Origin of the sequence: Streptomyces sp. 3N207, assembly GCF_052246355.1 — a bacterium.
In the GTDB taxonomy this organism is placed as follows: Bacteria; Actinomycetota; Actinomycetes; order Streptomycetales; family Streptomycetaceae; genus Streptomyces.
In genome coordinates this window covers 57672-115342 of record NZ_JBQQBV010000021.1, presented here as the reverse complement: position 1 = coordinate 115342, position 57671 = coordinate 57672, and the positions used below count along the sequence as shown (strand labels likewise).

The following is a 57671-nucleotide window of genomic DNA, read 5'->3' as shown; positions in this document are numbered from 1 at the left end:
TGAACTTACGTGCCACGGTGACCTCCTAGGCGGTTGCCGCTGTTGCCGCGGTCGGGGTTGCCTCGTGCTGGACCGGCGTATAAACGCAGTCCCTCTCCGCGCTCTCCTCCACGGCGGCCAGCACGCACTGCACCTGCAACCCGTCATCAAAGGAAGGCGCCGGCTGGGTACCGTCCGCAATGGCCTGCACCAGGTCGCGGGCCTGGTGCGTGAAGGTGTGCTCGTAGCCGAGCCCGTGGCCCGGCGGCCACCACGCCTCCAGGTAGGGATGGTCGTGCTCGGTGACCAGGATGCGGCGGAACCCCGCCTCCTCCGCGGACTGCGTGTGATCGTGGAACTGCAACTCGTTGAGGCGCTCCAGGTCGAAGGCGAGCGAGCCGAGGGTGCCGTTCAGCTCCACCCGCAGCGCGTTCTTACGGCCTGCCGCGACACGGGTGACCTCGAAGGAGGCGAGAGCGCCCGAGCCGAGCCGCCCGGTGAAGACCGCCGCGTCGTCCACCGTGACCTGGCCCAGCTCCCCGTCCGGCGCGCCCTGGTGCAGCGGGCGCTCCCGTACGAACGTCTCGGTCTGCGCGGAGACGCCCGCCAGATGAGACCCCGCCAGATGCTGGGCGAGGTCGACGGCGTGCGCACCGAGGTCGCCGAGTGCGCCGGACCCCGCGGTCTCCTTGCGGAGCCGCCAGGCGAGCGGGAAGGCCGGGTCGACCAGCCAGTCCTGGAGGTAGCTGACCCGTATGTGCCGCAGCTCCCCCAGTCTGCCGTCCGCCACCATGCGGCGGGCGAGCGTCAGCGCGGGCGTACGGCGGTAGTTGAAGCCGACCATGGCGACCTGACCGCGGGCCCGCGCCGCACGAGCCGCGGCGGCCATGGTCTCCGCCTCCTCGACGGTGTTGGCGAGCGGCTTCTCGCACAGCACATGCTTACCGGCCTCCAGCGCGGCGACGGCGATCTCGGCGTGGCTGTCGCCGGGGGTGCAGATGTCGACGAGCTGGACGTCCGGCCGGGCGATCAGCGCCCGCCAGTCGGTCTCGGCGGCGGCCCAGCCCAGCCGACCGGCCGCGGCGCGTACGGCCGCGGGGTCGCGCCCGCACACGGCGGCCAGCGCCGGGCTCAGCGGCAGGTCGAAGACCCGCCCCACGGTGCGCCAGCCCTGCGAGTGCGCCTGGCCCATGAAGGCGTAGCCGACCATGCCCACGCCCAGGGGCGGCGCGGCGGTGGGCGCGGTGCTGTCGTACGGCATTGAGTCCTCCCTCTCCCGGATTCCTCCCCCAGCCTTCGGCCGGGAGGTACCCCCAGATCTGCGGCAACGGGGCAGGCGGCCCGTCAGGTGAAGCCGATCGGGAGATATTCGTCGACGTTCTTCTTGGTCACGACGGCGGAGTAGAGGGTGACTTGGGCCGGGATCTCGTACTCGGCCATGCCGGCGATGCCCTTGCCCTGGCCGAGGGCGCGGGCCAGGTCGATGGCGGACGCTGCCATGGTGGGCGGGTAGAGGACGGTGGCCTTGATGACGCTGTCGTCGTCCTTGATGGCCTGCATGACGCGCTTGGATCCGGCACCGCCGACCATCAGGAAGTCGTCCCTGCCGGCCTGTTTGATGGCGCGTTCGGCGCCGACGCCCTGGTCGTCGTCGTGGTTCCACAGCGCGTCGAAGCTCTTCTGCGCCTGGAGGAGTTCGGACATCTTCTTCTGCCCCGACTCGACGGTGAACTCGGCGGACTGCCGGGCGACCTTCTTGATGTTGGGGTAGTTCTTGAGCGCGTCGTCGAAGCCCTTGGTGCGCTCCCGGGTGAGCTCCAGGTTGTCGATCCCGGCCAGCTCGACGACCTTGGCCTTCTTCTTGTCCTTGAGCTGTTCGCCGATGTAGTGCCCGGCGTTGAGGCCCATGCCGTAGTTGTCGCCGCCGATCCAGCAGCGGTACGCCTGCTGCGAGGAGAAGATCCGGTCGAGGTTGACGACGGGTATGCCGGCCCGCATCGCCTTGAGGCCGACCTGGGTGAGCGCCTTGCCGTCGGCCGGCAGCACGACCAGCACGTCGACCTTCTTGTTGATGAGCGTCTCGATCTGGCCGACCTGGGTGGCGTTGTCGTTGGAGCCCTCGGTGGCCTCCAGGGTGACGTCCTGGTACTTCTTGGCGCGGTTCTTGGCCTGGGTGGTGATGGCGTTGAGCCAGCCGTGGTCGGCCTGCGGGCCGGCGAAGCCGATGGTGACCTTCTTGCCGGGCTTGGAGTCGGCGACTTCGGCGCCTGCCGACTCCTTGTTGTCGTCGTTGTTCTCGTTGCTGGTGCAGCCCGTGGCCAGCAGGGCAGCGCCCGCTGCCGCGGTGCCGAAGAGCATGCTTCTGCGGCTGGTTGCCGCGCGGGGTACGCGTGGAGTGTCAGTCATGATGTGGAACGACCCTTCTGGACCAGGACGGCCGCGACGATGATCGCGCCCTTGGCGATCTGCTGGATGTCCGTCTGGAGGTTGTTGAGGGCGAACAGATTGGTGATGGTGGTGAAGACCAGGACGCCGAGCACCGAGCCGAGGATGGTGCCGCGTCCACCGCTGAGCAGCGTGCCGCCGATGATCGCTGCGGCGATGGCGTCGAGTTCGTAGAGGTTGCCGTTGGTGTTCTGACCGGAGCCGGTGAGGACGATCAGCATGAACGCGGCGATACCGCAGCACAGTCCGGAGAGCAGATAGAGCAGCAGCCGCTGCCGTTTGACGGCGATGCCTGCCAGCCGGGAGGCTTCCGGGTTGCCGCCGACGGCCACCGTACGGCGGCCGAAGGTGGTGCGGTTGAGCAGCAGCCAGCCGATGACGCAGACGACGGCGAAGACGAGCACGATCGGCGGGATGCCCAGCACGTAGGCGTCCTTGACGCCCAGATCCAGTACGGCATCGACCTCGACGACCTGCGTCTTGCCGTCGCTGATCTGCAGCGCCAGACCGCGCGCCGAGGCGAGCATGGCGAGGGTGGCGATGAACGGCACCATCGGCCCGTAGGCGATCAGCAGACCGTTGACCAGCCCGCAGCCGACGCCGACGAGGACGCTGCACAGCAGCATGCCGCCGAGGCCGAAGTCCTGGGTGGCCAGCGTCGTCGCCCATACGGAGGCGAGCGCGACGATCGCACCGACGGACAGGTCGATTCCACCGCCGATGATCACGAAGGTGACGCCGACGGTGACGACCCCGATGACCGATGCCTGCGTAAGGATGAGGCGGAGGTTCTCCGCCGCCAGGAATTCGTCGGGCTTGGTGATCGCCCCGACGATCGCCAGCGCGAGCAGTACGCCGATGAGGGAGAGGTGCCGCACGTCGAGGGGTATCCGGCGATTCGCCGAGCCCTCTTTCGCCGGGGGCGGCACCGGTTTGCTGGCCACGCTTGCGGGTGAGTTCATCTCTGGTCACCTTCGAGGGGAGGAGGCCGGTGATTGGGTGCGGACTCGCCGCCGCTGTCTGCGGGCCCGGTTACGGGCACCCGGGGGCGGGCCCTCATGCCGGGCTCCCCTCCATGACGAGGTCGAGCACCCGGTGCTCGTCCAGCTCATGGGAGGGAGCCGTATGGACGACGCGGCCCTCCCGGAGGACCAGCACCCGGTCGGCGAGCCCGAGGACTTCGGGCAGCTCGCTGGAGACGAGCAGCACGCACACCCCGGAATCGGCGAGCCGCCGGATGACGGCGTACAACTCGGCACGCGCACCGACATCGACGCCCCGCGTGGGCTCGTCCAGCAGCAGCACCCGGCAGCCGCGCAGCAACCAGCGGGCGAGGACGGCCTTCTGCTGGTTGCCGCCGGAGAAGGTACGCACCGGCCGGTCGGGGTCGTCGGGGCTGAGCGCCAGCTCACGGGTGTGCCTGCGGGCCTCGGCCCGCTCCTGCGCCCGGTCGAGCCAGCCGCCGCGCGAGAAGCGGGGCAGCGAGGAGACGGAGACGTTGCGGGTGACCGACTCCAGCATCAGCAGCGCCTGCGACTTGCGCTCCTCGGGCGCCAGGCCGACACCGGCACGTACGGCGGCCACGATGCTGCCGGGCCGCAACGGCTTGCCGTCCACCAGCACGCGGCCCGCGGTGGGGCGGCGCGCTCCGTACAGCGTCTCCAGCAGTTCCGAGCGGCCGGAGCCCACCAGCCCGGCCAGCCCGACGATCTCGCCGGGCCGCAGTTCCAGGTCGAGCGGCTCGAACTCGCCCTCGCGGGCCAGTCCTTCCGCGACCAGCACCGGCTCGGCACGGGGCGCGTCGGCAACCGTCTTCTCGGGAAAGGCGTACTGCACGTCCCGGCCGGTCATCCGGGCGACGAGCTCGGCGGTGGGTGTGGTGCGCGCCGGCAGATCGCGCGCTGCGACACGGCCGTCCTTGAGGACCGAGACGCGGTCGCCGATGCGGCGGATCTCCTCCAGCCGGTGCGAGATGTAGACGACGGCGACGCCGTCCGCGGTCAGGTTCTCGACGATCCGGAAGAGATTGTCGACCTCGTCGGGATCGAGCGCCGCTGACGGCTCGTCCATGATGATCAGCCGTACGTCGTGCGAGAGGGCGCGCGCCATGGACACGATCTGCGCCCCGGCGGCGGAGAGGGAGCCGACGAGCGCCGCAGGGTCGATCTCGGGGTGTCCGAGCCGGGCCAGCAGTTCCGCTGTCCGCGCCCGGGCCTCGCGCGGGCGGACGATGCCGCGGGTGGCGATCTCGTGGCCGAGGAAGACGTTCTCGGCCACGGACACGTGCTCCACCAGGTCGAGTTCCTGATAGATGGTGGCGATGCCCAGCCGCATCGCGGAGACGGGGCTGGGCAGCCGCACGGGCCTGCCCTGCCAGGTGATGGCGCCGTCGTCGGGCTGGTGGGCGCCCGCGAGCACCTTGATGAGCGTGGACTTGCCCGCTCCGTTCTGGCCGAGCAGACAGTGCACCTCGCCTTCCTCGACGTCGAGGTCGACACCGTCGAGCGCACGGACACCGGGGAACGACTTGGTTATTCCGGACATCGTCAACAGGGGCATGCAGGACCTCCGTCCCAGGGGCCGTACGGGGTTCGCTGTGCGGTAGCCGTGCAGGGCGCTGCGCTGTGCGTCGTACTGAAGGGGCGGTGCGGTGCTGGAGGTGGAGCGGTGTGGTGCAGAGGGTGGGGCGGTGTGGTGTCGGCTGAGGGTGCGTGCGTTACGCGGGTGAGAACAGGTGGTCGCTGGTGAGCCGGGCGGCGCCGGTCACCCCCGCGACCTGGCCCAACTCACCCAGCACGATGGGGAGGTTGCCGGTCGCCAGCGGCAGCGACTGGCGGTAGACCTGGGTGCGGATGCTGGCCAGCAGGGTGTGGCCGAGCCCGGTGACACCGCCGCCGATGACCACCAGGCCGGGGTTGAAGAAGCTGACGAGGCCCGCGATGACCTGGCCCACCCGGGCGCCGCCGTCGCGGATGAGGTCGAGCGAGGTGCCGTCCCCGGCTGAGGCGGCGGTGGCGATGTCGGCGGCGCCGAGCCGGCCGTTCTCCTCCAGCAGCCGGGCCAGTTCGGGCGAGCGCCCCTCGCGGCCCGCTTCCTCGGCGTCCCGCGCCAGCGCAGCGCCGCCGAAGTACGCCTCCAGACAGCCCCGGTTGCCGCAGGCGCACTGGCGGCCGTCGGGTTCGACCTGGATGTGCCCGATGTCGCCCGCGCTGCCGGTGGTCCCGCGGTGCACCTCGCCGCCGACGACGATGCCGCAGCCGATGCCGGTGCCGATCTTGATGCAGAAGAAGTCCCGCACCGATCGGGCGACTCCGGCCTGCATCTCGCCCATGGCCATCAGGTTCACGTCGTTGTCGACCATCACCGGGCACCCCAGCTCCTGGCTGAGCGCCTCCCGGACCGGGAAGCCGTCCCAGCCGGGCATGATCGGCGGCGCCACCGGCACGCCCTCCGGGAAGCGGACGGGCCCGGGCACCCCGATCCCGGCGCCGTCGAAGCCCTCGGCGACCCCGGTGTCCCGCAGCTTGGCCACCATCGCCAGCACCTGGTCGAAGACCGCGACCGGGCCCTCGCGGACGTCCATCGGCTGGTTGAGGTGGCCCAGGATCTCCAGTTCCGGGTTGGTGACGGCGACGTCGATGGAGGTGGCGCCGATGTCCACACCCAGGAAGCGCAGCCCGGGTGCGAGCCGGATGTTGTGCGAGCGGCGCCCGCCGCGCGAGGCGGCGAGGCCGTCCGCGACGATCAGCCCCGTCTCCAGCAGCCGGTCGACCTCGACGGCCAGCTTGGAGCGGGACAGGTCGACGCGGTCCCCGAGTTCGGCGCGCGACCGGGGGCCGCCGTCACGCAGCAGGCGGAGCAGCCGCGCCTGGTGCGCGTTCGCGGGCCGTGCAGTCATGCGCCTCACCGCTACCCCTCCAGCCGTATGTGTCGGCGTCACGTCCGGGAATGCACGGGGAACGTAGCAGTGGCGGCCGGGGTTGGGAAGAAGTTCTGCACGAACTGGTTCGACTTCTTCCCGAGAATGGACAAAGCTCGGGTTCACCGGGAGGAGACCGGTTCCCTTAGGGTCGAACCCACCAGGAGGTGAGGGCACATGGGCAGGGTCACCGCGCGACGCCCCGTCGTCCGCATCCGGGACGGCGCCGTCAGCACACGTCCGGACACCCTCGTCGCGGAGGAACCCCTGGAGATCCGGCTCGACGGGAAACCGCTCGCGGTCACCATGCGCACCCCGGGCGACGACTTCGCGCTCGCGGCAGGCTTCCTCGTCAGCGAGGGCGTGATCGCCTCGGCGGCCGACGACATCGCCGCCATCGTCTACTGCGACAGCGCCCGCGACGAGGACGGCGCCAGCACCTACAACACCGTCGACGTCCGCCTGGCCCCGCACGTACCGGCGCCGGACCTCGCCACGCTGGAGCGCAACGTCTACACCACGTCCTCGTGCGGACTGTGCGGCAAGGCCAGCCTGGAGGCGGTCCGCACCACGGCACGCTGGGAGCTCGACGGCGACCGGCCGCTGGGCATCAGCACCGAGCTGCTGACCCGGCTGCCCGACCGGCTGCGCGCCGCCCAGCGGGTGTTCGACCGTACGGGCGGGCTGCACGCGGCAGCGCTGTTCTCACCCACGGGCGAGCTCCTCGATGTACGCGAGGACGTGGGCCGCCACAACGCCGTGGACAAGCTGGTGGGCCGCGCGGCGCAGAACGGCACGCTGCCACTGCGCGACGCACTGCTGATGGTCTCGGGCCGCGCCTCGTTCGAACTGGCGCAGAAGGCGGTGATGGCGGGCATCCCGGTGCTGGCCGCCGTCTCCGCGCCGTCGTCGCTCGCCGTCGATCTGGCCGAGGAGGCGGGCCTGACCCTGGTCGGCTTCCTGCGCGGCGCTTCGATGAACATCTACGCGGGTGCGCACCGGCTGGCCCTTCCGGTGAGCACCGGCTGAGTCTTCGTACGGTGTGCACGCCGCGCGGTCCGACCGTAGTCTGCCCTGCGTGGATGCGCAGGGGGAGACCGAGGGTGCAGCGAAGCGGCGGGGCCCGAAGGCCGCACGGGCGGCCAGATTCGGCTGCCTCGCGTTGCTCGCCGCGCCGTTCCTCCTGGTCGCCGGGGGCATCGCTGCGTATCTGATCGCGCGGGCGATCCCGGAGGACTACCCGGAAGCCGAACCGGAGACCGTGGCCCGCAGGATCACAGGCACCTCTGCCGAAGTGGCCCGGATGCTCGACCTCGGCGGCCCTGACGCTGCCGGGTGGGGCAGGCAGTGGCGCCGCTCCGGGCCCGGCGTCGATGTAGGCCCGGGCTACTGCCACGCGGACGGGATGGAGAACTGGCTGGAGAAGCCGGTCCCGGGTGCGTTCTTCCTGGCACACGCCTGGAAGGTGGCGAACGTTTCCGAGGCGGAGGCGGAGCCCGCGCTGCGCCGCACCGCCGCGTATCTGCGCCGCCACGGCTGGCATATCACCGACTCCTCGCACGACAACACACACAGGTATCTGAACGCGGAACGCAACGGTGACGAGGTGGACCTGACCTGGACGGAGGTCAGTGCCGACGGGTCCGGACCGCTGGAGGGCCGAACGTCCTCACCGTGCACGTACGACCCGACCCCGCACGGGGATCTTCCGGCGATCTAGGTTTACTGCGAAGGGGGGTGCCCCTTCTGTCACACCTACCCCCAGTAACACGCTTGTCTCACGAAGAGTCCGCTTCGCCTCGCGAAGGTTCCGTGGAGAAACGCGGCGGACGCGGAAACAACCTCGCAGCCATCTGTGAGCACGGCGGCGAACTGTCCCAATTGACCGACTGACCTGCAGCGACACCCCTCCCGATCAACCTGCCCGATCGGATACGGTCACTCGCGCGGTGGCACATGTCACTGTGCAGTCGAGGAGCAGAGTCTTTGCGCGAGTTCACCGTTCCGGCCCTGGTGACGACGCCCCAGGTTGGCGGGGTGGCCGATGCCGTCTTCGGGCACGCCGACCGGACCCCACAGCTGCCGCTGCTGGCACGTAAGGACCCGGAAGGCAACTGGCAGGACGTACCGGCGGCCCGGTTCCGGGACGAGGTCGTAGCGGTCGCGAAGGGATTGCTGGCCCAGGGCGTCCGGTTCGGGGACCGCGTGGCGCTGATGTCGCGTACCCGCTACGAGTGGACCCTGCTGGACTTCGCGCTGTGGGCGGTCGGCGCCCAGTCCGTACCCGTCTATCCGACCTCCTCGGCCGAGCAGGTGGCCTGGATGCTGTACGACGCCGAGGTGACGGCCGCCGTGGTCGAGCACGAGGACCATGCGATGACCGTCGGCTCGGTGATCGACCAGCTGCCGCGGCTGAGAAAGCTGTGGCAGCTCGACGCCGGGGCCGTGCAGGAGCTGATGGCCGCGGGGGCGCACCTCGAGGACGAGGTCGTCCACCGGCACCGCCTCGCGCTCACCCCGGACACGGTCGCCACCGTCATCTACACCTCGGGCACCACCGGCCGCCCCAAGGGATGCGTGATCACCCACGCCAACTTCATGGCCGAGACGGACAACATCATCGCCCGCTACGACGGGGTCTTCAGCGCCAAGCCCGGCGAACAGGGCTCGCTGCTGCTGTTTCTGCCGCTGGCCCATGTCTTCGGCCGCATGGTGGAGGTCGCGGCGGTGCGGGCCGGGCTCAAGCTGGGACACCAGCCGCAGATGACGGCCCGCGCGCTGCTGCCCGATCTGGCGGCGTTCCGGCCCACCTTCGTCCAGGCGGTGCCGCACCTGTTCGAAAAGATCTTCCAGAGCGCACGCCGCAAGGCCGAGTCCGAGGGCAGGCTCGGCGCATTCGAGAAGGCCGTGGACGTGGCGGTGCGATATGCCGAGGCGGTCGAGCACAAGGCGTTCGGCACCGGTCCCGGCCCCGGCGCCTCGCTGCGTATGCAGCACCAGCTCTACGACAAGCTCGTCTACACCAAGCTGCGCGACGCCATGGGCGGCCGGTGCCGGTACGCCATGTCCGGCGGCTCGGCGATGGAGCGCCGACTGGGGCTGTTCTTCGACGGCGCCGGGATGCGGATCTTCGAGGGGTACGGGCTGACCGAGACCACGGCCGCCGCCGTCGCCAACCCGCCCGAGCGCCCCCGCTTCGGCACCGTCGGCCAGCCGGTGCCGGGCACCACCGTGCGGATCGCCGAGGACGGTGAGGTCCTGTTGTACGGCGGGCAGGTCTTCAGCGGCTATCTGAACAACGCACGTGCCACCGGGAGCACGCTGCGCGACGGCTGGTTCGCCAGCGGCGATCTGGGTGTCCTGGACGACGACGGCTATCTGACGATCACCGGCCGCAAGAAGGAGATCCTGGTCACCTCCAGCGGCAAGAGCGTCTCCCCCGGTCTGCTGGAGGAACGCGTCCGTGATCACCCGCTCGTCGACCAGTGCATCGTGCTGGGCAACGACCGGCCGTACATCTCCGCGCTGCTCACCCTCGACCAGGAGGCGGTGCAGCACTGGCTCGCCATGCGGGACAAACCCGACCTGGACCCGGCCGAACTGCTGCGGGACGAGGATCTGGAGACGGAGATGCGCAGGGCGGTCGTCGCGGCGAACACCCAGGTCTCCCAGGCGGAGTCCATCCGCACCTTCCGTATCCTCGCGGCGCCCTTCACCGAGGAGGACGGACTGCTGACACCCTCGCTGAAGCTGCGCCGGGCGGCGATCGAGGCGGCGTACGCATCCGAGATCGAGGCTCTGTACCGGAACTGAACAAACCCGTGTTCGACACGGAACAGATGTCCGGCACCGAGCGTTGTCCGGAGGGCGAACGAACGCCGAGGAACAATCGCCGACAACGCAGAACAACGAACGTAAGGACCCATCGCGTGAGCAACGTTCCCACCACCACGCTCAACAACGGCGTCACGATGCCGCAGCTCGGCTTCGGCGTCTGGCAGGTGCCGGCCGACGAGGCGGCCACGGCGGTGACCACGGCGCTGGAGTCCGGCTACCGCAGCATCGACACGGCGGCGGTGTACGAGAACGAGGAGGGCGTGGGCCGCGCCATCGCCGCGTCCGGCCTGCCCCGCGACGAGCTGTTCATCACCACCAAGCTGTGGAACTCCGAGCAGGGCTACGACACGACCCTGCGCGCCTTCGACACCTCCCTCGGCCGGCTCGGCCTGGACTTCGTGGATCTGTACCTGATCCACTGGCCGATGCCGGACGTCGACAAGTACGAGGACACCTGGCGCGCCTTCGAGAAGCTCTACGCCGACGGGCGGGCCCGCGCCATCGGCGTCTCCAACTTCCAGCCGACGCACATCAACCGCCTCATCGAGCTGGGCGGCACCGTCCCGGCCGTCAACCAGATCGAGCTGCACCCCCGGCTCCAGCAGTCCGTGCCGCGTGCCTTCCACGCGGACCACGGCATCGCCACCGAGGCGTGGTCGCCGCTCGGCCAGGGCGGCGACCTGCTCGACGACCCCACGCTGAGCGAGATCGCCGGCCGGCACGGCAAGACCGTCGCCCAGGTGGTGCTGCGCTGGCACCTTCAGCTGGGCAATGTGGTGATCCCGAAGTCGGTCACCCCGTCCCGCGTGCGCGAGAACATCGACCTCTTCGACTTCGAGCTGAGCGGCGAGGACATGGCCCGGATCGCGGAGCTGAACACCGACACGCGGATCGGCCCCGACCCGGACACCATGAACTGGCTGGGCGACTGACACCAGCTTCCGGTGAGGGGGTGCCCCTGTCCGTTGCTTGCGGGCTGCGGGTCCTCCCCCAAGCTCTTCGAGCAGGGGGTACCCCCATGGCTTGTCGCTCCCCCAAGTTCTCGGCTTCGCTCGAACAGGGGGCACCCCCATCGCGGCGGAGCCGCACATGAACACAGCCCCGCGCCCCTTCGGGGCGCCGGGCTAGCCCTAACTCGCTCCGTGGCCCGGCGCGATCTCCTCGATCCGCCGGGCCAGCGCGATGTCCAGCTCGGTGATCCGGCCGCCGACGCTGTGCGTGTTGACCGTCACCGAGAGCGAGTTGTAGCCCAGGGTCAGGTCGGAGTGGTGGTTGAGCTCCTCCTGGATCGCTGCGATGTGCATGGCCATCGCGGCGGCCGGGAGGTGACCGGCGAGGGAGTAGGAGCGGGAGACGCTGTCGCCGTCGGTCGTCCAGTGCGGAAGACCGGCCAGCGCCTGCTCGGTCTCCTCGGGGGTCAGCGGCTGGGGCGCCATGGGGTTTCCCTTCCTCGGGTCAGCTGCGCGGCCTGCTTGTCGTCCGGTCCAGGGCCCCAGCGTGCCACGCGGGTTCGGTTACCGTCTGGTCCATGACCGCTGTGACCGAAGGACCCGCCGACGCGCCCACCGTAGGGGTGCTGCTACGCGAGTGGCGCGAGCGCGCGGGGCTGAGCCAGCTCGAACTGGCGCTGCGCGCCGACTCCTCCGCGCGGCACATCAGCTTCATCGAGACCGGACGCACCGCGCCCAGCCGCGAGATGGTGCTCAAGCTGGCCGGCACGCTGGACGTTCCGGTGCGGGAGCGCAACACACTGCTGCTGTCCGCGGGCTTCGCACCCGCCTTCTCCGCGACCCCGCTGGACGACCCGGCCCTCGACCAGGTGCGCGGCGCGCTGGAACGGATGGTCGCCGCGTACGAGCCGTATCCCGCGCTGGTGCTCGACGGCTGCTACACGGTGGTGGCCGCCAACCAGGGCATCGCGGCGCTGCTGGAGGGAGTGGCGCCGCATCTGCTGGAGCCTCCGGTGAACGCCATGCGGGTCAATCTGCACCCCGAGGGCATGGCGCCCCGCATCCGCAACCTCGCCGAGTGGCGGGGCCATCTGCTGGACCAGATGAGCCGGCAGCTGGCCCTGCACCGCTCCCCCGCGCTGCGCGCCCTGCACGACGAGGTCGCCGCGTATCCGGTGCCCGGGAGCGCCGACCCGGCGCCGGCCCTCGCGGAGGAACAGCGCTTCGCCCTTCCCCTGGTCATCGAGCACGGCGGGCAGACCCTCTCGTTCTTGTCGACCATCGCCACGTTCAACACCCCGCTGGATGTGACCGTCTCCGAGCTGGCGGTGGAGACTTTCCTCCCGGCCGACCCGGCGACCGCCAAGGCGCTGCACCACAGCGCCTGATCCGCTAGCGTCCTCGATCGTGTCGCAAAATCCCCCACATCACCACAAGAGCGGCAGCCTCACCCTGCACATCGGCAAGGAGGAGCTGGTCGTCCGGCAGCGCTACGAGGCGGCCAGCATCGCCAACGACGTACTGATCGCCGTCTGGTTCCTCATCGGCAGCATCATGTTCTTCTCGCCGGACTGGACCGGTGCAGGAACGTGGTGCTTCGTGTTCGGCAGCGTGGAGCTGATGGCCCGTCCGGTCCTCCGGCTCACCCGGCAGCTCCACCTTCAGAAGGTGCACGGTGCCGCCCTCGGCGCCGGGGCCTCCGACCAGGACTACTGACCGTCCCCTACGGGGCTTTCCCCCAGGCGGCCGTCAGGGAGGACCCGGAGGGCGGGTGTAGCTAGCTACACCCGTCCAGGAGGCCAGACCCCCGCCCCGACAGACGGGCTGCGCGGCTGTCGGCAGCGGCCCGCAGCCGGAAGGCTCGCGGGTATGACGACAGCGATCGACGCACCGCAGCCGCTTGCCGCTTCCGACGGCACCGGCGCCGGACGGCCGGGCAGCGACTTCTCCCGGCTCTCCGCACGGATCTCGGCGGCCGGGCTGATGACCCGCAGGCCGCTCTACTACGCCGTACGCCTCACCCTGGTCGGGCTGGCGTTCGCCGCCGGCTGGGTGGCCCTCTTCACCGTGGGTGCCTCATGGTGGCAGCTCGCCGTCGCCGCGTACCTGGGCGTGGTCTACGGCCAGCTGGCGCTGGTCGCCCATGATCTGGCGCACCGCCAGGTCTTCCGCGGCCGCGGGGCAAGCGAACTGTTCGGCCGGGCCGTCGGCAACCTGTGCATAGGGATGTCGTACGGCTGGTGGATGAACAAGCACACCCGGCACCACGCCAACCCCAACCACGAGGACCTCGACCCGGACGTCGCGCCCGACATCCTCGTCTGGTCACGGGAACAGGCGGCCGAGGCGCGTGGGCTGCCGCGGTTCATCGGACGGCACCAGGCCGCGCTGTTCTTCCCGCTGCTGACGCTGGAGGGCTTCAATCTGCACGTCTCCAGCTTCCGCGCGCTGCGCCAGCCGCATATGAAGCGCAGGTGGCTGGAGGCCGGGCTGCTGCTGGTGCACACTGCCGCGTATCTGGGGGCGCTGTTCTGGGCACTGCCGGTCGGTACGGCCTTCGCGGTGCTCTTCGTCCACCACGCGGTCTTCGGCGTCTACCTGGGCAGCATCTTCGCGCCCAACCACAAGGGCATGCCCACCCTCAAGGGCGACGAGCGGCCCGACTTCCTGCGCCGTCAGGTGCTCACCTCGCGCAACGTGCGCGGCGGAGTCCTCACCGACCTGGCACTGGGCGGGCTCAACTACCAGATCGAGCACCATCTCTTCCCCAGCATGCCGAGCCCCCATCTGCGCAAGGCACAGCCGCTGGTGCGGGACTACTGCGCGGAGATCGGGGTCCCGTACCACGAGACGGGGCTCGTCGCGTCCTGGCGCGAGGCGCTGGTCCACCTGCGCGACGTGGGCGCCCCTCTCCGAGAGCCCCGCTGAAGGGGCAACCCCTCTCAGACGCGGGGGGCCGTCGGCAGCGGCTCCGTGCCGCGGGGGGCGGCCAAATGGTCGGCCCCTCCCAGGAGGTGGGGCTCTGCGGACTCGGCAAGCCAGCGCCGCAGCACCCGATGCACTGCCTCGGCGCCGACCAGCTCCGCACCAGGCTCCACCGGCGGCGACAGCTCCAGCGGGGACAGCAGGAACGCATGGCCCTGCTCGCCGCCCAGCCCGCCGTGCGAGCCGATCTGCTCCTCGAAGGCATGCACGGCGCCTGTCTCTGGATCGAACACGGAGTTGACCATGATGTCCGCGGCATGCGGGAAACGCGCCGTCCGCAGCACCGCCTCGGCCGCGCCCGGTCCGAACGGGGCCAGCGGGTCGCGGGCGCCCACCACCTCGCCCGTCACCAGCCGGTGCTCGCACCCACCGGCGCCCAGCACCACAGGACCGTGCTCGGCGCTCTGCACCAGCACGAAGCCGATGCCCGGGTGCTCGGCCAGCGTGGGCAGCAGCGCGGGGCGCAGCGCGTCGATGCGCTCGCGGGTCAGCCGCCCGGGTTGATCGGGGAACGAGATCAGCCCGAGGTTGCCGGAGGCCAGTACGACGGGCCCGGTGTCACGCCGGGGCTTGCGCGGCGCCTCCTGGCCGGACTCCTCGGGGCGGTGCAGTGCGGCACGCGCCGCCGTACGCGCCTCCGAGCCGCTGGCGGTCCGCCCGGCACGGCGGGGCACCTGAAGCCCGCTGCCCGCCCGTACCAGGTCCTCCAGCGTCAACCCGTACGCCTCCTCGAACGTCTCCCCCGGGCTCTGACCGTGGTCGGAGAGGAGCACGAGGTGGTACGGGCGAGGGGCGCGTTCGGCGACCTTGGCGATGAGCTGTACCGACCTGTCCAGCCGGCGCAGCACCTGCCGGGTGTCCCGGCCGCGCGGCCCCGAGTGGTGTGCCACCTCGTCGTAGCCGACCAGATCGGCGTAGACGGCGGTACGGCCACTGAGCATGTCGCCGAGCACGGCGGCCACCACCACGTCTCGCTCGACGACGGTGGCGAAGGCCCGGATGAACGGGTACAGCCCGCCCCTGCCCACCCGTGGACGCTCGCGCCGCAGCAGCGCATGCGTGGACTGGAACGTTTCGCGGACCGCTTCGGCGACGAACGAGACCGCGGTCCGGGTGGCGTTGGCGGGGTCGGAGAAGTAAGCGAAGTACCCGGCGCGGGAGCGGGTCTCCTTGCCGCGACGGGCCGAGACCGAGAGCACCAGTGCGACCTGCCGGGCGCCGCCGGTGAACAGGTTGCCGCGACTGGCGCCGTCCTGCGCGAGCAGCCCCAGATCGCCGGTGCGCTCGACGGCGCGGCGCTGGAGCTCGGCAGCGCTGGTGGGCCGGTTGCTGACGACGACCTCGCCGGTCTCCTTCTCGTACCAGCGGAAGGCGGGTACGTCCTCGTTGCTGCCGTGCAGGATGCCGAGCTGGCTGGCGCCGGTCTGGCTGGACCAGTCGGTGCGCCAGCGGGTGAGCCGGTGGGTGCGCCCGTACAGCGCGGCGACGGCTGGCATCAGCGGCTTGCCGCCCGGAGGTGTCTCCAGTGCTTCCTTGAGCACCGCGTACCCGAGCCCGTCGAGCTGGAGGAAGACCGTTCCCGGGGTGCCGGATGGCGCAACCCGGCCCTCCCGGCGCCTTCTGCGGCCCGCGATCCGGGCGAGCCGATGGCGGTAGGCGCGATCGTCCCGTACGGCCAGGAATGCGTTGGTCGCCGAGGACGCCGCCGACATGACGGCAGCCACCACGACGGCCATCGACGGAGGGGCGCTGCCCCCGCCGTACGGGACCAGGGACAGGGCGAGCCACAGCAGGGATCCGTTGAGGAAGAAGACCAGCAGCCCGAGGACCAACGCCGGCACCAGCAGAAACGCGCGCACCAGCAGTGGCCACACCAGGGCGCTCAGCAGACCGAAGACCCCGGCCCCCGCGGCGGCGGTGACGCCGATCACGGTGGCGCTGTCGCCGCCGGGGGACTGGAGCCGGAAGTCCGGCAGCACACCGGCGAGCACGAGCATGGTCAGCGTGCTGACCAGCCAGACGGCACCGACGCGCAGCGAGGCTGCGCTCAGTCGGCGCCATGGTATGCGGGAGACGCGCACGTCCGTCAGGTCACCTCCCTTCCGCCGAATTGGGACAACCTCCACTTTTGCACAGCCTCGTCCCTTCCCTGTGCTGGTGAGGGGTGCCCCTGCCTGACGTCCGCAGGCTGCGGGCACGTCGTGGTTGATCGCGCAGTTCCCCGCGCCCCTTCGGGGCGCAGCCCTCCGTGCCGGGCGACGCGACGTCCTAGGCTCGTAGGTGCCGCAGGGAGGAAGGAGCCGCACGTGCCGGTCGAGGTCACCTGGTGGGGGCATGCCACCGCGACCGTGCGGGACTCGGGGGTCACGGTGTTGACGGACCCGCTGCTGGTGCGGCGCCTCGCCCATCTGCGGCGGCGCCGCGGTGCCCTGCCGCCGCCCCATGCGACCCGGGCCGATCTGGTGCTCGTCTCGCATCTGCACGCCGACCATCTGCACCTCGGATCGCTGGCCCTGCTGGCACCGGGCACCCGTGTCGTCCTGCCGCACGGCGCGGTGCGGGCGGTGCCCGGCCTGCGGCGGCTGGCACGGCAGCTGGAGCTGACCGAAGTGGTCCCGGGCGACAAGGTCACGGCGGGCCCGGTGACCGTACGGGCCGTTCCCGCCGCGCACGACGGGCGGCGGCTGCCGGTGGGACCGCACATCTCGCCCGCGCTCGGGTTCGTGGTGACGGGCGAGGAGCGCACCTACTTCGCCGGTGACACGGGGCTGTTCGACGGGATGGCGGAGGCGGTCGGCGCGGTGGACACGGCGCTGCTCCCCGTCGGCGGCTGGGGGCCCTTCCTGGGCGAGGGACATCTGGACGCGCGCCGGGCCGCCGAGGTGCTGACGCGGCTGCGGCCGCGCAGCGCGGTGCCGGTGCACTTCGGCACATACTGGCCGGTCGGTCTGGATTCGGTAAGGCCGCACGAGTTCCACTCGCCCGGCACCGAGTTCAAGCGGCTGGCGGCGCGGCCGGCGCCGGAGGTCACGGTGCATCTGCTGGAGCACGGGGAGAGCGTGCGGCTGGGGGCGGACAGGTGAGCGGTGCGGGGTGGGATCCCCAGGCGCTGGGCTACCCCTCGTTGTTCCTGCTGGTGGTGCTCGGCTCGCTGGTCCCTGTGGTGCCGACCGGGGCCCTGGTCAGCAGCGCCGCCGTGGTCGCGCTGCACCAGAGCCTGCCGGTGTTCGCGCTGCTCACCGTCTTCGGCGTCGCCTCGCTCGCCGCCTTCCTCGGCGACATCGGGCTGTACTGGCTGGGCAACCGCGGGGTCGGCTCCAAGAACGGCTCACGCTGGCTGTCGGCGCTGCGCGAGCGGGCCGCGCCCGAACGGCTCGCCCAGGCCGACGCCCGGCTGCGCGAACACGGGGTCGCGGTGCTGGTCGTCTCGCGGCTGATCCCCGCGGGGCGTATCCCCGTGATGCTCGCCTGTCTGCTGGCCCGTATGCGGATGCGGGAGTTCGCCCGCGGCGACGTGCTCGCCTGTCTGGCGTGGGCCGCCGTCTACCAGCTCCTCGGCGTCGCGGGCGGCTCCCTCTTCCCCCGCCCCTGGGAGGGCATCGCCGCAGCCGTTGCGCTGACGCTGCTCGTGAGCGCCGTGCCCTCGCTGTGGCGCCGGGTGCGGGGATCGCGGACCTGACCTGTTCCGCGGTAACGGGGGAAGAGGGTGCCCCGGAAGCGGCTAGGCCGGTTCCAGCACGCGGGAGGCGCCAACCGGGAGGTCCCACAGGTCCTCGCGGGGGCGCTCGGCCTTGCGCCATGCGGCCCGTACGCGCGTGAGCGGCTCCAGCGGCGGCTCGCCCGACAGCAGGAAGGTGGACCAGTGCATGGGTGCCATCCGGCGGGCGCCGACGTCCTGGCAGGCCAGCACGGCCTCCTCGGGGTCGGTGTGCACGGGGCGCAGCATCCAGCGTGGGTCGTAGGCGCCGATGGGCATCAGCGCCAGATCGATTCCGGGGTAGCGGCGGCCGATCTCGCCGAACCAGTGCCCGTATCCGGTGTCGCCCGCGAAGTACAGCCGCTGCCCGTGCTGGTCGGTCAGCACCCAGCCGCCCCACAGGGAGCGGCAGGTGTCGGTGAGGGTGCGCTTGGACCAGTGGTGGGCCGGTACGAAGTCGAAGCGCACCCGCCCGCCCTCGGACGCGGGCAGCTCGGCACCTTCCCACCAGTCCAGCTCGGTGACGGTGGTGAAGCCACGCTTACGGCACCAGCCGCCGAGCCCCGCCGGTACGAACAGCGGGGTGGAGCGCGGCAGTCTGCGCAGGGTGGGCGCGTCGAGATGGTCGTAGTGGTTGTGCGAGATGACGACTGCGTCGACCTTCGGCAGGTCCTGCCAGGCCACGCCGACAGGGGTGACGCGGGCGGGGGTGCCGAGGATCTTGCGGGACCACACGGGGTCGGTCAGCACGGTCAGACCGCCGATCCGCAGCACCCAGCTGGCGTGTCCGGCCCAGGTGACGGCGATGGTGTCGGCACCGGGGTCGGGGATCGGGCCCGGCGCGAAAGGGAGCTTGGGGATCTCCTCGGCGAGCGCGGTGCCGATCGGCCGCATCGCGCCCTCACGGGCGAGCCGGGCCATGGCGCGCACCCCGGGCAGCGGCGAGGTGAGCCGGTCGGTGAACGAGCGGGGCCAGATCCGGCGGGCCCCGACGGGACGCGGCGGGGAGAGCGCCGGGGGCGCCTTTCGGCCGGCGGCCGGGGGAGGCGGCTGGATGAGTACATCGGTGGGACCGGTACGGCCACCGCCCCCGGTGCCGGCCGGCGCCGACGGCTCCTCGCCCGGAGACACCTCCCGGCCGGGGGCGGGCGGGGATGCGGCTCCGTCGGAGGAAGCGCCCGGGGCGCCGCCCGACCTGCCCTGAACGGCTCGGGGCGGTGTGGGAGTCCCGGCCGTCTCGGCGGTTTCCGCGGTGGTGGGCCCTTCGGGCAGGGGTGAGCGCTCGGAAGGCTGTCCGGTCCGTTCGGTCATCTACTGAGGACTCCCATCCGTGAGGTCGACCAGCACCGACTGCACCTGTGCCAACGCCTCGGCCACGCCGGGCCATTCCCCCGGGTCCGGTTCGACGGCCGGCTGAGACCGTTCCGTATCCACCGGGTGACCTGCGGCCCGGCCCCCACCGGGCCCTGGGAGGGCGGCGGTCAGCAGGTCTGTGGTCAGCCGCACCCGCAGCTCGTGGGGATCGTCACCGAAGCGGTGCCCGCCCACCGCGTAAGGCCCCAGCCGCCGTACCAGCTCGGCCTCCAGCCCGGCTGCGTCGGTGATGCCGCGCGCGGCGAGACGGGGCCGGAACGGGTCGAGGTCGGCGTACAGATGGCGGTCCAGATGCGGGGGCCGGCACACGGCGCCCGCGTCGGTGACCGCACGGTGCAGCGCGCTGGCCAGGCCGCTGTGCAGCCGCGCCGCGGCGGACCGGCGGGAGCGCAGCTCCGCGGACTCGCCGAGCAGCTCGGCGGCAGCCGTCGCAACCGGGCCGGGCAGATCGGCGCGGAGCGCGGCCAGTGCCTGATGCGCCTGCTCGCCGAGGAGCTGTCCCCGGCCCGTGGCGGGGAACCGGGCGATCCCGGGGGGCGGTCCGGGCCGCCGGAACGCGGCACCCCGTCCGGCCTCGAAGGCCACCTCGAACGCCGCGTCGAGACCGGCGAGCACCACCACATGGTCGGCCCGGCCCGCCTCGGTGAGCATCTCGGCCGGGCTGACGATCACGGTGTCGTGCGGGTCGTGCGAGGTGTCGCGCCAGGTCTCGTCGCTGACGATGAGCAGCCCTTCGGCTACGGCGGCCTCGCACACCTCGTGCAGCAGCTCCGGCGGCGGGGCCGTCCCGGTGACCTCGTCGGCCACGGAGAGCACCAGCGCCTGCGGGACCTCGCCCGCCTCCCGGGACCTGCGTACGGCCTCCAGCAGCGCGAACGGGTCCGGAATCCCGCCGCACTCCACCGGCACCGGCACCGTGTGCACCGCGCGGCCCAGCAGCCGCGCCTGCTCCGCGTACCAGGAAGCGCACGGGTGCGGGAGCAGCACGCTGCCTGGCACCCGCGTGCCCGCGCCGCCGTCCCCGCCCCCGTCCCCGCCCGCTGAGCCTGCCTCTGCGGCGCCGCTGCCCGCTGCGGCCAGCACCGCGAGCAGCAGCAAGGGGGTGCAGGGCGCGACGGCGACCTGCGCGGGATCGGTGGGCAGACCGCGCCGGTGCCAGTAGCCGCCCGCGGCCTCGCGTACGGCGGTCGCGGAGGGGGCAGCGAGCGGGCCCGCGTCCGCTTCCCCTCGCACGCCCTGGTCCGTGCGCCGCATCCGTCTCCGCCTCCACCGCTTATCGGACAACCTTTCTTGCGTACACCTTGGCAGACGGCGGTGACACCGGCAGCGCCGACACGTGTGGTTCGCCACCGAGGGCTTGCTCTGGCCAGGGGACGCGCCCCGAAGGGGCGCGGGGAACTGCGCGACCAGCCACAACCCACCCCCAGCCTGCGGACGTCGGACAGGGGCACCCCCTTCCCAGCACGCACCAGGCGAGGGGCAAGATCCGTGCAGCGGCTCAGACGGCGGCGTGGGCGGGCGTGTGCGTTCGCCGTCCGTCCCGGCCCCGGGTGGCCTCGCGGCGGTGTGCCCCGTGCCGCACCGCAGCCCGCCGTGCGCCCTCCCGCTCGCGGCGGGACGGCTCGCGGCGAGACGGCTCGCGGCGAGACGGCTCGCGGCGGAACGGCGCTCGGCGTTGCGGCGTGCCGTCGAGGCGCCGATCGGTCTCGACCTCGTGATGGATGCGGCGGCACGTCCGGCTGATGAGACGGGACACATGCATCTGTGAGATGCCGAGCTGCTCGGCGATGCAGCTCTGGGTCATGTCGCAGAAGAACCGCAGGTAGAGGATGCGGCGTTCCCGTTCCGGCAGCCGCGCGAGCCGCGGTTTGACGGCCTCGCGGTAGACGACCTGGTCGAAGCCCGGTTCGCAGTCGCCGAGGGTGTCGGCGAGGGAGTAGCCGTCGTCCGCGCCGGGGAGTTCGGCGTCCAGGGAGAGCGTGCTGTAGCTCTCCAGCGCCTCCATGCCCAGCAGCACGTCCTCTTCGCTGAGTCCGCAGTGCTCGGCGATGCGCTGCACGGAGGGGCTGCGTCCGTCGAGAGTGTGGCTGAGTTCGCGCTGGCTGTTGCGCACCCGGTTACGGAGCTCCTGGATGCGCCGGGGCACATGCAGGCCCCACATGTGGTCGCGGAAGTGCCGTTTGACCTCACCGACGATGGTCGGCACCGCGAAGCTCTCGAAGGCGCAGCCGCGGGAGATGTCGTAGCGGGCGACAGCCTTCACCAGACCGAGCGCGGCCACCTGTTCGAGGTCTTCCATGGCCTCGCCGCGGTTACGGAAGTGCCTCGCCAGCCGCCCGGCCATCGGCATCCACGCTCGCACCACGCGCTGACGGAGCTCTTCCCTCTCGGGGCCTTCGGGCAGTTCGGCGATGCGTCGGAACTCGGCGGTGGTGTCGGGGGCGTCGTCGTGGGGGTGCCTGGAGCGTGTCGTACGGACGGTCATCAGCTTGTGCTCCCGTAACGGTCGCGTCGTCTGACGGTCACCGCGGCAGCGAAGGCAGGTGCGGGGCCCGAAGCACACAGGTCGCTCCCGCGGACGTGCCTTCTTTCCGAAGCACAAGTGTGCGGGTGCCCGGTGTGCCGGACGACAAACACCTGCACGCTTCCCGACGGCAATTCGCCGGAACGGTGCCCAACTCCCGCTGGTCGCACGGGTGTCGGCGGCCCATCGGCGGGTACGTCGTCCTGTCCCCCCGCCCCAGGGCGGGAAGAGGCCGGAGAAGAGGCGAGGGCGATGACGCCGAGGGACAGAGAAAAGGACCGGGCGACGGCCACGACGGTGGCAGATGTCATGACGCCGGCGGCGACGACCGTGCGTCCCGACGCATCGCTGGTGGAGGCCGCGCAGCTGATGCGGGCGCAGGAGATCGGCGACGTACTGGTCGTCAAGGACGGCAAGCTGCTCGGGCTGCTGACCGACCGGGACATCACGCTGCGCGCGGTGGCGGACGGGGTGGACCCGCTGGGTGTGAACTGCCGGTCGGCCTGTACGCCGGACCCGGTGACCGTCACCGCCGACACGGGGATCGAGGCGGCGGTGGAGCTGCTCCGCGCGCACGCGGTACGGCGGCTGCCGGTGCTGGAGGGCGGCAGGCTCGCGGGTGTGGTCAGCATCGGTGATCTGGCGCAGGCGAACGAGCCGGACTCGGCACTGGCCCACATCAGCCGTGCGGCACCGGACACCTGGTCCAAGGAGGGCGCAGCGGGCTGGCGGTGACCTGCGCCTTTTAACCTGCACCTTTCTCCGCACCGGGGTTCCCCGGTGGCACCAGGCGCGCACAAGAGTGTCCACATCTCGGAATGTTATTGCTCACATAGCAAGACTCAGGGCTACAGTGCGTTCATGGCACACGAGACCGCCGTGTACACCCACGGCCACCACGAGTCCGTTCTGCGCTCGCACCGCTGGCGCACCGCCGCCAACTCCGCCGCCTACCTGCTCGGCCGGCTGCGCGAGGACCACCGCGTCCTGGACATCGGCTGCGGACCCGGCACCATCACGGCCGACCTCGCGGCGCTGGTCCCGCAGGGCTCGGTCACCGGGCTGGACGCGGCGGCGGGCGTGCTGGAGCAGGCGCGCGCGACCGCGGAGGAACGCGGGGTCTCCAACGTCGAGTTCACCACCGGCGACGTGCACGCACTCGACTTCGCGGACGGCTCCTTCGACATCGTGCACGCCCACCAGACGCTCCAGCATGTGGGCGACCCGGTGGGCGCGCTGCGCGAGATGCGGCGGGTGTGCGCACCCGGCGGAGTCGTGGCCGTCCGGGATGCGGACTACGGCGGCATGCTCTGGTACCCGGAAGTGCCCGGCATGGCCGCCTGGCTGGACCTCTACCGCCGGGTCGCGCAGGCCAACGGAGGCGTCCCGGATGCCGGACGGCGGCTGCACGCATGGGCACGCGAGGCCGGGTTCACCGACGTCACGGTCACCACGAGCACCTGGTGCTTCAGCACGCCGGAGGAGCGAGCCTGGTGGAGCGGGCTGTGGGCGGACCGCACGGTGGCCTCCAGCTTTGCGTCCGTCGCCGTCGACGGCGGCCTGGCCACCCCCGACGAACTGCGCCGGATCTCCGAGGCATGGCGGGCCTGGGGCGAGGAGGAGGACGGCTGGTTCACGGTCGTCCACGGCGAGATCCTCTGCCGCGCCTGAGCCGCCGCAACTGCGCGGGCGGCAACCATGGTTCGGCACAGCGGGTGACCCCGCTCTAGGGTGGGGCCATGGATATTCTGGGGACCTCGCTGCGTATCTGCGTCGACAATCTGGACGCCGCCGTGCCGGTGTACGAACGACTGGCAAGTGCGGAGGCGATGCGCTTCCAGAACGGCCCGGTGGAGGTTGCCGCCGTCGGTCCCTTCTTCCTGATGAGCGGCCCCGAGGAACACCTGAACGTACTCAGCAAGGTCAAGGCCACCCTCGCGGTGCAGGACGTGGACGACGCACTCGCCGATCTGCACACCGTAGGAGCGCAGATCATCGCGGGCCCCAAGCCCACCCCCATCGGCCGCAACCTGGTCGCCCGCCACCCGGACGGCAGCGTCTTCGAATACGTGGACCGGAAGCAGGGCGCGGGCGAGTAGGCGCCGCAGCCTTACGGGGCGCAACCCGTACTGCGAAGCTTGGGCAGTCTGCTCCCCCAAGCTCTTCGAGCAGGGGGGACCCCCAGGCGCAGGGTGGGCAGCAGCCCCCATGCCGGGTACGCGGGAGGCGCCGGGCAAGCCTCAGGGCCGCATCCGAAAGTCATAGCGGGGCGGGAGGGGCTCGGCGGTCAGCGCCGCCCAGGTGTCGCTCAGCACCTCCTCCCCCTCCCGCAGGTCCTCGACCTCGAAACCGGCGTCGAAGAGCGCGTGGGCGCCCTCGGCGTCGCCCTTCGCCAGCAGCACCCGCGCGCGCAGCAGCCGGCAGCGGCCCCGCTGCCGCTGCTCTTCGGACAGCCCGTCCAACACTTCCTCGGCCTCCCCGGCACGCTCCTCGGCCAGCAGCGCCTCGACCGCCTCCCGCGCGAGCGCCACGAGCGCCGCGGCAGCGAGGCGGTCGCGGGCGTCCAGCCGTTCCCGCGCGTCGCGTACGGCCGCCAGACAGCGGTCCGCGGCGCGGGCGCCGTGGCCGTCCTGCTGGTCGGCGACGGCCAGGCAGCGCAACGCGGGCCAGCGCGCGCCCTGTTCGAGGGACCGCTCCCAGCTGCGTACCGCCTGTGAGCGGTCGCCCGCGTGCCACTGCGCCACCCCGAGGTGGTAGTCCAGCTCACGCCGGGACGCCTTGCCCGCCGCGTCGGCGTCCGGACCGGCGTCGGCCGCTTCGAGCAGCTCGCGCCACTCCGGGGCGACCAGCGTGGGTCCCGGGGGCACGGCCTCCGGGCCGCAGGAAAGGGTGCTGTTGTGCAGCAGTTCGCTCCACGGCCGCTGCTCGGCGCCGAGGGTTTCCGGCGGGAACGGCGTACCCGGAAGAGTGAAGCCACCGCGCTCCACCTCCAGCGCGCCCCAGCCCGAACCGGTCGCCAGCCAGCGACGCTCCCCGCCCTCCTCGGCCGCGCCCTCCTGGGGCCCGCCCTCCTCGGCCCCACCCTCCCCCGGCCCGCCCTCCGGTTCAGCGTCCGCGTACGGCCGCCATGCCGCGTAGGCCGCCTCAACGGCGCCGCGCGGCAGCGCCACCTCCAGCCGCCGCTCGGTGTGCGCGCGGGCCGCCGCCCAGTCCGCGCCGTGCACCGTCCCGGGGTCGGCGGCCAGCGGCCCGTACGCCTCCAGCCAGGCCAACTCGCCGCCCGCCTCCAGCGGTAGATGTTCCAGCTGGGTGCGGGCGAGCCCCGCCTGGATCTCCACGTATCCGGCCGTGCCCGGCTCGGTCAGCCACTCCTGCCAGCGCCTGCCGCCCGCTCCGGCGCCCCAGACGAACAGCTTGCGGCCGCGCAGCAGGTCCGTCGAGGTCTGGACGAGGCCCTGCCCCTTCTCGTCCAGCGAGGCGATCCACTTCCGGGAGTCGTCAGGCACCTCGTAGAAGTAGTCGGCGGGAAACCGGCTGTGCAGCGGGTAGGTCAGATCGGTGCCCTCCCACTCGGGCACGGGTATCCGGCGCAGCCTGCGCTCGTACGCGAAGTACCAGGTCTCCTCGGCGGGGGCGAGCACCCGCGTCCCCGGGGCCTCGGGCACGGCGATGTTGGACCACCAGTACACCGGAACGGTGCGGTGGTGCGGGTTGCGGACGCGGGCGCCGACGTAGAGGAAGTCGGAGTCGTCGGGCAGCCACAGGTCCACCTGGAAGGGGGTGTCCCGAAGTCGCTCCCACTCCCACAGCCGCACCATCACACCGTCACCGCCCGGCGCGGGCACCCGCGCCGCGTGCAACGGGGCGCAGGAGAGCGTCGTATGCCCTGTCGCACCGATGTTCCACTCGATGCCGCCGGAGAACCAGGCACCGTTGAGTGCGAAGTCGGCGGGCTGGAAGACGGGGTTGGCGTAGAGGAGTTCACGCGCGGTCGGCTTGTGGAAGAGGGAGGCGATACGACCGCCCAGACCGGGCAGGACGGTCGCCCGCAGCTGGTCGTTCTCCAGCACCAGCGTGTCGAGCCGGGTGGGGGTGCGCTGCCGCCCGTAGCCGTCGAGGACGCGGGTGGGCAGCACGGAGCGCAGCGGAGCGTAGCCGACCTGCCGCGCCATCTCATGCGGCAGTGCGGCGCGTTCGGACTCGTCGAGCGTGTGAGCCTCGTCCAGCGGCAGCAGCGCGGGCAGCGGATTCTCGGGGCCGAGCGGCGCTGCGGGCAGGGTCCGGGTGCTGCGTCGTACGGTCGTGGCCACGGCAACCTCGCTTCTTCCATACGTCGTCCACGGGCGCCGGCGCCTGACCGGGACCCCCGATGACCATGGAACACGCTCCGCTTCCCGCGCGCCAGATCCTTTTGACGGCTTGCGGGACCCCGCCGCCGCTACGACTCCAGATATCTCAGGACCGCCAGAATCCGCCTGCTGTGACCGGCGTCCTGCGACAGCTCCAGCTTGTCGAAGACAGCGGCCAGGTTCTTCTCCACCGCACTCAGCGAGATGTGCAGTTTCCGGGCGATGGCCGTGTTGGTGTACCCCTGGGCCAGGGCCTCCAGGACGCTGCGCTCCCGGGGCGTGAGGCGAGCCAGTGGATCCGAGTGCGTGGTACGGAAGACCAGCTGCCGCACCACCTCCGGGTCGATGACGGCGCCACCCGCCTGGATGCGCTCCAGCGCGTCCAGGAACTCCTCGACCTGGGCGACGCGGTCCTTGAGGAGATATCCCACCCGTTCCGCGTCTGAGGCCAGCAGTTGGGCCGCGTAGTTGCGCTCGATGTGCTGGGACAGCACCAGTACCCCGACTCCGGGCCAGCGTTCGCGGATCTCCAGCGCAGCCCGCAGCCCCTCGTCGGTGTGCGTGGGTGGCATCCGGATGTCGAGGACGACGATGTCCGGCTGTCGCTCCGCCATCTCCTTCAGCAGCGAAACCGCGTCCCCGAACGCGGCCGGGACCTCATGCCCCTCCTCGACGAGCAGCCGGACCAGCCCCTCCCGCAACAGGGTCGAGTCCTCGGCGATCAGCACACGCACGGCAGCTCCGCGGTAACGGTGGTCGGTCCCCCTGGAGGGCTGTCGATATGCAGTGTGCCGTCGAGCGCGGCCACCCGGCTGCGCAGCCCGCCCAGTCCGCTGCCGGCGGGATCGGCACCGCCCTTCCCGTCGTCCTGGACACTCACCGCGAGCACCTTGCCGGAGCTGCTGCGGCTGTCACGGGCATCGCGGAGCAGCACCCGTACGGAGACAGCGGTGGCGCCGGAGTGCTTGGCCGCGTTGGTCACCGACTCCGACACCACGAAGTACGCGGCGGTCTCCACGGGCTGCGGCAGCGGCCCGCCGACGTCGAACTCGGTACGGACCGGAATGCCGCACCGCTCGGACACCCCGCCCAGCGCCTCCTCCAACCCCAGGCTGTCCAGCGCCGAGGGATAGATCCGCCAGGCCACTTCGCGCAGTTCGGTGACGATGTCCTGGGACTCCTGGTACGCCTGGCGCAGCAGCGCTTCGGCCTGCCCCGGGTCGCGGCCCCGGCGAACCCGGCCGAGCAGCATGGCGAGCGCCACCAGACGCTGCTGCATCCCGTCGTGCAGATCCCGCTCGATACGCCGGCGTTCGGCGTCGACCGCGTGCACGACCGCCGCCCGGCTGGTGGCCAGTTCGTCGATACGCCGCCGCAGCAACTCCCGCTCGGAGGGCCCGAAACACTCCCGGGCGCTGCGTGCGTCCAGACCGGCGAGCGAGTGGAGCCCCTGGATGTCGAGGAAGAGCAGCACACCGCCGAGCAGCGCCTGCGCCAGCCAGTCGTCCCAGCTGAACGCACCCTGCACCGTTCTCAGCGCCACCAGGGCCGCCAGGATGACGCCGAAGCCCAGCAGCCCGAGAACGACGGCGCACAGCAGCCCCGTGTAGCTGCGGACCGCCAGATAGCGCAGCAGCTTCTGGTCGGACGCCTTGTAGTGCCCGGGGAAACGGTCGCCGAAGAAGACGGACCTGCGGGTCCGCTCCAGTGCCGTCAGCCCGCGCACTCCCGCCATGAGAATGCCGAGGGCGCTGCTCCGGGTGAACGGCCACAGCAGGAACGGGCCGAGGGCGGTGCCGACGAGGACGAAGTACACGGACCCGAGCAGCGCCGTGGCGCAGCCGAGCAGCACCCCGAAGCTCCTGTACGGCCAGGAGGGAGGCCGGGTTGCCGAGACAGCGTGCGCGTCACCCGCGGTCACGTCGCCGAACTCCGCTTCTTCGACGGTCACTTCGCCGATGCCCGCTTCGCCGACCGTCTCCGCGCCGTTCGCTTCACCGGCCCGCTGCACGGCGTCGGAGCCTAGTACGGGCTTCCATCCGGAACAAGATCGCTCGGGCACGTACCCGGTCACCCCGCGCGGCGGTGCTTGGCCCGGCTGTGACCGCGCAGCCGTACGGCCACGTACGCCGCCAGTGCGAGCAGCACCAGTACCAGCACCGCCTTGGAGAGGATCCCGACGTACGCCTCCACCAACTCCCACTGGTCGCCCAGCCAGTAACCGGCCAGCACCAGGACGGAGTTCCAGATCAGGCTGCCGAGCGTGGTCAGTACGACGAGGACCGGCAGGGGCATCCGCTCCACCCCGGCCGGTACGGAGACGAGGCTGCGGAAGATCGGCACCATTCGGCCGAAGAAGACCGCCTTGGTGCCGTGCTTCGCGAACCACTCCTCCGTACGCACCAGATCGGACTCCTTCACCAGCGGCAGCCGCGCCCAGAGCGCACGCATACGGTCGCGGCCGAAGAACATGCCGATCCAGTAGAGGACCACGGCGCCCACGACCGAACCGAGCGTGGTCCAGAACAGCGCCGCGGCCAGCGAGAGGACCCCCTGTCCGGCGGCGAACCCGGTCAGCGGCAGGATCACCTCGCTCGGCAGCGGCGGGAAGAGGTTCTCCAGTGCGATGGCCAGTCCGGCTCCCGGACCGCCCATGGTGTCGACGAGGTCGGCGGCCCAGCCTGCGATGCCGCCGGCGGGCTCCTGCGGCAGGGCCAAGGACGTGAGGTGCATAGGGATCTCCGCTGTGGGTCTGTCACCGAGGCCGCTGCCCCGATCGCCCTCAACGCTAGAAACCGCAGCTCAGCACGGGTATGAGGATGACCGTCAGGTCAGCTGCGGTTTTCCGTAGCCCGCACCCTGCGGAAAACCGCAGCGCCGCACCGGCGCCTGGTCGGAGCGAGGTTCAGTCCGTCTCGTTCGTGGCGGTCTTTCGCAGCGCGCTCGCGGCGGCGTAACCCGCAGGGGCCGGAAGGTCGGTGAGCTGCCAGCCGGGCACCCGGGCGGGCTCTTCGAGCGCGCTGACATAGGTGACGGACGGGTCCTCACCCAGTCCGGCCCCCGTCCCCTTCAGATACGCCTCTTTCCGCGTCCAGCAGCGGGTGAACGCGGCGGGCAGCGCCGCGGCGTCCGGCACCGCCGCCAACTCGGCCCGCTCACGGGGGTGCAGCGCGGTCATCGTCTCCCGCGCCGAAGCGACGCTCGGGAACTCCTCGACATCCACCCCCACCGGCACGGCGGCGAACGCCAGCAACACCACATCTCCCGCGTGGGAGAGGGAGAAGTGCACCGGATCGCCCGGCACGGTCGGCCTGCCGTGCGGGGCCCCGCACATCGGGCAGTCCGCGCGGGCGAACCGCACGTCGGCCGGGTCGAGATCCAACAGCGCCCCCAGCTCCCTGCGCAACGCCAGGTGCGCGACCAGATAGCGCTCGCGGTCGACCTCCCGTACGAACGCCGCTGCACGCCCCCGCTCCTCCTCCGAGAGCGGAGCGAGAGCGCCGGCAACCCTGGTCGCAGCCGCGTGTTCGGAAACGCGGATCACATGGACGGCCGGAGAGCTGGCGGGATCGCTGATATCGGGTGCGACGCTCGTCATGCCGCGACCGTACCCGAACGAGCGAGGACGGCGCCGCCCGATCCTGCAATGCCGACCGGGGGCCGGGGGCGGGGGCGGGCATGGTGGGTGAGGGGCTGGCGGCGCCGTGCAGGGGGCGCGGCCGGGTGGGTGCGGGCGGGGTGAGTGCGTGCAGGGTGGGTGCGTGCATGGTGGGGGCGGCCAGGGTGGGCGCGGACATGGTGGGTGCGTGCATGGTGGGCGCGGCCGGGGTGGGGCGGGCGAAAAGCACTCGGAGCGATGCGGGCGATCCCAGTACGGTGATGAGGCCCTGTTCGAAACTGCCGCCGCAGAAGACCGCCCGGGACGGTGCCGTGACCGATCTCTTTCCTCCCAGCCTCCCTGTGCTCACGGAGATGAGCCACACGGCCGACGGCCGCGACTGGCTGGCCGGGCTGCCGGCGCTGGTGGAGCAGATGCGCGAGCGCTGGAAGCTGCGGCTGGGCGCGCCCTTCCACGGGGGCAGCTGCTCCTGGGTGGCGCCCGCGGAGCGGCCGGACGGCACCCGGGCCGTTCTCAAGCTGACCTGGCCCCATCCGGAAGCCCGCACCGAGGGGACGGCCCTCGGCCTGTGGAACGGTCGCGGCGCCGTACGGGTGCTGGAGCAGGACGCGGACCTCTTCGCGCTGCTGCTGGAACGCGTGGAGCCGGGCGCCGAGCTGGGCGATGCCGAGCACATCCCGGCCGACGAACGGCTGCTGGCCGCGGCCGACGTGCTGCGCGAACTGTGGTCGGCGGATCCGGCCGAGGCGGCAGCGCTCGGCATGGGCCGCGTCGCGGACACCACCGCCGAGTGGGCCGACCTCGCCGAAAAGCAGGCCGCCCGCGAGTGGCCCCCGGAGCTCGACACAGGGCTGTACCGGCTGGCAGCGGGGCTGTACCGCGAACTGCCGCGGTCCGCCCGCCGCGAGGTGCTGGTGCACGGCGACTTCAACCCCGGCAATCTGCTGTCGGCACGCCGCGCTCCGTGGCTGGCCATCGACGCCAAGCCGATGACCGGCGACCCCGCCTTCGACCCGTGGCCCCTACTCGAACAGGTCGACGACCCGCTCGAGCACCCCGACCCGCACCGCGTGCTCCAGCACCGCACGGCACTGCTCGCGGACGCCCTCGGCGAGGACGTCGACCGCGTACGTGCCTGGTCAGTCGCCCGCCACGTCGAGTACGCGCTGTGGTCGGTGGACGAGGACGACGATCTGGAGGACAGCATCACCCTGCTGCACCAGGCCCGCATTCTCGCGGACGTCGCCGGGCTGTAGGGGACGCTCGTCAGGAAGCAGCCCCCTGGGCCCAAATCCCTACCTACTTCCATCAGTTGACGACTCAAGCCGCCGCTCACGTGCGTTCGCGCTACTCCCCCGTACCACCACCCGCCAGTTCCACCACCACATCGAGCTGGCCGACGTGCCGCGCGTACTCCTGGAGCAGATGGAAGAGGATCCAGGCGAGGGTGGGGGCCTCCTCCTCGGTGGGGAAGCGGCCGCCGACCGAAGCGCGCTGGTCGAGCTTGGCCGCGGACGTGACCCGCCGGGAGCGGTCGCACTGTGCTGCGTAGGCGTCGAGCACCTGCCGGGTGCTCATGCCCGCGGGCACCTGCCAGCGGTCCGACCCGTCGTCCGTCCTGTCGCCCCATGGGTCGGGCACCTGCTCGGCCGCGAAGCCCCAGTTCAGCCAGCGCTGTTCGACGTACTGGAGGTGGCGGATCAGCTCCAGTGGGGTCCATCCCGAAGGGAGGGGGGCGGCGCGCAGCTCCTCCTCCGGGAGCGCGGCGGCCTTGCGGAACAGGGTGCGGCGGTAGTGGTCGAGATAGCCCTCCAGCAGTTCGTGCGGGTCGGCGAGGGTCGGCGAGGGCTCGCCTTCGGGCAGCGGCGGGATGCTCATGTACCCAGCTCCAGCCGTGGAATGTCCTCGCGGCCCAGGTCGAAGGTCTGGGAGTACAGCGAGAGTTCGGCCTCCACCGCGCTGACGATCGTGTCGGCCCTGCGGAAGCCGTGCCCCTCGCCCTCGAAGGCGAGATAGGCGTGCGGGACGCCTCTGCCCTTGACCTGCTCAAGGAAGCGCTCGCACTGCACGGGCGGGCAGATCACATCGTCCAGCCCCTGGAGCAGCAGGAAGGGGACGGCGATTCGCTGTGCCCGGTGCAGCGGGGAGCGCTCGCGGTATCGCCCCGGAACCTCGGTGAGCGGGCCGACCAGGGATTCCAGATACTGCGACTCGAAGTCGTGGGTCTCGCCTGTGGCCCAGCCCGTCAGATCGAGGATGGGATAGGTGATGGTGCCGCAGGCGTACAGCCCCTCCGCCAGCGGTGAGGTGAGCGAGGCGGCGCTGGTCCAGCCGCCCGCGCTGCCGCCCCGGATGGCCAGCCGCTCCGGATCGGCGGTGCCCTCTCCGGCGAGGGTACGGGCCACTGCCGCGCAGTCCTCGACGTCCACGACGCCCCACTGCTGCCGCAGCCGGTTGCGGTACTCCCTCCCGTAGCCGGTTGAGCCGCCGTAGTTGACCTCTGCGACGCCGATACCGCGCGAGGTGAAGTAGGCGATCTCCAGATCGAGCACCAGCGGGGCGCGGCTGGTGGGCCCGCCGTGCACCCACACCACGTACGGGGGCAGCTCGCCCGCGGGCGCCGCGTGGTCGGGGTGGTGCGGCGGATAGATGTGGGCGTGGATGTCGCGCCCGTCGGGTCCGGTGAAGGTGCGGATCTGCGGCTCGGGGTAATAGGCCGGGTCCACATGGTCCTCGTGGTGCGAGGCCAGCACGACGGTGTGGCCGGTGCGGGTGTCCAGCTCGACGATCTCGTAGGAGGTGCGGGGGCTGGCGGCGATGCCGGTGACGCGGGAGTCGATGACGGCGAGCGAGGCCGCCCACTCCGTCCAGGGCCCGGCCGCGTCGACCAGTTCGCCCGTCTCCGGGTCGAGTACGCCCAGCCGCTGTGCGCCGCGGCCGTGCAGCGTGGCCACCAGTCCGCCGGGCAGCGGCGCGAACCAGCGCTGGCCGATCTTCCATGCGGCGCCCGCGAATTCCTCCTCGCGTGGGCACAGCGGCACCCGCGGGACTGCCGGGCCGCGGCCCGGCTCCGCTGCCTCGGCCCGCTCGGCGGCTTCCACGTCCATGCGTTGGAGGTTCCACCAGCCGCTCGCGTCCGAGGCGATCAGCAGCGAGCCGTCGGTCCCGAACTCGGCTTGGACCACCGACTCTTCGGGGCCGCCCGCGACCGCGCGCGGGGTCTCCAACGTGCCGTCGTCGGCGATCCGCGCGGTCATGACGCGGGTGCCGTCCCATGGCATCGCCGGGTGGTCCCAGGCAAGCCAGACCAGGCGCCGGCCGTCCGGGGCGAGCCGTGGCCCGGTCAGGAACCGGTCGCCGTCCCCGGTCAGCTCCCGCACCCGCGCGCGGTCCTCGGCCGCGGATCCGTCCAACGGCACGGCCGCCAGCACCCTGCGCAGTTCGGTGGGCGCCTCGCCGGTGAACTCCTCCAGCACGCACCAGACTTCACCCCGCTCCGGCAGCACCACGGGATCGCACCAGCGCAGCCCACCCTCGACGACGTCCGAGAGCGGGGACAGCGGACGAGGCGCGGCGCCTGGGGCATCGGGCTCCAAGGCGTAGAGCCGCTGGTCGGCGAAGTGGTTGAAGACGATCAGCGGTCCGCCCTCGGCGCGGGGCGCACCGGCCCAGGGCAGTCCGCCGTACTCGATCACGCGGTTGCGCACGTTCCACGGCGCCGGCAGCACGCTGACCGGTGGGCGCTGGCCGTCAGCGGCGCACCGCATCAGAGCGCGGCGTCCGGCTTCCTCGGGGCGCGGCTCGGTCCACCACAGTTCCTCACCGACGGAGCCGAGGAACTCGGGCCGCCCGTCGTGCGCGGCGACCATGCCGGCGTCGATCGGTGAGGGCCAGGTGCCGTAGGGGGCCTGGACGGACATGAGGGTCAGCCTCCTGACGGGGTGGTCGCGTCGCGGGTGGTGGAGTTGTCGTCGGCGGCGGCACCTCCCGGCCGGAGGCTGGAGGAGGGACGGTCGTCGCGAGCGGTCGAGCCGTGCGGGCTGCTCGGCGAGGGGGCGGCGGCGCTGCCGAGCAGCGCACGGTCCAGGACGCGGATGCCGAAGTGCAGTGCTTCCACGGGCACGCGCTCGTCAACGCCGTGGAACAGCGCCTGGTAGTCGAAGCCTTCGGGCAGTTTGAGCGGGGTGAAGCCGTAGCCCACGATGCCGAGCCGGGAGAACTGCTTGGCGTCCGTGCCGCCCGACATGCAGTAGGGCACCGCGTGTGCGCCCGGGTCGAAGTGCTCCAGCGCCTCGCTCATGACGGCGAACAGCGGGGAGTCCACCGGCGCTTGCAGCGGGACTTCCCGGTGCTGGAAGTCCCAGCTCACATCGGGGCCGGTCAGCGCGTCGAGGGTGGTGTGGAACTCCTCCTCGGCACCGGGCAGCATCCGGCCGTCCACCCGGGCCGTGGCCGTCCCCGGAATCACGTTGATCTTGTAACCGGCCTCCAGCATGGTCGGGTTGGCGCTGTTGCGCACGGTCGGCTCGACCAGTGCGGCGGCCCGGCCGAGCTGGGCGAGCAGCGCGTCCACCTCGGCGTCCTGTGCATCCGGGCCGAGCGGACGCAGCCCGTGCAGCTCCGCGAGTCGGGCGAGCGCGGCCCGCACGGTGGGGGTGAGCCGCACCGGCCATTCGTGCTCGCCGATGCGGTGGACGGCGGCGGCGAGACGGCTGACGGCGTTGGCGTGGTTGACCTTGGAGCCGTGGCCCGCCCTGCCGTGTGCGGTCAGCTTCAGCCAGGCCGTCCCGCGCTCCCCGGCCCCCACCGGGTAGAGCCGCAGGCCGGGCCCGGCGTGGTAGGTGAAGGCCCCGGACTCGCTGATGCCTTCCGTGCAGCCCTCGAACAGCTCCGGGTGCTCCCGTACCAGGAAATCCGAGCCGAACTCGGCGCTGTCCTCCTCGTCGGCGGTGAAGGCGAGGACGATGTCGCGGGGCGGCCGCACTCCCGCGCGGGCCCACGCTCGGACCAGGGAGAGGGCCATGGCGTCGGCGTTCTTCATGTCGATGGCGCCGCGGCCCCACACCACGCCGTCCCGGACCTCGCCGGAGAAGGGGTGCACCTTCCAGTCGGCAGCCTCGGCCGGCACCACGTCGAGATGGCCGTGCAGCAGCAGCGCCCCCGCGCCGGGGTCGGTGCCCTCGATCCTGGCCACCACGTTGGTGCGGCCGGCCTTCTTCTCCAGCAGGCGGGGTTCGATGCCCACGTCGGCGAGGCCCGAGGCGACGTACTCGGCGGCCGGGCGCTCGTTGCCCACCCCGCCGCCCTGGTTGGTGGTGTCGAGGCGGATCAACTCCGAGGTGGCCGTCACCACTTCATCGAAGACCTGTGCGTCGAGGTGGCCCTGCCCCGGTGCAGGCTTCATCGTGCCCTCTTTCCGTTCTGTCAGCTCAGCCATACTGTTCCTCCACCGCGGCCGAGACGACGGTCGTGACGGCCTTGAAGCACCGGATCGCCTCATAGGCGCTGGGCGAGGTGAAGGTGACGCGGCGTTCACCCGAGCGCTCGACGCCGGGCACGACGGTGGCGGCGCCCACCAGGTGCTCCGCGTCGAACTCGATCTCGATGGTGTGCGGTTCGGGTTCCGGCGGGGTGCGGCGCCCGGCCAGCGGAGCGGCGCGCCGGGCAGCGTCCCGGATGTCGGCGGCGGTGCGGGCCGGAGGACGGCAGACCGCGGCGTACCGCGAAACGTAGTCCTTGACGGCGACGCCCAGTGCCTCGGGTGCATAGCCCTTGGCGTCTTCGACGGTGCGGTCGTCGCCCGTCACCAGCACGACCGGCACGCCGTACTCGGCGGCCACCAGCGTGTTGAGGTATCCCTCGCTCGCCCGCGTGCCGTCGGCCCATACGCCCGTAAGGGAATTGGCGAGGTAGGTGTGCGCAAGGACGCCTTCACTGCCGGCGCCGGTGTGATAGCCGACGTAGGCGATGCCGTCCACATCGCCGTGCTGGATGCCTTCGACCATGGACAGGGACTTGTGCCGACCGGTGATCATCTCGGCCCGCTCGTCCAGCTTCTCCAGCAGAAGATTGCGCATGGTCCAGTGCGCCTCGTTGATGAGCACCTCGTCAGCGCCCGCCTCGAAGAAGCCCCTGACAGCCGCGTCCACATCCGAGGTGAACAGCGACCGGCAGCGCTCCCACTGCGGCGTGCCCGGCAGGACGTCCGCCGGCCAGGTGACTCCCGTTGCGCCCTCCATATCGGCGCTGATGAGGATCTTCATGTCCGGAACGGTACGCGGTCGCCAACAGCCAGGACACCCCTGTGGATAACTCCACTGGTCCACACCATTCGTTTTCACTCAGGCGGGTGAGGACCTCTCTGCACCCGCCGCTGACCTGCGCGTTCAGCGCCGCGAGCGTCGCATCGTGCGGCCGGGTGACGGGCCCGCGATCAGTCCTCGTGCCCCAGTTGCAGATCGCGCTCGGTCCGCCCGCCACCGGCGATCTGGAGCACGGTCGCGACCGGCGGATAGCCGGCGGCCACCACCGTGTACTCGCCCGAGGCCAGGTCGACGAAGCGGAAGACGCCGTCGGCGGCGGTCGTCGCCGTGTCGACGACGTTGCCGGCCGCGTCCAGCAGCGTCACTCTGGCGTCCTCGACGGGCCGCCCGCCGGTGGCCCGTACGGTGCCGCGCAGCACCGCGCCGCCGGCCAGTTCGATGTCCTGCCTCGTTTCGCGGGACGCCTGTACGGAGACGGGCAGTGCGGCCGGGCGGTAGACGGGCGCGCTGGCCGCCAGCGTGTACTCGCCGGCGACGAGTTCGGTGATGACGTAGCTGCCCTCGCGGCTGCTGCGGGTGGTGGCGACGACCTCGCCGCGTACGTCGGTGAGCGTGACGATGGCGTCCTTGACGGGGTTGCCGTCGGCAGTCAGTACGTTGCCGGCCAGCCGCCCCGCACCGCCGAGCACCACATCGAGGTCGACGGGCCGCTCGCCCACGGTGACGCTGACCGCGCGCGGCTGGTGCCCGCACGCCGCCGCGATCAGCATGTAGGAGCCCTCCCCCGGTGTGCTCAGCGCGTACCGCCCGTCATCTCCTGTGGCGCCGCGTCCGATCTGCCGCCCCGCGGTGTCGACGAGCGTGAGTGCCGCACGCGGGACGGCGCTCCCGTCGTGGTGCCGCACGGTGCCGCAGACCGGAACGCCTGCGGCGTACGGCGTGGACTGCGACTGGGGCCGCGGTGCAGCGCCGTTGGCGTCGGGCGCGGGCGCTGTGGGTGCTTCGGCTTCGGCGGTTCGGGCCGACGGCACGGGCGTGTGCTGGGACACCAGGGGTTTCTCCTTGAGGAAGAGGGACAGTGCCAGCCCGAGGACGAGCACCGGAACGAGGTAGAGGAAGATCCGCGGCATCGCGTCCGCGTACGCCTGGACGTAGCCGTCGCGCAGTGGCGCGGGCAGTGCGCGCACGAGCTGCGGGGTGATCGAGTCGGGGTCGGGCAAGTCGCCCTCCCCTCGGGGGAGTTCGCGGGCAAGGGCGTCCGCGATCCGGTGTACGAGGAGGGTGCCGAAGAGGGCGGCACCGACGCTGCCGCCGATCTGCCGGAAGTAGTGGTTGGCGCTGGTGGCGGCCCCGAGGTCGGTGGGCTTCACCGAGTTCTGCACGGCCAGCACCAGCACCGGCAGCACGAAGCCGATACCCAGGCCGAGGATGCCCGACCAGACCCCGAAGACCAGACGTGAGGTGTCCGCCTCCAGCTTGGAGAGCAGCCACATGCCTTCGGCGGAGAGGGCGCACCCCAGGACAGGGAAGATCTTGTAGTGCCCGGTACGGGAGATCAGCTGCCCGGAGAGGAGCGAGGAGACAACGATCCCGCACATCAGCGGCAGCATCAGCAGCCCCGACGAGGTGGCGCTGACGCCCTCGACCATCTGCAAGAAGCTCGGCAGATAGCCGGCAGCGCCGAACAGCGCGATACCGATGGCCGCGCCCACCAGTCCGGTGACGTTGAAGACGGAGTCGCGGAACAGCCGCAGCGGCAGCACCGGTTCGGGCGCGAAGCGCTCGGCGATGAGCAAGAGCACCCCGCTGACCAGCGCCCCGACGGCCAGCCCGAGGATGACGCGGTCGTCCCAGGCGTAGGTCGTACCGCCCCAACTGGCGAGCAGGACGAGGCAGGTGGAGAAAACCGCCATCAGCAGCGCACCCAGGATGTCGAGCCGGGGGCGCACCGCGGCGCGCGGCAGCTTGAGGGCGAAGGCGGTGACCAGGAAGGCGAGCAGGCCCACCGGTACGTTGAACCAGAAGCACCAGCGCCACGACAGATCGTCGGTGAACCAGCCGCCCAGCAGCGGACCGGCGATGGATGCCAGTCCGAACGCGGCGCCGATCAGGCCCAGGTAGCGCCCGCGTTCGCGCGCCGGCACCACGTCCGCGACGATCGCCTGCACACCGATCACGAGCCCGCCCGCGCCGGTGCCCTGCACGGCGCGGGCGGCGATCAGCTCCTCCATCGATCCGGCCCAGCCCGCCAGTGCCGAGCCGGCGGTGAAGGCGCCGATGGCGAAGAGGAAGAGCCCTTTGCGGCCGAAGAGGTCGCCGAGCTTTCCGTGGACGGGCAGCCCGATGGCCATGGCCAGGAGATATACGGTGACGGCCCAGGACATCTGGCGAAGGCCGTCGAGTTCACCGACGATCTCGGGAAGTGCCGTGACGACAATGGTCTGTTCGAGCGCGGCAAGCAACAGGGACAGCAGCAGCGCCCCGAGGACGAGCCGAAGGCGGCGCGGCGAGAGGGAGACCTCCGACTTGCCGCCGTCCGGCACCAAGGCTTCGGCCCGGGCGACCGACTGCGGCCGCCCCGACCCGATGGCCGCCTCAGCAGCCTCCGGCCCGCACGCCTGCGCCGCACCCTCCGGCCCGTACGCGGGCGCCGACGCTTCCGGCCCGTACGCGGGCGCCGACGTTTCCGGGCCGTACGCCCCTGCTGACGTTTCCGGCCCGTACGCAAACTGCGCCGAGGGCTGCCGCGCGGCCACGTCCGTCTCGGTGGGGTCAAGTGCGGGCGCCGGTACCGGAGTGACCGTTACGGGAACATCGCGCTGGCCCGGCAGTTCCAGAGTGACCTCGACGGCGGCGGGGGCGGGCGCTCCCCAGCCGGGCTGAAGCGCCGCTCCTGTTACGGGATTCTCGTCGCCCCTGCTGTCGAGGATGGCCCCGCCCGTTCCGCCCATCGCACTCCCCTTGCCGCTGCCTGTGGGGGAGTATTTCTCGCATTGCACGACAAGAGCGTTCAAGCACGGTTCGCGTGCGCGGCGTGGGACTGATGGGGCTCAACGCGGTTGCCCAGAGGCATCTGTCGGGCTGCCGAACAGGGGTTTTCGCCGATGAGATGGAGGGCCCGCGCAGCAGCGCCCTCCACCGGAAACCACTCGATCCGGTGAGGGCGCGCCGCGCCAGGAGGGCAGCGGAGGAGGTCAGCCGGCCTGTTCCAGCTTGGCGGCCAGCCGCTGCAGCACCTCGTCGTAGATGCGGGCCAGGCCCTTGGGAGCAAAGGTCTTCTCGAAGAAGCCGCCGATGCCGCCCGCACCGTTCCAGACCGTCGTCACGGTGACCCGGGCCGTCTTCTCCTGGCTGCCCGGAGTCACCCGCCAGGTGGTGACCATCGAGGAGTTGCGGTCCTTCTCCACCAGTTCGCCGTCGGTGGGCTCGGTGACCTCAAGCAGGCAGTCCCGGATGCGCTTGCTGGTCGCCTGGAGCTTCCAGTGCACGAGGGTGCCCTCGCCGTCGCCGCCTTCCCGGACCTCGTACTCGCTGAACTGCGCGGGGAGCAGTTCGGCCCGGGTACCGCTGTAGTCGGCCAGCGCGTCGAACACCTCATCGGGCCCGGCGGCGATCTCCCGCTGCGTGGTCGCCTCGACCTGCGCCATGACTCCTCCTGTGAATTGGACGGCCTGTGATGGAACGGGTGGCCAGCCAATCACCCTCGGGTCCGCTCCCCAAATCCGGCTTGACACGGTCGATGCGAACGAGTGTTCTATTATCTGGTACGGAGAAGCGACAGTGCCGCCAGAGGGACGCGACACCATCACCGAGGAGGCCACAGATGCGCTGGGACGAGCTGAGGGACGCCGACGAACACAGCCGGACCGCCGCGCCCGCCCTCTTCGACACCTCCGCCGTCACAAGCCGTACGTTCGACACCCCAGAGTTCCGCGGCATGACCTTCCACGAGGTGCGGGCCCGCTCACTGGTGAACCGGGTGCCCGGCGCGTCACGGATGCCGTTCGAATGGACCGTGAACCCGTACCGGGGCTGCTCCCATGCGTGCGTCTACTGCTTCGCCCGTAAGACGCACAGCTATCTGGACCTGGATACGGGAGAGGGCTTCGACACCCAGATCGTGGTGAAGGTGAACGCACCGGAGCTGCTGCGCAAGGAGCTGAGCAGCCCCCGCTGGCGCGGCCAGCACATCGCCATGGGCACGAACGTCGACTGCTACCAGAGGGCGGAAGGACGCTACCGGTTGATGCCGGGCGTTCTGACAGCGCTGCGCGACTACGCGACCCCGTTCTCCATCCTCACCAAGGGCACACTCATCCTCCGCGACCTGGACCTGCTGCGCTCGGCCGCCGCCATCACGGACGTCGGGATCTCGGTGTCCGTCGGCTTCACCGACGAGGAACTGTGGCGCACCGTCGAGCCCGGCACCCCGGCCCCGGAGCGGCGGCTGGATGTCGTACGGCAGCTCTCGGAGCACGGCATTCCGTGCGGTGTGCTGATGGCACCAGTTATCCCGTTCCTCGGCGACTCTCCGGCGCAGTTGCGTACCACCGTCCGCGCCATCGCGGCGGCGGGAGCCACGTCCGTGACGCCGCTCGCGCTGCATCTGCGGCCCGGCGCCCGCGAGTGGTACTTCCGCTGGCTGCACCAGCACCACCCGCAACTGGTGCGGCACTACGAGGCGCTCTACTCGGCCGGTGCGTACGCGCCCAAGTGGTACCAGCGGCGCATCACACGGCAGGTCCACGAGCTGGCCGCCGAGTACGGCGTGGGCCCTTCGACGTCCGGGGCCGCACGCCGGATCGAGGCAGCCGCACCGACGACCGCACCGACGGCCGGCGCGGCGGCGGACGAGGCAACGGGCGAGGCGGCGTTCGGCGACGGGAGCGCGGAAAACCACTGCACACAGCTCACCCTGCTCTGACAGCATGCGCCGCATGTCATCAGCACTCACCCACATCGCCACCCCCGAAGGTCTCGCGCCCGGGAACGGCTACAGCCATCTGGTCATCGGCGAGGGCAGGTTCATCGCGATATCCGGTCAGGTGGCGCTCGACGCGGACGGCAAGGTCGTCGGCGAGGGCGATCACACAGCTCAGGCCGAGCAGGTGTTCGCCAACCTTCAGCGCTGTCTGGACGAGGCGGGTGCCGGCTTCGGCGACGTCGTGAAGTTCACCTTCTTCGTGACCGACCTGGCAGTCATGCCCGCACTGCGCGCCGTACGCGACCGGTATCTCGACCCCGAACGGCTCCCCGCGTGCAGCGCCGTGCAGGTGGCCGGGCTGGTGCGGCCCGAACTGCTCATCGAGATCGAGGCGCTCGCCGTGACCGCTCCGGGCTGACTCGGGCATATGTGCGCGGACCGGCGTGTCCCAGGACGTAAGAGCGGTTAACAGATAATTTCCTCGAAGGGGCATAACCCTGGCCAGGGCTTCCCTGGCCACGACCGCACGCCGACCGCCTTGCCCTGGAGATCTGGAGCGCCTGTATGCGCCTGCTGCTGGTCCACCCGAGTGCGTTGATGTATTCGGAAATCTTCCTCCGCCTGGAGCCGCTCGGTCTGGAGCGCGTGGCCGCCGCCGCCAGGGAAGCGGGGCACCAGGTGCGCGTGGTCGACCTGCAAGTTCTCAGCCGGAAGCTGCTGGAGCAGGAGCTGCGCTCCTTCCGGCCCGAGGCGCTGGGCATCTCCCTCAACTACCTGGCCAACATCCCCGAGGCCATCGAGATCGCCCACAGCGCGAAGGCGGCGGCGCCCGGGTGTTTCGTCTTCTTCGGCGGCCACAGCATCTCCTTCATCGGCGACCATGTGCTGGAACAGGCCGAGGGCGCGGTCGACGCCATTGCCCGGGGAGAGGGCGAGACCGTCGTCGTCCCGCTGCTGGAGGCCGCACGGGACAACGCGGCCCACACGGTGCCCGGCGTGGTGACGGCGGACGGGCGCGGCCCGGCCCCGAAGATGCTGGACAGCATCGACCGGCCGCGCCCGGCGCGGGATCTGATGCGCCGCCGCAACCGCTACTTCATCGGCGAACTGGACCCGTGCGCCTCCATCGAGTTCACCCGCGGCTGTCCCTGGGACTGTTCCTTCTGCTCCGCGTGGACGTTCTACGGCCGCAGCTACCGGCGGGCAACGCCGGAGGCGGCGGCCGAGGAGATGGCTTCCATCCGGGAGCCCAACGTCTTCATCGTCGACGACGTCGCCTTCATCAAGCCCGACCACGGCCACGGCATCGCCGCCGAGCTGGAGCGCCGCAACATCCGCAAGCGCTACTACCTGGAGACCCGCGCGGATGTCCTGCTGCGCAACGAGGAGGTCTTCGAACGCTGGACGCAGCTGGGCCTGAAGTACATGTTCCTCGGTATGGAGGCCCTGGACGCCGAAGGGCTCGATCAGTTCCGCAAGCGCATCAGCCCGGACGAGAACTTCAGGGCGCTGGAGGCGGCCCGGCGGATGGGCATCAGTGTGGCGATCAACCTGATCGTCGATCCGGGGTGGGACGAGGAGCAGTTCCGCCTGGTACGCGAGTTCGCACTGGCGGTGCCGGAGATCGTGCACCTGACCGTCATGACGCCGTACCCGGGCACGGAGGTCTGGCACACCGAGGCCCGCCAGCTCACCACCCGCGACTACCGGCTCTTCGACATCCAGCACGCCGTCGTGCCCACCCGGCTGCCGCTGGAGCAGTTCTACCGGGAGCTCGTCAGCACCCAGGCCGTCATCAACCGCAAGCACCTGGGCCTGAGCACCGCCATCGGCGCCCTCCGGGTGCTGGGCCGCAATCTGGCCCACGGCCAGACGAACTTCGCCCGCATGCTGTGGAAGTTCGGCCGGGTCTACAACGCCGAACGGCAGATTGCCGACCACGCGCGCCCGGTCACCTACGAGCTGCCGGTTCCCGAGCGCCGCGGCGCCCCCGGGCGCAAGGAGCTGTTCGTCCATACGATCGGCCGCTCGGGATCCCGCTCCCAGGAGACGGGGCAGCAGCCGAAGACCGGGCCGGCCTCGGCTCCGTAGCCCGCCCTCAGCCCACCGGGTCTTCGCGCGGCGGTGCGTCGTCGTTGCCGCGCCGGATGGTGCGCAGCGGCCTGCCCGGCCGCCAGGTACGGAAGACGATCTCCTCCCCCTCGATGCTGACCCGCACCACCTCTTCGACCGCCACCCGGAAGAGGTGGAACACCTCGGGAATCCCGCCGTTCGGGACGCCCGCGGCCCACCGGGCGATCTCGTCCGGGTCCGTGACCTCCACCGCGCGTCCCGAGACCCGCACGTCTCCCCCGTCCATCTCCGTGCCCGATCCGGGGTTGGCGTACATCGCGAAGCGCGGGTCGCGCCGCAGGTCCAGCGCCTTCAGCGAGTTCGGCATCATCCCCAGCCACATCTCGCCCGCCCGGAAGTCCGCCTCCAGCCCGGTCAGCCGCGGCGACCCGTCCTTGCGCAGGGTGGCCAACACATGGTGGGTGTACTTCTTGAACCGCTGCTCGACCGTCTCGGCGAAACCGGGCTCCGCCTTCCGGAACCCGTCCCAGCTGACACCGTTCGACATCTGCACGTTCTGCGTCGTCATACGGCCAGCGTGCCGCCCTAACCAGACATCCGCTGTCCGGAATTCCGGCGCGCGTTCTCCGCGCCTTCGCCGCGCCGTGCCTGGGTGGGGATCCGGGCCAGGGCCGCCTTCGCGGACGGGGACAGTCGGTGGTGCTCCGCCGCCGCGTCCAGTACCGGGATCGCGCGTTTGTCGCCCAGGGCGCCGAGACCGACGACACACGCCTCCGCGATCGGCCAGTAGTGCAGGGGGCCGATCAGCAGACGCTGGAGGACGTTGATGAGGGTGGGAACCGACTCGGGGGCACGCAGTGCGGTCAGCAGCCGGACCGGGTAGAGCGCGTAGGCGGTACGCAGCTCGTTGGTGGCCAGGGCCGCTGCCGCCTTGGCCGTACGGGGATCGCGCAGCCGCTCCAGCGCCTGGGCCGCGCTGGCGCAGCAGACCGGATCGCGGTAGTTCAGCATGAAGACGAGGGTCTCGAAGGCCCTCCGGTCGCCGGCGCTGCCGAGCGCGAAGGCGGCGATCTCGCGGGCCCACAGCGGCCGTTCGGTCTCCACGAGCACGGCGGCGAGCTGGTCGCGCGCCTCCGTGCTGCGCTGCCTGGCCAGCGTGACCAGACGTGCGTACTCGACGGGCTCGGCCTCGGGCCGCACACGGTCGATCAGCGCTCGGAACGCGTCGCCCACTCCGGCTCCCCCTCACGTGCTGAGTTCCACAGCGGTGGAAGTCTTCCTACCCCTGGCTTTATGGTTACCCACGAGTTAAGGTGCTCATCAGAGCGGTATCCCCGCTCAGGCGGTTTGGTGACGCAGCCGCCGAGAGTGACGTCGGTTCGGCAGCGGACCCACCACGCGCGCAGGCGCGCCGGGTCCGTACGGACCGCCTCGTGACCGGGCCCCGGGACAGGGCCGCGCAGCGGGGCGTGACCGGTAACTCCCCTGCCCTGCGCGTGCATACGCACATGCGCCCGGTAGTGCACGAAACCCTCACCCTCATCAACCACTCCCCCCTCACGGGGGGCCTGTGTCACACCCTCTGGAGTCCCCTGATGGACCGTCCTCCCCTGCGCACGATCGCCGTCGTCGGCCTCGGCACGATGGGTACCGGCATCGCCGATATTCTCGCCCGCGCCGGGCGAGAGGTCATCGGCATCGACACGAACGAAGCAGCCGCGCGGCAGGCCGTTGCCGCACTGGAGTCCTCCACTGCGCGCTCGGTGGAGCGCGAGCGGATGACACAGAGCGAGCGTGGGGACGTGCTGGCACGTTTCCGTACCTCCACCGGTCTCGAAGCGGCGGCCGAGGCCGATCTGGTCATCGAGGTGGTGCCGGAGGACTACGACACCAAGTGCCAGGTCTTCGCCGAGCTGGACACCGTCGTCAAGCCGGACACCATCCTGGCGACCGGCACCAACGCGCTGTCGGTGACTCGGCTGGCCGCCGACTCGGACCGGCCCGAACGCGTGCTGGGGCTGCACTTCTTCAACCCGGCACCCGCGATGAAGCTGGTGGAGATCGTCTCCTCGGTGCTCACCTCCCCACAGGCCGTCGCCGCCGTCACCGAACTGGCCCGGGAGTTGGGCAAGGATCCGATCGCGGTCGGTGACCGTCCCGGGTTCGTCGCCGACGGGCTGCTGTTCGGATACCTGAACCAGGCCGCCGCGATGTACGAGTCTCGCTACGCCACTCGTGAGGACATCGACTCCGCCATGAAACTGGGGTGCGGTCTGCCGATGGGCCCGCTGGCCCTCCTCGATCTGATCGGTATCGACACGGCACGCACCGTACTGGAGGCCATGTACGAGCAGTCGCACGAGCGGCTGCACGCCCCGGCGCCGATCCTGCGGCAGTTGAGCGAGGCCGGGCTGACGGGACGTAAGGCGGGCCGGGGCTTCTACGCCTACGCGGCGCCCGGCAGCTCCGAGGTGGTGCCCGACGTGCTCACCCCCGACCCGGCGGCCCCCCGCACAGCAGGCCGCCCCGTCACGGCGGTGGGCGTCGTGGGCTCGGGGACGATGGCGGGCGGCATCGCGGAGGTCTTCGCCAAAGCCGGCTACCCGACGGTGCTGGCGGCGCGCAGCGAGCAGAAGGCGCAGACCGCGAAGGAGCGCGTCGCGCGGTCGCTGGAGCGTTCGGTCAAGAAGGGCCGGATGACGGCCGAGGACCGGGACGCCACCCTGGCGCTGATCACCCCGGCCGGTTCGCTGGACGCGCTCGGCGCCGCGGATCTGGTGGTCGAGGCGGTGGCCGAAGACCTCGGCGTCAAGCGGGAGTTGTTCCGGCGCCTGGACACGGTCTGCAAACCGGGAGCGGTGCTGGCAACCACCACCTCCTCGCTGCCGGTGGTCGCCTGCGCCCGCGCCACCTCCAGGCCGCACGACGTGATCGGCATGCACTTCTTCAACCCGGCTCCGGCCATGAAGCTGGTGGAGGTCGTCTCCACGGTGCTGACGGCTGAGGACGCTCAGGCCACCGTCCGCGAGATCTGCACCAAGATCCGCAAGCACCCGGTGGACTGCGGTGACCGCGCGGGATTCATCGTCAATGCGCTGCTTTTCCCGTACCTGAACAACGCCGTGAAGATGGTCCAGGAGCACTACGCCTCGCTGGACGACATCGACGCCGCGATGAAGCTCGGCGGCGGCTATCCGATGGGGCCCTTCGAGCTGCTGGACGTGGTGGGCCTGGACGTCTCGCTCGCCATCGAGCGGGTGCTGCACGAGGAGTTCCGCGACCCCGGGCTGGCACCGGCTCCACTGCTGGAGCACCTGGTCGCCGCGGGCTGTCTGGGCAGGAAGACGGGGCGCGGCTTCCGTGAGTACGCACGCCGGTGACCGGCGTCGGCACCGGATGGGGCGGGCTGTTGGAGCCGTCGGCAGGCAGCCCGGCGAACAGCCCGTCCCCCGAGTCCGTCACGGCGTGTAACGTTCACCACATGCCAGAGCCCGAGAAGAACTCCCGTACGACCAGCCAGCGTGCGAACGGTGCTGCCACCCAGCGACTCAGGGTGCGCCGTGAGTTGGCCGCCGCTGCCATGGAGCTCTTCGCCACGAAGGGTTACGAAGCGACGACGGTGGATGAGATCGCGGCGACAGCGGGCGTCGCACGGCGCACCTTCTTCCGGCACTTCCGCTCCAAGGAAGAAGCGATCTTCCCCGACCACGACGACACCCTCGTCCGCGCCCAGGCAGTGCTGGAGGCCGCGCCCGCGCACGAGCATCCGCTGGACACCGTGTGCCGTGGCATCAAGGAAGTCATGAAGATGTACGCCGCCTCACCGAAGGGCAGCGTGGAGCGGTACAAGCTCACCCGTGAGGTACCGGCGCTGCGGGAGCGGGAGATCGCCTCCGTGGCGCGCTACGAGCGGCTGTTCACCCGCTATCTGCTGGGCCACTTCGACGAGGAGGCGCACCGCGACGGCGTCAGCGGCTACGACGAGCCGCTGCTGGCCGAGGTGGCGGCCTCCGCCGTGGTGACCGCGCACAACCATGTGCTGCGGCGCTGGCTGCGCTCGGGCGCGGCCGGCGATGTGATGGCGCAGCTCGACCATGCCTTCGCCATCGTGCGGCGTACGTTCGGCACCGGTTTCGGTGCGCACCGTCCGAGCGCCGAGCAGCCCGCGGCGACCGTGGAGCGCCGGGACGAGGTGCTGGTGACCGTCGCCCGTACCGACGCCCCGCTCGGCGAGATCATGTCCACCATCGAACGCGCGCTCTCCCAGAACTGAACGCTCTGCTCCGCGGCCACGCCCCCTGAGGGAGTCGGGTGAATTGCGCCCGCGCTCCGCCCCGCGTGCCCGCTCCCGTCCCGGCGAGCGGAAACCATGGCGCCAAGGCGACGTGGAGGTGCGGCAGTGTCGGTGGCGCCGGGCGGGGCCAGAGGCCCCAGGCACAAGGCGAAGAGATCCAGGCCGTGGTTGCGGACCAAGACCGTCGAGGAGTCGATCCTCGACACCGACGATCCCGAGCGCGGGCTGCGCAGATCGCTCTCCGCACTCGATCTGACGGTCTTCGGCGTCGGCGTGATCATCGGCACCGGCATCTTCGTGCTGACCGGCCAGGTCGCCAAGTCGACTGCGGGCCCTGCGGTGGCCATCTCGTTCGCCGCTGCCGGGGTGGTGTGCACGCTGGCCGCGCTGTGCTACGCCGAGTTCGCCTCCACCGTCCCGGTGGCCGGTTCCGCCTACACCTTCGCGTACGCCTCACTCGGTGAGCTCGCGGCCTGGATCATCGGCTGGGACCTGGTGCTGGAGCTGGCGCTGGGCTGCGCGGTGGTGGCGGTCGGCTGGTCGGGATACGTACGTTCGCTGCTGGACAGCATCGGCTGGAATCTGCCGGATTGGCTCTCGGGCACCAGCGACCAGAGCGGGTTCGGCTTCGATGTGCTGGCGTGTGTGCTGGTGCTGCTGCTGACGGTGATCCTGGTGATCGGCATGAAGCTGTCGGCCCGGGTCACCTCCACCGTCGTGGCGATCAAGGTGGGCGTGGTGCTGCTGGTGATCGTCGCCGGCGCCTTCTTCATCACGGCCGACAACTACGACCCCTTCATCCCGCCCGCCCGGGGCGCCGTGGATTCCGGGTCCGGGTTCGCGGCACCGCTGATCCAGCTGATGTCCGGGTACGAGCCGACCACGTTCGGCATCATGGGCATCTTCACCGGCGCCGCCGTCGTCTTCTTCGCGTTCATCGGCTTCGACGTGGTGGCCACGGCCGCCGAGGAGACCCACAACCCGCAGCGTGACATGCCGCGCGGCATCCTCGGCTCGCTGATCATCTGCACGGTGCTGTACGTCGCGGTCTCGATCGTGGTCACCGGGATGCGCAAGTACTCGGAACTGACCGTGGACGCTCCGCTGGCGGACGCGTTCAAGGCCGTCGACGAGCCGTTCTGGGCCGGGCTGATCAGCTTCGGCGCGGCAGTCGGGCTGACGACGGTGTGCATGATCCTGCTGCTGGGGCAGTCGCGGGTGTTCTTCGCGATGAGCCGGGACGGGCTGCTGCCGCCGGTCTTCGCCCGGGTGCATCCGCGCTTCGGCACGCCGTACCGCTCGACCATCCTGCTCGGTGTGCTCGTCGCGATCGTCGCGGGCTTCGTCAGCCTCTCCGAGCTGGCCGAACTGGTGAATATCGGGACGCTCTTCGCGTTCGTCGTGGTGGCGCTGGGTGTCATCATCCTGCGGCGTACCCGGCCGGATCTGCCGCGCGCCTTCCGTACGCCGCTGGTGCCCGCGCTGCCGATCGCCTCGGTGCTGACCTCGCTGTGGCTGATGCTCAACCTGCCTGCCGAGACCTGGGCGCGGTTCGGGGCCTGGATGGCAGTGGGGGCCGTGCTGTACGCGGGGTACGGGCGGGGGGGGGGGAGGGGGGGGGGGGGGGGGGGGGGGGTCCCGCACCACGTGCCGTAGGGGCGCCTTGCGCTGGGGAGGGAGTGCCCTGCCGAGCACGATTGATCGATCATCGCTCAGATGAGAGCGTATTGCGCCATGTGAGAATTCACGGCACGGGGTGTCTTGTGCGCTGGCACTGGGTGTCATACGTTGGGCGCAGTCCGGGCGCTGTCCCTACGGCGAAACCCGTGTGCCCCGGACCGCTTGGCGTCACAAGCGACCCGCGCACACCCGCGCGCACACCAGCACAGCCGAACCGACGGCACTGCCTCACAACCGACGTCCCTCAAGCCGCAACTTCGCCGCTTCGCCGGAGGCACACCGTGAACCAGATCCTCGACGCGATCCTCGCGTCCGACACCTCGCCGGAGGACTTCGCCGCCCTCCCGCTGCCCGAGTCCTACCGCGCCGTGACCGTCCACAAGGACGAGGCCGGGATGTTCGAAGGGCTGGAGGCCCGGGACAAGGACCCGCGTAAGTCGCTGCACCTCGACGAGGTGGCGGTGCCCGAACTCGGCCCGGGCGAGGCCCTGGTGGCCGTGATGGCCTCCTCGGTCAACTACAACTCCGTGTGGACCTCGATCTTCGAGCCGATGTCCACCTTCGGCTTCCTGGAGCGCTACGGCCGTCTCTCACCGCTGGCCAAGCGGCACGACCTGCCGTACCACGTCATCGGCTCCGACCTGGCGGGCGTCGTGCTGCGCACCGGTGTGGGCGTCAACTCCTGGAAGCCGGGCGACGAGGTCGTCGCACACTGCCTCTCCGTCGAACTGGAGTCCGCCGACGGGCACAACGACACGATGCTCGACCCCGAGCAGCGGATCTGGGGCTTCGAGACCAACTTCGGCGGCCTCGCCGAGATCGCACTGGTCAAGTCCAACCAGCTGATGCCCAAGCCGGACCACCTCAGCTGGGAGGAGGCGGCAGCCCCCGGCCTGGTCAACTCCACCGCCTACCGGCAGCTGGTCTCCCGCAACGGTGCCGGTATGAAGCAAGGCGACAACGTGCTCATCTGGGGCGCCAGCGGCGGACTCGGCTCCTACGCCACCCAGTTCGCGCTGGCCGGCGGCGCCAACCCGATCTGCGTCGTCTCCAGCGAGGAGAAGGCCGAGATCTGCCGCCGGATGGGCGCCGAGGCCATCATCGACCGTAAGGCCGAGGGCTACCGGTTCTGGAAGGACGAGCACAACCAGGACCCCAAGGAGTGGAAGCGCTTCGGCAAGCGCATCCGCGAGCTGACCGGCGGCGAGGACGTGGACATCGTCTTCGAGCACCCCGGGCGCGAGACCTTCGGCGCGAGCGTCTACGTCACCCGCAAGGGCGGCACCATCGTCACCTGCGCCTCCACCTCCGGCTACGAGCACAGCTACGACAACCGCTACCTGTGGATGTCACTGAAGCGGATCGTCGGCTCGCACTTCGCCAACTACCGCGAGGCGTGGGAGGCCAACCGGCTGATAGCCAAGGGCAAGATCCACCCGACGCTCTCCAAGAGCTACCCCCTGGAGGAGACCGGCCAGGCCGCCTACGACGTGCACCGCAACCTCCACCAGGGCAAGGTCGGCGTCCTGGCACTGGCCCCCGAGGAGGGCCTGGGCGTGCGCGACGAGGAGAAGCGGGCCCGGCATATCGATGCCATCAACAGGTTCAGGAACGTGTGAGGCGCCCACAGTGACCGATGAACGGGAGCCCAGAAAGCGCGACCGCCCGTGGCTGATGCGGACGTACGCGGGGCACTCCAGCGCGGAGGCGTCCAACGAGCTGTACCGGCGCAATCTCGAAAAGGGCCAGACCGGGCTGTCCGTCGCCTTCGACCTGCCCACCCAGACCGGCTACGACCCCGACCACATCCTCGCCCGCGGCGAGGTGGGCCGGGTCGGGGTCCCGGTCTCCCACCTGGGCGACATGCGCAGGCTCTTCGACGGCATCCCGCTGGAGAAGATGAACACCTCCATGACCATCAACGCCACCGCAATGTGGCTGCTGGCGCTCTACCAGGTGGTCGCGGAGGAACAGGGCCTTGGAGAGGAAGGCATATCCCAGCTCCAGGGCACGACGCAGAACGACATCGTCAAGGAGTACCTCTCCCGCGGGACGCACGTCTTCCCGCCGGGGCCCTCGCTGCGGCTGACCACCGACATGATCGCCTACACGGTCGCCCACCTTCCCAAGTGGAACCCGGTCAACATCTGCAGCTACCACCTGCAGGAGGCCGGGGCCACGCCGGTGCAGGAGATCTCGTACGCGATGGCGACGGCGATCGCCGTGCTGGACGCCGTACGGGACAGCGGGCAGGTGCCGCCCGAGGAGTTCGGGCGGGTCGTGGCGCGGATCTCCTTCTTCGTGAACGCGGGCGTCCGTTTCGTCGAGGAGATGTGCAAGATGCGGGCCTTCACCCGTATCTGGGACCGCGTCACCAGCGAGCGCTACGGCATCACGGACGCCAAGCAGCGCCGCTTCCGCTACGGGGTGCAGGTCAACTCGCTCGGGCTCACCGAGGCACAGCCGGAGAACAACGTCCAGCGCATCGTGCTGGAGATGCTGGCCGTCACCCTCTCCAAGGACGCCCGCGCGCGTGCCGTGCAGCTGCCCGCCTGGAACGAGGCGCTGGGCCTGCCCCGCCCCTGGGACCAGCAGTGGTCGCTACGTATCCAGCAGGTGCTGGCGCACGAGAGCGATCTGCTGGAGTACGAGGACATCTTCGCCGGCTCGCATGTCATCGAGGCGAAGGTGGACGCGCTGGTGACCGAGTCGCTGGCCGAGATGGCGCGGATCGAGGAGATGGGCGGGGTGATGGCCGCTGTCGAGTCCGGCTATCTGAAGTCCCAGCTCGTCTCCTCGCACGCGGAGCGGCGCGCCCGGATCGAATCGGGCGAGGAGAAGATCGTCGGCGTCAACTGCTACGAGTCGACCGAGCCGAGCCCGCTCACCGCCGACCTGGACTCCGCGATCCTGACGGTCGACCCGGCCGGCGAGGCGGCGACCGTGGCAGCCGTCAAGCGTTGGCGGGAGACGCGGGACGAGCCGTTCTGGCGCGAGGGCACCCGCGAGCCGGGGCTGCACCCGAGCGCCGAACAGGCCCTCGCGGCACTGCGGGAGGCGGCGGCAGGCGACACCAATCTGATGGAAGCCACGCTGGAGTGCGCCCGCGCCGGGGTCACCACCGGGGAGTGGGCGGGCGCGCTGCGCGAGGTGTTCGGCGAGTTCCGCGCGCCGACCGGGGTGAGTTCGGCCCCGGTCGCGGTCGGCGCCGAGGAGGGCTCCGAGCTGGCCGAGGTGCGGCAGCAGGTGGAGCGCACCGCCGCGGAGCTGGGCGTCGGCAAGCTGCGGCTGCTGGTGGGCAAGCCGGGACTCGACGGCCACAGCAACGGCGCCGAACAGATCGCCGTACGGGCCCGGGACGCGGGCTTCGAGGTGGTCTACCAGGGCATCAGGCTCACGCCGGAAGAGATCGTCTCGGCGGCACTCGCCGAGGACGTGCACTGCGTGGGCCTGTCCATCCTCTCCGGCTCGCACGCCGAGCTGGTGCCCGACGTGCTGGAGCGGATGCGGAAGGCGGGCGCGGTCGACGTCCCCGTGATCGTCGGCGGGATCATCCCGTCGGCGGACGCGCGGGCGCTGCGCGAGGCAGGGGTTGCCGCCGTCTTCACCCCGAAGGACTTCGGGATCACCCGGATCATCGGCCGTATCGTCGACGAGATCCGGACACAGCACAAGCTCGAAACGCGCGATCAGCGCAGTGAGCGCGACCAGCGAGAACCACTGGAGGTCACCTCGTGAACAGCGACAACCGGCAGCGGGCGCTCCGTCCGCGGCGTTCCTGCCTTGCGGTGCCGGGCAGCAACCCGCGGTTCCTGGAGAAGGCGCAGGGCCTCCCCGCCGACCAGGTCTTCCTCGACCTGGAGGACGCCTGCGCCCCGCTGGCCAAGCCGGAAGCGCGGCACACCGTCGTGAAGTACCTCAACGAGGGCGACTGGAGCGGCAAGACGCGCGTCGTGCGGGTCAACGACTGGACCACCGAGTGGACCTACCGCGACGTGGTCACCGTCGTGGAGGGCGCGGGCGCCAACCTGGACTGCGTGATGCTGCCGAAGGTGCAGGACGCGGCGCAGGTGCAGGCGCTGGACATGCTGCTGACCCAGATCGAGAAGACGGTGGGCCTGGAGGTCGGCCGGATCGGCATCGAGGCCCAGATCGAGAACGCCAAGGGTCTGGTGAACGTCGACGAGATCGCCGCGGCCTCGCCCCGGATGGAGACCATCGTCTTCGGCCCGGCCGACTTCATGGCGTCCATCAACATGAAGTCGCTGGTGGTGGGCGAGCAGCCGCCCGGCTATCCGGCCGACGCCTACCACTACATCCTGATGCGGATCCTGATGGCGGCCCGTACCCACGACCTCCAGGCCATCGACGGGCCCTACCTCCAGATCCGCGACGTGGAGGGCTACCGGAAGGTCGCCCAGCGCGCCGCTGCGCTCGGCTTCGACGGCAAGTGGGTGCTGCACCCGGGCCAGGTCGAGGTGTCCAACGAGGTTTTCTCGCCCTCCCAGGAGGACTACGACCACGCCGAGCTGATTCTGGACGCGTACGAGTACTACACCTCCGAGGCGGGCGGCAAGAAAGGCTCGGCGATGCTCGGCGACGAGATGATCGACGAGGCCAGCCGCAAGATGGCCCTGGTCATCTCCGGCAAGGGCCGCGCGGCGGGCATGCAGCGCACCTCCTCCTTCACCCCTCCGGAGGGCTGACCGATGCAGTTCGGACGTACTTATGAGGAATTCACGGTCGGCGACGTCTACAAGCACTGGCCGGGCAAGACGGTCACCGAGTACGACGACCACCTGTTCTGTCTGCTCACCATGAACCACCATCCGCTGCACATGGACAGCAACTACGCCGAGTCGACGACCGACTTCGGCAAGAACGTGGTGGTCGGCAACTACATCTACTCGCTGCTGCTGGGGATGTCGGTCCCGGACGTCTCGGGGAAGGCCATCGCCAACCTGGAGATCGAGTCGCTCAAGCACGTGGCGCCGACCTTCCACGGCGACACCCTCTACGGCGAGACGACGGTGCTGGACAAGGTTCCGTCGAAGTCGAAGAGCGACCGCGGAATCGTGCACGTCGAGACCAAGGGCTACAAGCAGGACGGCACCCTGGTGTGCGTCTTCCGGCGCAAGGTGATGGTGCCGACCGAGACCTACGTCAAGGAGCGTGGCGGAGAGCAGCCGGGCCGCCCCGAACTGCGGGAACCGGCACCGAAGGGCGGTAAGTGAGATGGGCCGGCTGGCACAGACCGAGGGTCTGACGGAGATACAGCAGGAAATCCTCACCACGGTGCGGAGCTTCGTCGACAAGGAGATTCTCCCTGTCGCCACCGAGCTGGAGCACAAGGACGAGTACCCCGCCGAGATCGTCGAGGGCCTGAAGGAACTGGGGATCTTCGGCCTGATGATCCCCGAGGAGTACGGCGGTCTGGGTGAGTCGCTGCTCACCTATGCGCTGTGTGTGGAGGAGATAGCCCGCGGCTGGATGAGCGTCTCCGGCATCATCAACACACACTTCATCGTGGCGTACATGCTCAAGCAGCACGGCACGCAGGAGCAGAAGGACCACTTCCTGCCGAAGATGGCCACGGGCGAGGTCCGTGGCGCGTTCTCGATGTCCGAGCCGGGGCTGGGCTCGGACGTGTCGGCCATCACCTCCAAGGGTGTGGCCGCCGACGACGGTTCCGGCGACTTTCTGCTCAACGGGCAGAAGATGTGGCTGACCAACGGCGGCTCCTCCACCCTGGTGGCCGTGCTGTGCCGGACCGACGAAGGCCACCCGGAGGGCACGGCTCCGCACAAGTCGATGACCACGTTCCTGGTGGAGAAGGAGCCTGGTTTCGGCCAGGTCCGGCCCGGGCTGACCATCCCCGGCAAGATCGACAAAATGGGCTACAAGGGTGTCGACACCACCGAGCTGATCATGGACGATCTGCGGATCCCGGCCGACCGGGTACTCGGTGGCGAGACGGGCCGCGGTTTTTACCAGATGATGGACGGGGTCGAGGTCGGGCGGGTCAACGTCGCAGCACGTGGCTGCGGTGTCGCACAGCGTGCCTTCGAGCTCGGTATCGACTACGCACAGCAGCGTCATACGTTTGGCAAGCCCATCGCCGGGCATCAGGCCATTCAGTTCAAGCTGGCCGAAATGGCCACGAAGGTCGAGGCAGCGCACGCCCTGATGGTGGGTGCCGCTCGCAAGAAGGACTCCGGTCAACGTAACGACCTGGAGGCAGGCATGGCGAAATATCTCGCCTCCGAGTACTGCAAGGAGGTCGTGGAGGACGCCTTCCGCATCCACGGCGGGTACGGTTTCAGCAAGGAGTACGAGATCGAGCGGCTCTACCGGGAAGCGCCGATGCTTCTGATCGGCGAAGGAACCGCAGAGATCCAGAAAATGATCGTGGGCCGGCGGCTCCTGGAGGAGTACCGCAACCAGGGCTGAATGTCCTTTTCGGGGTGTTTTCTTGGTATTCAAGATCACACCCCGAACCGGGACTTCGGCCACTGACTGGCCCGCTGGCTTGCCCAGTTGCCATCAGAAACCGATAGCATCCCGGGAAAGCCGCCGTCCCCCTGTCACCTACGCGGCTCCCTCCGCTACGAAGGTCATTCATGCCCCACAGCCCATCCACAGCACCCAGCGGCTCTCCCTCGTCCGGCACTGACGGCTCCGGCGCATCCCGCGCACCTCGCGTGCGCCTCGCGCGCGGTGCCTCGCCGTGGCTCGTGCCGACCGTCGCGACGGCCGCCCTCGGTCTGGCCCGCGCCCGCAAGTCGAAGCGCGCCGCACTGGTCGCCGTACCCGCGACAGCGCTCGCTGCCGGGATGCTGTGGTTCTTCCGGGACCCGGAGCGGGAAATCGGCCAGGGCCGGGTGATCTCCCCGGCAGACGGCGTGGTGCAGAGCATCATGCCGTGGCAGGACGGCCGTACCCGTGTCGCCATCTTCATGAGCCCGCTGAACGTCCATGTCAACCGGGCTCCCCTCGCGGGCACGGTGGCGTCCGTCGAGCACATCCCCGGCGGCTACGTTCCCGCGTTCAACAAGGAGAGCGAGAACAACGAGCGCGTCGTCTGGCACTTCGACACGGAGCTGGGCGATATCGAGATGGTCCAGATCGCCGGCGCCGTGGCCCGGCGCATCGTTCCTTACGTGCCTAGTGGTGCCAAGGTCGAGCAGGGCGAGCGCCTCGGGCTGATCAGGTTCGGCTCCCGGGTGGACGTCTACCTCCCCAAGGGCGTCGAGACGGCCGTGGAGGTCGGTCAGACCACGACAGCGGGGGTGACTCGCCTTGACCGTGATTGATCCCGACACCCAGGCGACCTGGGTTCCCGGAACGGAGCGGTCCGCAGATAGCGGCTACGCCGAGTACGCCGATGACGACTACGCGGAGTACACGGACGACGCCGACGACGAGATGCCGCTGTCGACCCGGCTGTCGATCGCGGACACGCTCACGCTGGGCAACGCGACCTGCGGATTCATGGCGGTGTACTTCACCACCACCGGCGTCCTCATTCCGCACCTGACCGGTAGCGAGGACGGCGGCATGGCCCGGCACAGCGCCGCCACGGCCGTGGTGCTGATGCTGATGGCCGCCGTCTTCGATCTCTTCGACGGGCTGGTTGCGCGCAAGCTGCGCAGCTCGGCGATGGGCGCCGAGCTGGACAATCTCTCCGACTTGATCAGCTTCGGGCTGGCACCGGCCTATTTCGTGGCCGTCTGGGGCATGGTCGCCAACGACAACGCGCACCAGCGGATTTCGGTCGTTGCCGCCGTCGTGGTGCTGCTGGCGGTGGTGCTGCGGCTTGCGCGGTTCTCCTGCGTGCCGATGCGGAACGGAATGTTCCAGGGCATGCCAGGGCCGTTCGGAGCCTTGACCGTCATTTCGATCGTGCTGCTGGAGTTGCCCTTCGTGCCGACCGCGCTCGGCATTCTCGGCGTCGCGTGGCTGATGGTGAGCCGCGTGGAGTATCCGAAGCCGCGGGGGCGGCTGGCTGTGGCCATGCTGTGCTGGATCGTGCTCAGCATGGGGTTGCTCGCCTCTTGGGCCTTCGATGCGCCGGGTGGGGAGCTGTTGCTGCAGACCGGGTGTGCGTTGCAGGTTGTTCTTGGGGCGGTGATTCCGTTGTTTGCGACAGCCCGGCGGGTGAATGCCTTCCGCGACAATCGGCGGGAGGCGCGGGCCGCCGCGCAGGGTTAGTCCCACCCTTCTCTGAGGGGCCCACCACGTGCTGGTGGGCCCCTCTTCGCGTCTCCATCCCCTTGCGGGGGCGCCCATGAGGGCTCCTTCGCTTGTGGGGGCACGCGGGTGAGGGGCCGTCGCTTGTGGGGGCACGCCTCGTTTCGTCTTTGGCTGCCTGCCGGTGCTTGTGGGGGCACGCCCCCTTGCGTTTTCGGCTGCCGCCGACAGAGGGAGGGGGCCCAAGGTGGGGCCCTCACACGTTGGAGGTCAGAGGTGGTCGGTGGCTAGGTGGGTGGCGAGGGTTTCCAGGAGGGGCCCCGCATGGGCGATGCAGCGGTCGACGTCGGACTCGATGTCCGTGAGGGCATAGGCCCTCTCGATGCCGGCGGCGTGGAGTTGCGGCAGGCCGATGGCGAGGCGGCCACAGACGGCGAGCACCGGCTTACCGGCGCGGCGCGCAGCAGCCGCGACGCCCGCGGGAGCCTTCCCGTGGAGGGTCTGCTCGTCCAGGGAGCCCTCTCCGGTGATCACCAGCGAGGCCCTCCCGATCGCGGCCTCGACGCCGA

General features: G+C 70.7%; 51 protein-coding genes (2 of these 51 cut by a window edge). 26 read left to right on the top strand and 25 right to left on the bottom strand.

Annotated elements, in window-relative coordinates:
• The 6 genes from ACTWP9_RS27975 to ACTWP9_RS27950 all read right to left on the bottom strand — a co-directional run.
• Positions 1-16 carry the 5' end (the start) of a sugar phosphate isomerase/epimerase family protein gene (locus tag ACTWP9_RS27975; protein ID WP_443249065.1) on the bottom strand. The gene continues 983 nt to the left of window position 1, outside the view, so 16 of the gene's 999 nt are visible here — the first part of the coding sequence; it begins with the start codon at positions 14-16; its stop codon lies off the left edge, out of view.
• 9 nt (positions 17-25) lie between these two features.
• The gene (locus tag ACTWP9_RS27970; protein ID WP_443249064.1) at positions 26-1240 is read right to left on the bottom strand and encodes a Gfo/Idh/MocA family protein; all 1215 of its coding nucleotides are present in this window, start codon (positions 1238-1240) and stop codon (positions 26-28) included.
• An 83-nt stretch (positions 1241-1323) separates the two neighbouring features.
• Positions 1324-2385 (bottom strand): substrate-binding domain-containing protein, encoded by a 1062-nt coding sequence (locus ACTWP9_RS27965; protein WP_443249063.1) that lies wholly within the window; start codon positions 2383-2385, stop codon positions 1324-1326.
• Complete coding sequence (locus tag ACTWP9_RS27960) at positions 2382-3386, bottom strand: ABC transporter permease (RefSeq protein WP_443249062.1); 1005 nt, start codon at positions 3384-3386, stop codon at positions 2382-2384. Before ACTWP9_RS27960 ends, ACTWP9_RS27965 begins: the two co-directional genes overlap by 4 nt.
• A 94-nt stretch (positions 3387-3480) precedes the next feature.
• The gene (locus ACTWP9_RS27955; RefSeq protein WP_443249061.1) at positions 3481-4968 is read right to left on the bottom strand and encodes a sugar ABC transporter ATP-binding protein; all 1488 of its coding nucleotides are present in this window, start codon (positions 4966-4968) and stop codon (positions 3481-3483) included.
• Positions 4969-5140: 172 nt separating this feature from the next.
• Positions 5141-6322: an ROK family protein gene (locus tag ACTWP9_RS27950; protein WP_443249060.1), complete on the bottom strand. Its 1182-nt coding sequence runs from the start codon at positions 6320-6322 to the stop codon at positions 5141-5143.
• Positions 6323-6520: 198 nt separating this feature from the next.
• On the opposite strand from ACTWP9_RS27950, the gene fdhD reads away from it, so the two are divergent.
• From fdhD to ACTWP9_RS27930, 4 genes are all read left to right on the top strand, one after another.
• Positions 6521-7372: a formate dehydrogenase accessory sulfurtransferase FdhD gene (gene fdhD / locus ACTWP9_RS27945; protein WP_443249059.1), complete on the top strand. Its 852-nt coding sequence runs from the start codon at positions 6521-6523 to the stop codon at positions 7370-7372.
• A 49-nt stretch (positions 7373-7421) separates the two neighbouring features.
• Positions 7422-8063, top strand: a complete 642-nt coding sequence (locus ACTWP9_RS27940; RefSeq protein WP_443249058.1) for a hypothetical protein — start codon at positions 7422-7424, stop codon at positions 8061-8063.
• Positions 8064-8329: 266 nt separating this feature from the next.
• Positions 8330-10156, top strand: a complete 1827-nt coding sequence (locus tag ACTWP9_RS27935) for an AMP-dependent synthetase/ligase (protein WP_443249057.1) — start codon at positions 8330-8332, stop codon at positions 10154-10156.
• A gap of 116 nt (positions 10157-10272) precedes the next feature.
• Positions 10273-11112 carry an aldo/keto reductase gene (locus tag ACTWP9_RS27930; RefSeq protein WP_443249056.1) on the top strand — a complete coding sequence of 280 codons (840 nt, stop codon included), beginning with the start codon at positions 10273-10275 and terminating at the stop codon, positions 11110-11112.
• Positions 11113-11310: 198 nt separating this feature from the next.
• Here ACTWP9_RS27930 and ACTWP9_RS27925 read toward each other — a convergent pair whose 3' ends face one another.
• Entirely contained in the window at positions 11311-11616 is a 306-nt protein-coding gene (locus tag ACTWP9_RS27925; RefSeq protein WP_443249055.1) for a 4a-hydroxytetrahydrobiopterin dehydratase, read from the bottom strand.
• Positions 11617-11708: 92 nt separating this feature from the next.
• Between ACTWP9_RS27925 and ACTWP9_RS27920 the strand changes: the two genes are divergently transcribed.
• From ACTWP9_RS27920 to ACTWP9_RS27910, 3 genes are all read left to right on the top strand, one after another.
• Positions 11709-12518, top strand: coding sequence for a helix-turn-helix domain-containing protein (locus tag ACTWP9_RS27920; protein ID WP_443249054.1), 810 nt, complete (start codon positions 11709-11711; stop codon positions 12516-12518).
• Positions 12519-12537: 19 nt separating this feature from the next.
• Positions 12538-12846, top strand: a complete 309-nt coding sequence (locus ACTWP9_RS27915) for a YrhK family protein (protein WP_443249053.1) — start codon at positions 12538-12540, stop codon at positions 12844-12846.
• A 153-nt stretch (positions 12847-12999) separates the two neighbouring features.
• Positions 13000-14058, top strand: coding sequence for a fatty acid desaturase family protein (locus ACTWP9_RS27910; protein WP_443249052.1), 1059 nt, complete (start codon positions 13000-13002; stop codon positions 14056-14058).
• 14 nt (positions 14059-14072) lie between these two features.
• On the opposite strand, the gene ACTWP9_RS27905 is transcribed toward ACTWP9_RS27910, so the two are convergent.
• A complete protein-coding gene (locus ACTWP9_RS27905; RefSeq protein WP_443249090.1) occupies positions 14073-16112 on the bottom strand; it encodes an alkaline phosphatase family protein in 2040 nt (679 codons plus the stop codon).
• 309 nt (positions 16113-16421) lie between these two features.
• On the opposite strand from ACTWP9_RS27905, the gene ACTWP9_RS27900 reads away from it, so the two are divergent.
• Positions 16422-17198: an MBL fold metallo-hydrolase gene (locus tag ACTWP9_RS27900; protein ID WP_443249051.1), complete on the top strand. Its 777-nt coding sequence runs from the start codon at positions 16422-16424 to the stop codon at positions 17196-17198.
• Positions 17195-17794 carry a DedA family protein gene (locus ACTWP9_RS27895; protein WP_443249050.1) on the top strand — a complete coding sequence of 200 codons (600 nt, stop codon included), beginning with the start codon at positions 17195-17197 and terminating at the stop codon, positions 17792-17794. Before ACTWP9_RS27900 ends, ACTWP9_RS27895 begins: the two co-directional genes overlap by 4 nt.
• Before the next feature lie 42 nt (positions 17795-17836).
• Here ACTWP9_RS27895 and ACTWP9_RS27890 read toward each other — a convergent pair whose 3' ends face one another.
• From ACTWP9_RS27890 to ACTWP9_RS27880, 3 genes are all read right to left on the bottom strand, one after another.
• Positions 17837-19123 carry an MBL fold metallo-hydrolase gene (locus ACTWP9_RS27890; RefSeq protein ID WP_443249049.1) on the bottom strand — a complete coding sequence of 429 codons (1287 nt, stop codon included), beginning with the start codon at positions 19121-19123 and terminating at the stop codon, positions 17837-17839.
• On the bottom strand, positions 19124-20440 hold the full coding sequence (locus tag ACTWP9_RS27885) for an aminotransferase class I/II-fold pyridoxal phosphate-dependent enzyme (RefSeq protein WP_443249048.1): 1317 nt from the start codon (positions 20438-20440) through the stop codon (positions 19124-19126).
• Positions 20441-20684: 244 nt separating this feature from the next.
• Positions 20685-21671 carry a SigB/SigF/SigG family RNA polymerase sigma factor gene (locus ACTWP9_RS27880; RefSeq protein WP_443249047.1) on the bottom strand — a complete coding sequence of 329 codons (987 nt, stop codon included), beginning with the start codon at positions 21669-21671 and terminating at the stop codon, positions 20685-20687.
• A 291-nt stretch (positions 21672-21962) separates the two neighbouring features.
• Between ACTWP9_RS27880 and ACTWP9_RS27875 the strand changes: the two genes are divergently transcribed.
• From ACTWP9_RS27875 to ACTWP9_RS27865, 3 genes are all read left to right on the top strand, one after another.
• A complete protein-coding gene (locus tag ACTWP9_RS27875) occupies positions 21963-22445 on the top strand; it encodes a CBS domain-containing protein (RefSeq protein ID WP_443249046.1) in 483 nt (160 codons plus the stop codon).
• Positions 22446-22520: 75 nt separating this feature from the next.
• Positions 22521-23381: a methyltransferase domain-containing protein gene (locus ACTWP9_RS27870; protein ID WP_443249089.1), complete on the top strand. Its 861-nt coding sequence runs from the start codon at positions 22521-22523 to the stop codon at positions 23379-23381.
• Between the two features lie 68 nt (positions 23382-23449).
• Positions 23450-23809, top strand: coding sequence for a VOC family protein (locus tag ACTWP9_RS27865; RefSeq protein ID WP_433098105.1), 360 nt, complete (start codon positions 23450-23452; stop codon positions 23807-23809).
• 141 nt (positions 23810-23950) lie between these two features.
• Here ACTWP9_RS27865 and ACTWP9_RS27860 read toward each other — a convergent pair whose 3' ends face one another.
• The 5 genes from ACTWP9_RS27860 to ACTWP9_RS27840 all read right to left on the bottom strand — a co-directional run bounded on the left by ACTWP9_RS27860 (position 23951) and on the right by ACTWP9_RS27840 (position 29657).
• Positions 23951-26020, bottom strand: coding sequence for a DUF5107 domain-containing protein (locus ACTWP9_RS27860; RefSeq protein ID WP_443249045.1), 2070 nt, complete (start codon positions 26018-26020; stop codon positions 23951-23953).
• A 128-nt stretch (positions 26021-26148) separates the two neighbouring features.
• Positions 26149-26793 (bottom strand): response regulator transcription factor, encoded by a 645-nt coding sequence (locus ACTWP9_RS27855; protein WP_443249044.1) that lies wholly within the window; start codon positions 26791-26793, stop codon positions 26149-26151.
• A complete protein-coding gene (locus ACTWP9_RS27850) occupies positions 26781-27980 on the bottom strand; it encodes a sensor histidine kinase (RefSeq protein WP_443249088.1) in 1200 nt (399 codons plus the stop codon). Before ACTWP9_RS27850 ends, ACTWP9_RS27855 begins: the two co-directional genes overlap by 13 nt.
• A gap of 149 nt (positions 27981-28129) precedes the next feature.
• On the bottom strand, positions 28130-28792 hold the full coding sequence (locus ACTWP9_RS27845) for a DedA family protein (protein WP_443249043.1): 663 nt from the start codon (positions 28790-28792) through the stop codon (positions 28130-28132).
• A gap of 172 nt (positions 28793-28964) precedes the next feature.
• Entirely contained in the window at positions 28965-29657 is a 693-nt protein-coding gene (locus ACTWP9_RS27840) for a 4'-phosphopantetheinyl transferase family protein (protein ID WP_443249042.1), read from the bottom strand.
• A 374-nt stretch (positions 29658-30031) separates the two neighbouring features.
• Between ACTWP9_RS27840 and ACTWP9_RS27835 the strand changes: the two genes are divergently transcribed.
• On the top strand, positions 30032-30934 hold the full coding sequence (locus ACTWP9_RS27835) for an aminoglycoside phosphotransferase family protein (protein WP_443249041.1): 903 nt from the start codon (positions 30032-30034) through the stop codon (positions 30932-30934).
• Positions 30935-31025: 91 nt separating this feature from the next.
• Here ACTWP9_RS27835 and ACTWP9_RS27830 read toward each other — a convergent pair whose 3' ends face one another.
• The 6 genes from ACTWP9_RS27830 to ACTWP9_RS27805 form a co-directional block, all read right to left on the bottom strand.
• Positions 31026-31556 (bottom strand): DinB family protein, encoded by a 531-nt coding sequence (locus ACTWP9_RS27830; protein ID WP_443249040.1) that lies wholly within the window; start codon positions 31554-31556, stop codon positions 31026-31028.
• Positions 31553-33598, bottom strand: coding sequence for a prolyl oligopeptidase family serine peptidase (locus tag ACTWP9_RS27825; RefSeq protein WP_443249039.1), 2046 nt, complete (start codon positions 33596-33598; stop codon positions 31553-31555). The genes ACTWP9_RS27830 and ACTWP9_RS27825 overlap by 4 nt, the downstream gene beginning before the upstream one ends.
• A gap of 5 nt (positions 33599-33603) precedes the next feature.
• Positions 33604-35115: a M20/M25/M40 family metallo-hydrolase gene (locus ACTWP9_RS27820; protein ID WP_443249038.1), complete on the bottom strand. Its 1512-nt coding sequence runs from the start codon at positions 35113-35115 to the stop codon at positions 33604-33606.
• Positions 35108-35941: a M55 family metallopeptidase gene (locus tag ACTWP9_RS27815; RefSeq protein ID WP_443249037.1), complete on the bottom strand. Its 834-nt coding sequence runs from the start codon at positions 35939-35941 to the stop codon at positions 35108-35110. The genes ACTWP9_RS27820 and ACTWP9_RS27815 overlap by 8 nt, the downstream gene beginning before the upstream one ends.
• Positions 35942-36111: 170 nt before the next feature.
• Positions 36112-38892, bottom strand: coding sequence for a DHA2 family efflux MFS transporter permease subunit (locus ACTWP9_RS27810; protein WP_443249036.1), 2781 nt, complete (start codon positions 38890-38892; stop codon positions 36112-36114).
• A 243-nt stretch (positions 38893-39135) separates the two neighbouring features.
• Positions 39136-39588 (bottom strand): SRPBCC family protein, encoded by a 453-nt coding sequence (locus tag ACTWP9_RS27805; RefSeq protein WP_443249035.1) that lies wholly within the window; start codon positions 39586-39588, stop codon positions 39136-39138.
• A 176-nt stretch (positions 39589-39764) separates the two neighbouring features.
• Here ACTWP9_RS27805 and ACTWP9_RS27800 point away from each other — a divergent pair, with 176 nt between their 5' ends.
• The 3 genes from ACTWP9_RS27800 to hpnR all read left to right on the top strand — a co-directional run bounded on the left by ACTWP9_RS27800 (position 39765) and on the right by hpnR (position 42956).
• Entirely contained in the window at positions 39765-40865 is a 1101-nt protein-coding gene (locus tag ACTWP9_RS27800) for an Rv2578c family radical SAM protein (protein ID WP_443249034.1), read from the top strand.
• A gap of 13 nt (positions 40866-40878) precedes the next feature.
• Positions 40879-41283 (top strand): RidA family protein, encoded by a 405-nt coding sequence (locus ACTWP9_RS27795; protein WP_443249033.1) that lies wholly within the window; start codon positions 40879-40881, stop codon positions 41281-41283.
• A gap of 146 nt (positions 41284-41429) precedes the next feature.
• Complete coding sequence (gene hpnR, locus ACTWP9_RS27790; RefSeq protein ID WP_443249032.1) at positions 41430-42956, top strand: hopanoid C-3 methylase HpnR; 1527 nt, start codon at positions 41430-41432, stop codon at positions 42954-42956.
• 7 nt (positions 42957-42963) lie between these two features.
• Here the strand turns inward: hpnR and ACTWP9_RS27785 are convergent, their stop codons facing one another.
• A complete protein-coding gene (locus ACTWP9_RS27785; RefSeq protein WP_443249031.1) occupies positions 42964-43506 on the bottom strand; it encodes a pyridoxamine 5'-phosphate oxidase family protein in 543 nt (180 codons plus the stop codon).
• A 17-nt stretch (positions 43507-43523) separates the two neighbouring features.
• A complete protein-coding gene (locus ACTWP9_RS27780; RefSeq protein ID WP_443249030.1) occupies positions 43524-44171 on the bottom strand; it encodes a HEAT repeat domain-containing protein in 648 nt (215 codons plus the stop codon).
• 362 nt (positions 44172-44533) lie between these two features.
• Here ACTWP9_RS27780 and ACTWP9_RS27775 point away from each other — a divergent pair, with 362 nt between their 5' ends.
• From ACTWP9_RS27775 to ACTWP9_RS27730, 10 genes are all read left to right on the top strand, one after another.
• The gene (locus ACTWP9_RS27775) at positions 44534-46318 is read left to right on the top strand and encodes a 3-hydroxyacyl-CoA dehydrogenase family protein (RefSeq protein WP_443249029.1); all 1785 of its coding nucleotides are present in this window, start codon (positions 44534-44536) and stop codon (positions 46316-46318) included.
• A gap of 101 nt (positions 46319-46419) precedes the next feature.
• A complete protein-coding gene (locus ACTWP9_RS27770; protein ID WP_443249028.1) occupies positions 46420-47211 on the top strand; it encodes a TetR family transcriptional regulator in 792 nt (263 codons plus the stop codon).
• Positions 47212-47400: 189 nt separating this feature from the next.
• On the top strand, positions 47401-48888 hold the full coding sequence (locus ACTWP9_RS27765) for an amino acid permease (RefSeq protein WP_443249027.1): 1488 nt from the start codon (positions 47401-47403) through the stop codon (positions 48886-48888).
• A 305-nt stretch (positions 48889-49193) separates the two neighbouring features.
• Positions 49194-50531 (top strand): crotonyl-CoA carboxylase/reductase, encoded by a 1338-nt coding sequence (ccrA, locus tag ACTWP9_RS27760; protein ID WP_443249026.1) that lies wholly within the window; start codon positions 49194-49196, stop codon positions 50529-50531.
• A gap of 10 nt (positions 50532-50541) precedes the next feature.
• A complete protein-coding gene (locus ACTWP9_RS27755) occupies positions 50542-52650 on the top strand; it encodes a protein meaA (protein WP_443249025.1) in 2109 nt (702 codons plus the stop codon).
• Complete coding sequence (locus ACTWP9_RS27750) at positions 52647-53618, top strand: HpcH/HpaI aldolase/citrate lyase family protein (RefSeq protein WP_443249024.1); 972 nt, start codon at positions 52647-52649, stop codon at positions 53616-53618. Before ACTWP9_RS27755 ends, ACTWP9_RS27750 begins: the two co-directional genes overlap by 4 nt.
• A gap of 3 nt (positions 53619-53621) precedes the next feature.
• A complete protein-coding gene (locus tag ACTWP9_RS27745; protein ID WP_443249023.1) occupies positions 53622-54146 on the top strand; it encodes a MaoC family dehydratase in 525 nt (174 codons plus the stop codon).
• Position 54147: 1 nt separating this feature from the next.
• Complete coding sequence (locus ACTWP9_RS27740; RefSeq protein WP_443249022.1) at positions 54148-55362, top strand: acyl-CoA dehydrogenase family protein; 1215 nt, start codon at positions 54148-54150, stop codon at positions 55360-55362.
• 170 nt (positions 55363-55532) lie between these two features.
• Complete coding sequence (locus ACTWP9_RS27735) at positions 55533-56225, top strand: phosphatidylserine decarboxylase (RefSeq protein ID WP_443249021.1); 693 nt, start codon at positions 55533-55535, stop codon at positions 56223-56225.
• Entirely contained in the window at positions 56212-57123 is a 912-nt protein-coding gene (locus ACTWP9_RS27730; protein ID WP_443249020.1) for a CDP-alcohol phosphatidyltransferase family protein, read from the top strand. Before ACTWP9_RS27735 ends, ACTWP9_RS27730 begins: the two co-directional genes overlap by 14 nt.
• Positions 57124-57372: 249 nt before the next feature.
• On the opposite strand, the gene ACTWP9_RS27725 is transcribed toward ACTWP9_RS27730, so the two are convergent.
• On the bottom strand, positions 57373-57671 hold the 3' portion of the coding sequence (locus tag ACTWP9_RS27725) for a glycerate kinase (RefSeq protein WP_443249087.1). The gene runs 802 nt beyond the window's last position; the window shows 299 of its 1101 coding nt (coding positions 803-1101); its start codon lies beyond the right edge, outside the window; its stop codon occupies positions 57373-57375.

Bases quoted from the DNA above. Each gene is read 5' to 3' on its own strand.
- ACTWP9_RS27970 (WP_443249064.1), bottom strand. From the start codon at position 1,240: ATGCCGTACGACAGCACCGCGCCCACCGCCGCGCCGCCCCTGGGCGTG.
- ACTWP9_RS27965 (WP_443249063.1), bottom strand. From the start codon at position 2,385: ATGACTGACACTCCACGCGTACCCCGCGCGGCAACCAGCCGCAGAAGC.
- ACTWP9_RS27960 (WP_443249062.1), bottom strand. From the start codon at position 3,386: ATGAACTCACCCGCAAGCGTGGCCAGCAAACCGGTGCCGCCCCCGGCG.
- ACTWP9_RS27955 (WP_443249061.1), bottom strand. From the start codon at position 4,968: ATGTCCGGAATAACCAAGTCGTTCCCCGGTGTCCGTGCGCTCGACGGT.
- ACTWP9_RS27950 (WP_443249060.1), bottom strand. From the start codon at position 6,322: ATGACTGCACGGCCCGCGAACGCGCACCAGGCGCGGCTGCTCCGCCTG.
- fdhD (WP_443249059.1), top strand. From the start codon at position 6,521: ATGGGCAGGGTCACCGCGCGACGCCCCGTCGTCCGCATCCGGGACGGC.
- ACTWP9_RS27925 (WP_443249055.1), bottom strand. From the start codon at position 11,616: ATGGCGCCCCAGCCGCTGACCCCCGAGGAGACCGAGCAGGCGCTGGCC.
- ACTWP9_RS27920 (WP_443249054.1), top strand. From the start codon at position 11,709: ATGACCGCTGTGACCGAAGGACCCGCCGACGCGCCCACCGTAGGGGTG.
- ACTWP9_RS27910 (WP_443249052.1), top strand. From the start codon at position 13,000: ATGACGACAGCGATCGACGCACCGCAGCCGCTTGCCGCTTCCGACGGC.
- ACTWP9_RS27905 (WP_443249090.1), bottom strand. From the start codon at position 16,112: ATGCTCGTGCTCGCCGGTGTGCTGCCGGACTTCCGGCTCCAGTCCCCC.
- ACTWP9_RS27890 (WP_443249049.1), bottom strand. From the start codon at position 19,123: ATGACCGAACGGACCGGACAGCCTTCCGAGCGCTCACCCCTGCCCGAA.
- ACTWP9_RS27885 (WP_443249048.1), bottom strand. From the start codon at position 20,440: ATGCGGCGCACGGACCAGGGCGTGCGAGGGGAAGCGGACGCGGGCCCG.
- ACTWP9_RS27880 (WP_443249047.1), bottom strand. From the start codon at position 21,671: ATGACCGTCCGTACGACACGCTCCAGGCACCCCCACGACGACGCCCCC.
- ACTWP9_RS27875 (WP_443249046.1), top strand. From the start codon at position 21,963: ATGACGCCGAGGGACAGAGAAAAGGACCGGGCGACGGCCACGACGGTG.
- ACTWP9_RS27865 (WP_433098105.1), top strand. From the start codon at position 23,450: ATGGATATTCTGGGGACCTCGCTGCGTATCTGCGTCGACAATCTGGAC.
- ACTWP9_RS27845 (WP_443249043.1), bottom strand. From the start codon at position 28,792: ATGCACCTCACGTCCTTGGCCCTGCCGCAGGAGCCCGCCGGCGGCATC.
- ACTWP9_RS27840 (WP_443249042.1), bottom strand. From the start codon at position 29,657: ATGACGAGCGTCGCACCCGATATCAGCGATCCCGCCAGCTCTCCGGCC.
- ACTWP9_RS27835 (WP_443249041.1), top strand. From the start codon at position 30,032: ATGAGCCACACGGCCGACGGCCGCGACTGGCTGGCCGGGCTGCCGGCG.
- ACTWP9_RS27830 (WP_443249040.1), bottom strand. From the start codon at position 31,556: ATGAGCATCCCGCCGCTGCCCGAAGGCGAGCCCTCGCCGACCCTCGCC.
- ACTWP9_RS27825 (WP_443249039.1), bottom strand. From the start codon at position 33,598: ATGTCCGTCCAGGCCCCCTACGGCACCTGGCCCTCACCGATCGACGCC.
- ACTWP9_RS27820 (WP_443249038.1), bottom strand. From the start codon at position 35,115: ATGGCTGAGCTGACAGAACGGAAAGAGGGCACGATGAAGCCTGCACCG.
- ACTWP9_RS27815 (WP_443249037.1), bottom strand. From the start codon at position 35,941: ATGAAGATCCTCATCAGCGCCGATATGGAGGGCGCAACGGGAGTCACC.
- ACTWP9_RS27810 (WP_443249036.1), bottom strand. From the start codon at position 38,892: ATGGGCGGAACGGGCGGGGCCATCCTCGACAGCAGGGGCGACGAGAAT.
- ACTWP9_RS27805 (WP_443249035.1), bottom strand. From the start codon at position 39,588: ATGGCGCAGGTCGAGGCGACCACGCAGCGGGAGATCGCCGCCGGGCCC.
- ACTWP9_RS27800 (WP_443249034.1), top strand. From the start codon at position 39,765: ATGCGCTGGGACGAGCTGAGGGACGCCGACGAACACAGCCGGACCGCC.
- ACTWP9_RS27795 (WP_443249033.1), top strand. From the start codon at position 40,879: ATGTCATCAGCACTCACCCACATCGCCACCCCCGAAGGTCTCGCGCCC.
- hpnR (WP_443249032.1), top strand. From the start codon at position 41,430: ATGCGCCTGCTGCTGGTCCACCCGAGTGCGTTGATGTATTCGGAAATC.
- ACTWP9_RS27785 (WP_443249031.1), bottom strand. From the start codon at position 43,506: ATGACGACGCAGAACGTGCAGATGTCGAACGGTGTCAGCTGGGACGGG.
- ACTWP9_RS27775 (WP_443249029.1), top strand. From the start codon at position 44,534: ATGGACCGTCCTCCCCTGCGCACGATCGCCGTCGTCGGCCTCGGCACG.
- ACTWP9_RS27770 (WP_443249028.1), top strand. From the start codon at position 46,420: ATGCCAGAGCCCGAGAAGAACTCCCGTACGACCAGCCAGCGTGCGAAC.
- ACTWP9_RS27745 (WP_443249023.1), top strand. From the start codon at position 53,622: ATGCAGTTCGGACGTACTTATGAGGAATTCACGGTCGGCGACGTCTAC.
- ACTWP9_RS27740 (WP_443249022.1), top strand. From the start codon at position 54,148: ATGGGCCGGCTGGCACAGACCGAGGGTCTGACGGAGATACAGCAGGAA.
- ACTWP9_RS27735 (WP_443249021.1), top strand. From the start codon at position 55,533: ATGCCCCACAGCCCATCCACAGCACCCAGCGGCTCTCCCTCGTCCGGC.